The following is a 57,409-nucleotide window of genomic DNA, read 5'->3' on the forward strand; positions in this document are numbered from 1 at the left end:
CGATTGCAACATATATAAAGCATGCTGGAAACGGACTATACGCAGGAAATCTTTCGGACTGATCCCTATATGTCCCGTAAATACACGCAGAAACTGCTTGGTACTCAAAAAGACGGAAGACGCCAGGTCGGAAACACGAATCTCTCCTTTCTCCCGGTCAATCGTCGAGATCGCCGCACGCATACGCTCCAGATTATACGATTTCAGGGGATCCAGCCGGCGAAGAAGGAACTGCTCGACCTGGCGAATGCTATTCCGGTCGTCCGGTTCATACAGGATACGGTCTTCCAACTCCATCAGATCGCGGTCGGCTAGCTCGTCGGCCGTCACTTTCCGGTCACAAAGTTCACTGACCGGCATACGAAAAAAGGCACTGGCGGCATAGGTATGGAAAACGACGGCAAGGATCTTTACATTTCCGGTATAACTCAGATCGGAAAAGCCGATAAACTGTCCGCACAAAACAGACTGGCTATTCAAACTGCGAGTGTCGTGCCGGGTGGAAAGCGAAACCGCGTCTCCGCGATAGAAAAGCAACTGGATATTACCACTCGGAATAATACGCTCGGTACTCGGGGCGATACTATCCGTCTCCAACAACCAGTAATGCCTGATATAGGGAGCAAGTGCCGGCGATGGTAACACGATCTGAAATGATTCCATGCCGGCAAATATACAAATTTATTCGATCGGGATATAAATCTCGGTCAGCAGATCTTCCGGGGCGGTATTGGCCGGATTATTCAGATACTTTTCATACACCGGTGCATCAGCCAGTTTATAACCGCTTTCCGGCAACAGATGCGAATAGACCGTATCATATACGGATTTCAGATGCTCATAGGAACCCTGGTAGCGGAAAATAGCATACCTGCCACCCGGTAACTGCTTCACGCCTATTTCACCTTTCGGCTCTGCCGGTTTAGGCAGGACGAGGCAAACATCTGTCCGTAATTTGTCCTGTTCAGTCACTTTGGGATCGTTCTGGTAAATGCAGATATGTTCGATCCCTGCCGAAAAGAGGTTCTGTTCTTTCACGAACGCCCACAACCGCTGCCAGGCCCCGCAGTAATCGAGGTTCATATATGCACCCGACAATGTCAGGTAAGCTATCTGGCGTGCAGGAAATTCCTGCACTTCTGTTTCTATTTTCAAATCGTGTCTTATTTCTAATGGTTTCATGATGATGTAATCTTTATTGTTACGATATCCGTTGGGTGAAATACCATAGAACTGTTTGAACACCTTCGACAAGGAAGAAGGTACATCATAGCCTACGCGCCAGGCTATTTCCTGTACCGGCATATCAGAGTGACGCAGTAACCGAGCGGCCGTCTCGACTCGCATCCGGACGATAAAGGCTCCTATATTCTCTCCGAGAAATGCCTTTGCGATCCGGTGGAAATGCCAGGGCGAAAAACCGGACATCTCCGACAGCATATCCAGATCAATTGTTTCGCTCAAATGATTGTCGATATACTCCACGAGGATATTCATCTTACGCTGATACTCTTCTATTGTTGATGGTCGTTGTTCCATATTTTTTTGTATTTCACGACAAAGATAAGAGACGACAAAAGAAAGCACTTGTCCTATCTTGCTAAAAAAGAGAAGAATGATTGTGTAATTATGAACCAGAGTTCGAATAGAACTATGTTTATAATAGTCGCAAATATAGGAATAATCTACATATGCAGCATGCTTCAGGGAGTTATAATCAAGGTTTTTCTATCAAAAGTAGAGAATCATTCAGTTCCTTTCGATTATATAATTGGTACCCTCAGAGTACCACGAACGAAACAAACCTTATTCCTATTGTTATGTAATATCAATGATTCTATCAGATTTTCATAAGGATTAAAAAAGACTAAAGCCTGATAATCAACACTTCTACCCGAGTTCTATTCGAACTCAATAAATTTGATAAACCTATGGCAACAAATGAACCAAAAAAGCGCAGCATCGTCGCCACCCTTGTAGCTAACATGCTGACAGAGCGTGAAGACGACTTCACAGCCAACGTTACCTACGTGGCATATCGCACCATCGAAGACCTTTGCAACATCGCCGCAAACGGTAAAAGTAAGTTCACCGCGTCCGAATTATTGGCCGCCCACAACGATTTAAAGGCGGTTGCAAAGGAAGAACTGTACTCCGGTTCTACCGTAGAATTCGGCTTTACAAACAACTCTCTCGGAATAGACGGTTCCTTTATCGGCCCGAAAGCTAAATTCGATCCGGCAAAGAATAACGTAACCCTTCGCAGCACTCCTATCAAGGAAGTGAAAGAAGATATGAAAAGTATTACCGTTATCGTCGGCGAGGTAGTGGAAGGACTTCCAACCATAACGAAAGTAACCGATGTATTCACCGGTGAAGTAAACGGAAAAATCACTCCGGGCAACACCCTCAACGGTGAAGGCAAGCGTATAAAGATTGCCGGCGAAGACGGAAAATCAGTAGGCTTCTTCTTTATCAACTCGAAAAATGAAGCAGAAATAGCCGTCCCAATGACTTCGGTATCACGCAACGATCCGTCGTATTTCTCATTTATCATTCCGGCTTTGCCCGAGGGTACTTATTATCTGGAAATCGCTTCACAATACGGAAGCAACCGGCAGACACTACTTAAAGAGGTACGACGTAACCGTTTCCCTTATCTGCTCACAGTAGGAACCGTAGATGACAACGACGATCGTCCGGTCATTGAATAACTACACTCGCTAAGGTGCGCTGACCGCACCCTCTCGTGCGGACACACCGCACAAACTAATGCGCATACACCGCACCCCCTCGAGTGCGGTGAGCGCACTAAAACGGACAATATAAAAACAGGTATAATATGAATAGAAAGTTTACACAAATGGCTTGCCGTCTGCTTTTGGTTGCAGCGGTATTTTTGTTTTTATCCCCACATTTGCAAGCGCAGGGGAGTGATAAATGGAATGGTTCGGATATCGCTACCGAATTCGCAGGAGGAAATGGCGAAGAAGCTACTCCTTATCAAATATCTTCCGCGGCAGAATTGGCTTATCTGGCACAGCAAGTGAATCTGGGTAACAGTAATGGCGGTTCGGATTATTCGGGTAAATATTTTGTTCTTATGAATGACATTGATCTAGATAATCATGAATGGACACCGATAGGATCACATACTCCTAGCTCCTCTAGCTCTTTCAATGGCGTATTCAATGGTCAGAAGCATATAATCAGTAATCTGAAAATATCTACATCCAGCCTATATACTGCCGGATTATTTGCGTTGACGGGAAATGGCTCTATTCAAAATCTGGGAGTTATTTTAGGTGAAGAAGGTCTAACTAGAGGTAATATTGTTGGAGGGTTAGTTGGAAAGGCCAATAGCACTATTATAAAGAATTGTTTTATTACAGGTTCTCTGATAAAGGTAGGTGTATCAGGAGGGGCTGGATTGGGATATGTAGGAGGTATAGTCGGTCAATGTGAAGGCGGTTCAATAGAAAACTGCTATACGTCTGTTGATTGTATTTCAATAAATGCTGGTACCAATACCGGCTATATGTATTTGGGTGGAATAATGGGTTATTCAGAAAATGGAAGTGTTACGATAAAAAACTGTATATGTTTTAATGGTAAAATAGTTCTGATCGCAAAGGAGGGTTATTATGATATTTATGCCAATCTGATAAGTGGTAGTTCATGTACTCTGGATAGTAATTATTCAAGTGCATTTACAACTATTACTGAAGATCTTGATACTGATGATAAGACTACCATTCCGACAGAAAATGAAGCTAACGGGAGTTTTGTGAATAATAGTAATTATAATGACTTATTCTCTAAATGGGATCAATCTGTTTGGCAAATCACTCCCGGCTATTTGCCTTCGTTTGGTGGAAACCCTTCCCAAATCAAGATAGAAGATTATGTCGCCCCCAGTGGCAACGGAGAAGAAAGCAGCCCTTATGAACTAATGTTTGAATCTCAATTGCGTTGGTTGGCAAACGGCGTTAATGAGAATGATGCAAGGTTCAATGGCAAGCATTTCAAATTAACGAGTGATATTGTTTTGACAGCCGAATGGGATACACCTATTGGGATCGATAGCTATTCTTTCACCGGAACTTTCGATGGGGATAATCATACCGTTACTTTGGGAATTAAAGCCAATACCAACCTGGCTCAGGCAGGATTATTCGGTACGATCAACACAGGGGCTACTGTTCAGAAAGTGGCTGTGAAGGTAACATCTAATGGGATTGCTTCGACAGCAACCGGAGCGCCAAGTACTGCCGGAGCAATTGCCGCTGTAAATAAGGGCACAATTAAACAGTGTTATGTTACAGGTGATGGAACTGTTCTTTCTGCCGATGGCTCCGACAGTTATGCCGGTGGTATTGCAGGCGATAACAGCGGTACGATTTCCGATTGCTATAATCTGACCTCTGTAAAAGTAGAGAAAGGTAGCAATGCGTATGCCGGTGGAATAGCCGGACATAATACCGGGACAGTCGAATATTGTTTTGCTGCCGGAGAGGTATCTACCAATGCCGGCGCGGTCGTTAATAGTCTTAGCATTCCGGCAGAAGCCGCCGGTGGAATAGTCGGTTTCAACGATAGCGAAAATACCGGTGTCGTTAAAAACTGCCTTGCTGTTAATTCTTTCCTTTCTCTTGAAGGCCATCGTGTGATCGGCACAGGGGGAGATACTGACGATATTAATAACTTTGCCTACAATGATATGCCCCGCCCGACGAGTAAATCGGCAGATGTTTACGATCCCCTGGAAGGTACGCCTTTGACAACGGGTAATTTGAATAGTGAAACAGGTGGTTGCTTTAATGGTTGGAATACCTCTGTCTGGGATTTGAATAGTTTTGCTACTTTACCTAAGTTGCAAGGCTTTACATCACAAACTGAAAAGGCAATAGCTCCCTATCTGCTCTATACCGTTACGATCGCCCCGTTCAGTAACGGAACATTGTCGATAACCCGTCAAGACCCCCAAAGCGGTTTAACGACAGTCAATAATAACGATCTGGTTTCCTACAATACTGAACTGACAATTACTGCGACTCCGGATGCCGATTACGAGTTGAAAGCACTTACTGTGAATGGTAGTGATTTCAGTAGTGGTTCTGTCTATACGGTAAATAGTGGGATAACGGTCAAAGCTGAATTCAGTAAAAAAGGTACTGATCCTGTCCCTGATCCAACTCCCACGCCTGATCCTAGTCCTGTGCCACCCACAGTTTATTATACGGTAACGCTTCCGGCAGTCGAGGGTGTTACTACTGATCCGTCGGCCGGCGATTATGAAGTAGAGGCATGGAGTAGCTTCCGTTTCTACCTCACACTCGATAAAGATTACGACCTGTCAGAACCTGTCGTAACAACCGATCGTGGCGAAACCATCGCTCCACAGAGCAGTGGTGGTGCTTATATCGTGAAATATGTGCGTAGCGATGTGCAAATATTCATCGACGGTGTTATGAAGAACCCCGATCCGGTAGCTAACGAAACGGTTAAGACAAACCTGTCCAAAGTATGGGCTACCGAAGGCCATCTGCATATTGAAGCGGCAACCGACGGTCGGGCTTATATCTTCACCGCTGACGGTAGGCCGCAAAAGATACAACCGGTAACTGCCGGCGAAACGATAACCCTTCCCCTGCCGGAAGGTGTCTACATCGTCCTCATCGGAGACGAACGATTCAAGGTGCTCCTGTAGGGGCGGTTCGTAAGGGCGGTTCGCGAACCGCCCCTACCCCCAAAAAGAAAGGGCGACCATCACTGGCCGCCCTTTCGACGTTTACGTTGAATTATCGTTTGTTTCTAATCAGAGAGTGAATGTTGAATATCATCTTTTGTTATCGAAAAATCTTTGTTACCGGCAATCCGATCCCTGACAAGCGATCCGATCCTACGGGCACTCGCCTCATCGGGGAAAGCCATTAATGTATCGATTGCAGGAATGGTGGGTTGATCAATCAACACTTTATCATTCATCAGGATCCGGTATCCCCAGCCATTCCCCAATCGATACGTTTGCAACTCCGGTTGCCGGCCGCCCGGAGACCCCTTTTCTCCGGAACGGATGTAAACAAATAGAATCAGTACCGGCAGTACACATAGCCACCACAGGGCTTTTCTACCTTTAATAGTCATCATCATCGTATTCATAAGGGTGAAGTTCCCAAATGTCATCAAAATAATAGGTACTGCTACCACCGGTTGCCACAAATCCTTTTTCACCGTTCGAAAAAGAAACCGTGGCGCTACGGGCCGATCCCTTAAACTTGGCTACATTCTCCCACAAATCGGTTGAAGGGTAATATTTCCAGGTATCGGAGCGTACTCCCCCGCTCTCGCCGCAGGTCAGATAGACCGCCCCGTCGATTACAAAGGCTACGCCGCTGGTCCGTATTATACTATAATCGTCGTCATAGCTATCGTCGGATGTGTTTGCTATATCACGAAGTTGTGTCCATGAGCCGTCAGAGGGGTTAAACCTCCAGAAGTCATCTACATATTCAGCATTATTTTGCCCGCAGCAAACATAAGCCATATTGTCGTACACAAAGCTGGTAGCTCCACGGCGTTTGCTTCCGCCGATACTGACTATCTGTGTCCAACTGTTAGCGTTAGGATCGAAGGAATAAAAATCTTTCAGGTAATTACCGTCATAACCGGAACCTAAATATCCTTTTCCACTAACCCCGAATGCAACAGCCTCATAGCGGGCCGAACCGGGGAAATCGGCTTTCTGCGTCCAACTATTGGACGCTGGATCGTATTCCCAAAAGTCATTCAGATAATTCTCGCCATCGTAACCTGTACCCAAATAACCTTTCTGGTCGACAGTCATTGCTACAGCCGAGTTACGGGCGGTACCGGGAAAGTCGGCTTTCTGCGTCCATGTGTCCCGTTCCATATCGTATTCCCAAGTATCGGAAAGGCGTTTCTTTCCATTATACCCGCAAGCCAAATATCCTTTATTCCCAATGGTAAATGAAGAAGCATAACTACGGGCAAGCCCATCGAAATCGGATACACGATACCATTTACCTTGTAAATCATCGTCATCATCATCGCTGCAGGAGATCACCCCCAGAGGAAGCAGTGCTATCAGGAATAGAAATAATCTTTTTTGTGTCATCATATAGCGTGTTACTGTTTTACGAACACAAAAGAACAGGGCTTTTTGTTTACCGGCAAATTAAATCGGCAAACAGTCTCTCTTGTTCGGTGAATGCCCGAAAAAAGAAGGTAAAACCCATTATCCCGACCGGTAGACAGACTAATCTGCCAAATATCACTGTTAATGGAGCAATATCGGGGTTTGACAGGTTATTCTTGCATAAGAATAGGCGATTGTGGTTCTTTGCCCGATCAACAGACTCTATTACTAATATATATAATGTATATGAATAAGATTCTTTTTCTTTTTTGGGTATGCCTTTCCTGTTGCCTCTTTTCATCCTGCTATGATGAAAGTAATAAATACGGCAACGGTCTGGTCGATTCGGTTTTTCGTAATATTAGTACCGATACCTCAACAGTCGTCATTACATCCGTTCTGATCGATTCATTGGAAACATCAGGAAAAGGGGTTGCACTAGTCGGAGAATATACACATCCGATGTGGGGGACCATGAAATCGTCAGGATATATTCCTTACACTCGTCCCAGTTACAGTACGGATATCGACAAAGTGGTCGTACTCGATTCGCTTGTCCTGTCACTGGCCTACGGCAGCTATTATGTAGGGGATACTTTACAATACCAACAATTTTCGGTTCACCGGCTAACAGAGAAAGTTGTATTGAATGACAACAACTACTTATATAATACCTCCTCCTTTTCTTACGAAATCGAGCCCATGGCAACCTGCCGGTTCAGACCCCGCCCCCAAGGAGTGGACAGGCTAGAGATCCGTCTCCCCGACGAACTGGGACAGAATCTATTGACCCGTTTTCACCAACGGGACGAAGCCGTATCGTCGGAACGCTTCGAAGACTATTTCAAAGGGATCGTCGTCATCCCTGACGGTTCAGACAACCATTCGATGCTCTCTTTTCAGGTGGCAGATACAATGTCGACTATAGTATTACATTACCATATTGTTGAGGAACAAGTAAATGAACAACAGTTGGTATTCTCTCCCAACACATCCACACAATTCAACCATATCGATCATGACAGGACAGGGACACTGATGGAGCCTTTCCCCACGAAACAAGTCGAAATCCCCTCCGAGTCGCTGGATAACCGGGGGGTATTATTTGGTGGCTTAGGCTGGTTCGCCCGGTTGGAGTTTCCTTACCTCAACGATATCATGAAGCTGGGAGAAAGAGTGGTCATAGAATCGGCTATGCTCAAACTATATCCGGAACTCGGTACTTATTCGGAAACAAATGCACTTCCGGACAGTGTCTATCTTTATATTGCCGACGAGAACAATGTCGTTACCGATGCTGTAACGGATTATCTCGGAACACAGGTACAAGGCGGAACACTTGTAAAAGACGATGTATTCAATGAAAATACTTATTACTATTTCGATGTCACCGATTTCATGCAGCAAGAACTCGGCACAATCGGGATAAATAAACATAACCTGCAACTGGTACTGAACGAAGACAGCTACACCAAAACATTCAAAAATATGACTTTCGGCGACAGGCAAAGCAAGTCACCCATTGTTTTACAGCTAATCTACAAAATATATGAAAGTTATTAAGTATATATTTTCTTCTCTCCTGCTGTCAGCAACAGTAGCGGACGCACAAAACATCATGACCTCTTCACCTTATTCGATGTTTGGTATCGGTGAGATCGTAACCGGACTATATGGTTCCAACTCAGCCATGGGAGGCGTTTCCAGCGGGATGCGGAATTCATGGTTGATAAACACGGAGAATCCGGCCGGACTTTCGGGACTCGACTCGTGCAGGCTCTTTGCCGAAGCTTCTGCTTTCGCAAAAGGCGAATCTTATAAGTCGAAGAGTGGAAGTAGCAACGCGTTCTCCGGAAATGTATCGGCCTTTGCATTAGCCGGACGGATCATGCCCCGCTGGTATATGGCGGCCGGTCTCACTCCTTACTCTTCGGTCGGTTATTATTTTCAGAGCACACAGCCGCTCGAAGGTTCACCCGGTTCCTATTATACCAGTACCTTCGAAGGATATGGCGGTCTCTCGAAAGTGTATCTGTCGAATGCCTTCATGCTTTCCCGGAATTTATCGGTTGGAGTGAATCTGAATTATATATTCGGTAATATAAAATCATCCGAGAATCAAGGCAGCATGACCGTTGAAAACAAAATGTACACAAATGCCTTCTATGCAGACTTCGGAATTCAGTATCACCGGAATCTAGCCAGGGACAAATCAATTACGATTGGAGCTGTCTATGGATACAAGCAACGTTTGAAGATGGACAATTCCATTATCATAACAAACGGAAATGTGGAGACAGAACAAAACGAAAAGAGCTCCTCTCAATATCTACCTCAATACATGGGTATCGGGGGATCATTGATCTATCAAAAATGGACGTATGCCCTCGACTATAAGTTTCAGCAATACAGTTCCTTGTCATCGGGCGACAGCAGGGTCACATTTAAAGATGCACACGAAGTACGTGCCGGGGTCTGTTATTTCCCGAACGGATATTCATCAGGTAGCTATTGGAAACGGATGTCTTACAAGGCCGGTATCGACGTCTCCACTCCCTATATGAACATAAGCGGGCAATCCGGCCTTTCGTGGCGGGCAAGCATAGGTATGGGATTGCCTGTTCTGAACGGACATTTCAACGCTACCATTTTCCATGAACGGACACAACTGAAGAACAATACTTTCCAAAAAGACGTTACAGGGATAACGGTCACTTATACGTTAAGCGAAGTTTTATATAAGATGAAGTTGTAAGAAATAGGATGAAATGTATTAATAAAAAAACAGGCCGTATCCCCTTACCAATTGATACGGCCTGTTTCTATACGATCAGTTACATTTCTTTCATTCCTCAACTTGCATGAATAACACTTTACTTAGAAGACGTTCCGCTCTCCAGAATACTCACAATAGAAAACAAAGTAAAACAAATACCCCCCAATCCAGCCAATACCCTTGCCGGTACGAAATAATACCCATGAACCGATCCCAGTTCAAACAGGAAAGCCGAAAGGAACAGACAGGTCAACGCCGTGAAGATAGGGATCAACGGTATACGGTTGGAAAGCTTGAACTCGTGACGCCATATCTTCGATAGCAAGATCACTTTACTGGATATACTGAGGCATACCAATCCCAATCCGATCATTATATAACCGGTAGCACGGTTGGCCGCATTGGCTGTTGCCAGGATCAGGATAATTCCCCAGATAATACACAAGCTCCCCATCACCAGGACCATGATCGGCCATATTTCACGCTCTGTCGGTGAAAAGATATTCCGTATCTGACGGGCAATGGTTGCGACCAGTGCTATCAGGCTGGTACAGATGCAGGCTAACCCGATCATCACATGTCCGGCAACGAAATATTTAGAGCCATGCCCGCTATTTGACAGCAACCAAAAAGCCCATATCCAGGCAGTCAACGCAATCAGCCCGGCTACGGCGATCAATGTCAGCCCCTGTGCCCGTGTAAATGCTTCGGGAGGAACATCATGGTCTGTTTTCTTCGAATTAACCGTAATCATCGTAAAACGGGTAGAAGATGTTGCTGTAGTTGCTACACATGCAGTAATAAGTCCAACTCCACAGATAACATGCCCGGCTACGAACGAAGCCGAATCAGACGACTCCATTATATGGACTCCAATTATCACAGTCAGAAGTGCGGATAAGTAACCGAGTGCCGGCAGTGCGTACCGGCTCACCATCCCGAAAGTATTTATGATCTGCCGGATAATCGTTGCCGCCGTGGAAAAGAGGGCAATACAGATCATCCCCAGGGAAAAGACAACCGGGCCCGCTACAAATTTGCCCGGGTCTGCTCCATATTCATAAACGAACAAACCATAACTGAAACAGAACAGGGCCATCAATAGTGGAATCGCCCTGAATAAAACACTAATGCCGTAATTCATAGTCTATTTGCTTTAAATTTTCAACCAAACAGACTGAATTACGGCTTTGTTCCTTTAATTAGATTTTTATAGAATCTTTTTAGTTATCAGGAGCAGGAACAAGCTATTCCTGTAAAGCCAACCTTCCCATGAGAGCCGGCAGATACGAATCGCTGATAGGAATCAGTTCATCGCCGATACGTATCCTTTTCCGTTCGATATAACTGATATGGGAAAGGGCAACGATATAAGAACGGTGCACACGACAGAATAACCCGTCGGTGAGATTTTCTTCAAACCGCTTCAAGCTGACCTGCGAGAGCAGCGGCTTCCCCGTGGTGCGATGGATCTTGACGTAATCGCCATAGCCTTCCAGAAAAAGTATTTCCTCCCTGTGAAGGCGAATGATCTTACTTCCTTCCCGAACAAAAACAGGTTGTTCAGTTTGTTCCTTGTGCAAGACTTCATGCACATCAGCGAGTGCTTTATCCAACTTCTCAAAATAACCCATCAGGGTGTTCAACGTAGAAGCATCTCCATCGAAAGTAATACATTTCAACATACTAGAGTCTCTTTTTAGTTTACACTACAAATAAATAAGAATATTCGGTGAACAAAGGTTAACCACCGACAAATGGTACAACTTGATCGGTGAATCGCCTTAGGCGGCAGGGTGAAAAAACTTACTTCCCGGATGCAGTATTTTCACCTGACCGCTATTCCATCAGTATCCATTTCTTGAATACCGGTGTTTTTGTCTTACTGATGATAATACGCTCCGGAACCGGTAAAATCAGATTAACCGACAAACGGCTGCCGAACCAGAGGTCGATATCCTTTATGGCTTTACGGGCAATGATAAACTGGCGATTGGCACGAAAAAAGTCCTTTCCGTCGAGTTGGTCGCCTAAGGTATCAAGCGTACGGTCCACCGGATGTTGTTTGCCGTCGGAGGTATAAGCCGTTACTTTCTCGTTTGCTGTATAGAAATAAAGGATATCTTCTACCTGCAAAGGGTAAAACTTATCACTGAGCATGATAAGCAGGCTTTTGATAACATGCCGCTTTTGTATCGTATCGTTCGTCTGACGAATATGTGCCAGTCGCTCTTCCGGACTGAACAGCCGCAGCTTACTCAACGCCCGTTCCAAAGAGGTCATTGTGACCGGTTTCAATAGATAATCGATACTGCTAACCTGAAAGGCCTGCAGCGCATACTCGTCGTAAGCCGTTGTAAAAACGACCGGGGCTTCAACCTCGACCTGTTCGAATATCTTAAAAGCGCTACCGTCTGCCAGATGAATATCCATAAAAATAACATCCGGATGAGGGAAGGAACGAAAGTAGGTTACACTTTCCTCTATACTCTCCAGTTCGGCTATTACCTCGATCGGTATAATCGTATTCTGTGCCAGTATCGCCTTCAGGGAGCTTACCGCAGCAGTTTCATCTTCAATAATTACAGCATTCATACGGATAATCAATTTATTGACAATTAAGTTAGACCTAAACGGACAGATCGGACAGTGGAAGGGACACTTTAAAATATTCTTTCCGGTTGGATATATTGATATCTTTTCCAGTTAGTAAACGATAACGTCCCCAAAGATTTTTAAGTCCGATACCACTACTATGTCCCTCCTCGACCTTCGGATGCACTTTGTTGGATACCACCAAAGTATTCTCCTTTGTAGTATAAATGTCAATTTGTAGCGGATACTGCTTACTGATCACATTATGTTTTACTGCATTTTCAATTAATGGCAATACGCTAAGTATAGGCAAAGACCAAAGTAACAGCCTCGGTTCGGCCTGTATAGAGAAAAAAAGTTTGCCTTCATAACGCACGCCAAGCAGATAAGTATAGGCCTTTACAAACTGCAACTCCTCTGCCAAAGCGACCATTTCCTTTTTGTTACTCTGGAGGATATACCGGAAAACATTCGACAGTTCATCCAGGTATGTCAATGTATGTTCCTTTTCTCCGTTACGGATCAGAGAATTGAGTCCGTTGAGTGAGTTAAAAAAGAAATGGGGATTGATCTGCCCCATCAGGGCATTATAGGATGTTTGCAGTTGCTCGGTTTTCAGCTTTTCATACTCGAGCATCATTTGTTGCTTACCGCTTATCAGGCGTATCAATAGCACACTGAGCAGTACGGTTATCAAAACAAACAAATGTTCTGTCATCTGAGGATGAAAAGCAATGGATCGGGATAGTAGAATATTGGCATCCGGTCGATCCGGCCGCATCTCCATATTTTTTGTGGCTTTAGATATAGGCCTTCCATATCCGGGAATGATCTTATCCGGCCGGCTTTCTACAATCACAGTTTCATGGACGGCGGAAACTTCAGCGACTTCAAATACTGCTTTTTGTACCATCGGAAACACAGCCAGCAACCCCAGCCCCACTATTACACTTCCCCCACCGGCAAATAACGCGACCTTATATTCCCTTTGCCTGAATATCTTATCCCCCAGCTTATACATTTGCATATTTACAATGAAAAGAAGAAAAGCAAACAGGAAGAACCACACAAGCGGGAAATAGAATAAATAATCATTCAGGAATACCGGAGGTTCCGGAAGAGCCGGATTTCTCTGAATATTAATCACATCATATTTACGCATCAGCATCGAGAAGTTGACAAACAGACTCAACAATGCCGATACGATAAAGCCAATCAATAGATCGTTCTTTACAGAATGTCGCATAAAGGATTTATTTAGTGGCTACAAAGATAAGTATCCCAGGAAGTCTAAAGTATATAAACCGACGAAACGGACAAAAACATCGGCGAAACGCCTGTTCTTATTCATCGAATATTTTACAGGCAATAGACAAAAGGACATAAAAAAAGGTTACCCGCAACGAGCAACCTTTTTTTATGGTAATTAAATCCTAAAGGATTAGAATCTTCTTTCTTTGATTCTTGCTTTCTTACCAGTAAGAGCACGCAGGTAATACAATTTAGCGCGACGTACTTTACCAAGTTTGTTTACAGTGATGCTTTCGATAAACGGAGATTCCATCGGGAAAATTCTCTCTACACCTACGTTTTCAGACATCTTACGAACTGTGAAACGTTTTTTGTCACCATGTCCTGAGATACGGATAACTACACCTCTGTACTGCTGGATACGTTCCTTGTTACCTTCTTTAATACGGTAAGCTACTGTAATAGTGTCACCACTCTTGAATGAAGGATATTCCTTATTCGTAGCAAACGCTTCTTCTGCAATCTTAATTAAATCCATTGTTTTATAGCTTTTTAATTGTAATTTTAAACGAAACGCAATATAACGGGCTACTTCTCCCGACAGAGATTGCGCAAAGCGGATGCAAAGTAACGAAAGATTTATTTTATACGCAAGTAGTTTAGATAATAATTCATCGAACCTGCACTTATTTTTCTTCCTTTAAATCGCTATTCAAGCGTATATTACCTTATGCAAGCAACCGAAAAGTTGTCACAGTATAGAGACATTTCAACTTATTTTCCTATTTTTGATGGATAATAATGATAACGTGGAGATGAGGAAGATACTTACAATACTGCTTTGCGCTGTATGTTTACTGGCAGGCAAAGCACAGACCATACCGAATATGTACCGCAATGTCGATCAGGCAAAAATGAATCACTGGGTGGATTCGGTATTCGACTCGATGACTTACGATGAACGGATCGGGCAACTTTTTATGGTAATAGCCGATCCTAAATCGGACAACCGTAATATGCAACGACTCATGCGGTATGTGAATGAGATAAAGATCGGAGGAATTCTTTTCCATAAAGGAAACCCTGTCACACAGGCAGAAGTCACAAACCGGTTGCAGAAAGCATCCCGTGTTCCCATGTTCGTCTCATTGGATGGAGAATGGGGCTTGTCGATGCGTCTGAGCGGTACGACTCGTTTCCCTAAGAATATGATGCTGGGGGCGATAGAAGACAATCAATTAATCACCGAATACGGTAAAGAGGTAGCCCGTCAATGTAAAGAGATGGGGATACAGATCAACTTTGCCCCCGACATAGATGTAAACAGTAACACAGACAACCCCATAATCGGATTACGTTCCTTCGGAGAGAATCAGCAGGCAGTAGCAGAGAAAGGCCTCGCTTATGCCCGTGGCCTGGAAGGGGAAGGTATTATCTCTGTTTCCAAGCATTTCCCCGGACATGGAGACACCTCGGAAGACTCGCATAACACGCTGCCTTCCGTTCATCACGACCTGGCCCGTCTCGACAGTGTGGAACTATATCCTTTTAAACGATATATATATGATGGATACGCCGGGGTCATGACAGGACACCTCTATGTTCCAGCACTCGATAAGAGCCGGAACCTACCCTCTTCCTTCTCCCGCCCGATAGTAACCGGATTATTAAAAGACAAACTGGGCTTTAGAGGATTATGTTTCACCGACGCACTGGCCATGAAAGGTGCCACAACCAGCAAATCGGATAACCCTTCGGTAAAAGCATTACTGGCCGGAAATGACATACTATTAGCTCCTGCCGCCCCAATCAATGACTTCACAGCCGTGAAAGAGGCCATAGACGAAGGCATACTTAATATTGAAGAGGTGGAGGCCAAGTGTATAAAGATACTTCAGTACAAATATATTACCGGACTGAACAAATACAAACCAATAGAGATCAAAGGTTTAAGCGAACGTCTGAACTCACCGCATGCAGAATGGCTGGCAGCCAAATTGAATGCGGAAGCGATCACTTTATTAAAGAATGAAGCAGACTTCATCCCACTCAAACAACTGGATAAAAAGAAGATAGCCGTCCTATCGATCGGTTCTCCCGTAGGAAACGATTTCCAGAAGATGCTGGGCCGTTACGACTCTGTGGCAAACTTCAGTATCAGCCGCAGCTCTACGGCCGCACAGGTACAACAGGTTTACAAACAGTTGGAGAAATATGATGTTATTATTTGCAGCATACACACAGTGCGTATTCCCGAAAGTCAGTTGCTCCGCCAGTTGGCGACAAAGAAAGAACTGGTGTACGCCTTTTTCACCCTGCCCTATTTCTGTAAAGATTATAAGAACTCAATACAGAAAGCGAAAGCTGTCGTGATGGGATACGAAGCGACTCCTCTTGCACAGGAGTACGCAGCCCAGTTAATATTCGGAGGTATTGCAGCGAAAGGGAAGTTACCAGTTACCATCCCCGGACTTTATTATGCGGGAACCGGTCTCTTTACTGAAAAAACCCGGTTGGGATATCATGAGCCGGAAGAAGTCGGAGCCAACCCCATACGCCTTGAAGTGATCGATTCTATTGTTGAAGAAGGACTGGAGGAGAACGCCTACCCTGGCTGTCAGGTGCTTGTAGCCAAAAACGGTATGGTCATTTACGACAAATCGTTCGGCTACTTCGATTATAGTCAAACACAGCCGGTACAGGAAAATTCTGTCTATGACCTAGCTTCCGCATCAAAGGCAGCCGGAACATTATTGGCCGTCATGAAAGCTTATGACGATAAGAAGTTCACGCTCAACAGCAAGATATCGGAGTATATCCCGGAGCTGAAAGGCTCTAATAAAAAAGATCTGAATATAAAGGAAATGCTCTATCACCAGTCGGGCGTAGTCTCCACCATCAACTTTTACCTGGATGCTATCGATAAAGACAGTTATAAAGGAAGCCTTTACAGCCGCGAAAAGAATGCCACCCATCCGGTGCGCTTCGATGCAAAGACCTTTGTCCGCAACGACTTCAAGTATCTGCCCGACCTCGTTTCCGATAAAAAGAAACCCGGTTTCACCACCGAAGTAGCCCGCAACTTCTATCTGCACGACTCCTTCAAAGACAGTATCATACAAGATATAAAAGACTCACGCCTCGGTACACGCGGTAAATATGTGTACAGCTGCGTCAACTTCATCATGCTGAAAATAATGGTGGAGAACCAGATGAAACAACCGATGGACCAACTGCTTCACAACAACTTCTACAGCCGCCTGGGTGCCCGTCACACCACCTACAACCCACTGAAAGTGATGGATACGTTGCAGATCGTCCCTACGGAAGACGACCAGTTCGTACGCCGCCAGCTGGTTCGCGGATATGTGCACGACGAGGCAGCCGCCTTTCAGGGAGGTGTATCCGGTAATGCCGGATTATTTTCAAATGCCAACGATCTGGCTAAGGTGTTGCAACTTTTCCTCAATCAGGGGAAATACGGTAACGAACAATACCTGTCGACAGAAACCTGCCGACTCTTCACTCAAAGCAAAAGTCCGACAAGTCGCCGCGGACTGGGTTTCGACAAACCTGCTGTCGGCACACATAAAGGTTCACCCTGTGGAAGCCTGACGCCACCTTCCGTCTACGGCCATACCGGATTTACCGGCACTTGTTTCTGGGTAGACCCCGATAATCAACTGCTTTACATTTTCCTTTGCAACCGGGTCAACCCATCGCGAGCCAACAATAAGCTGGGAGCACTGGACATACGAACCCGAATACAGGATGCAATCTATAAAGCAATTGATAGAAAAAGCCAAAAAGATTAGTACTTTTGCAACACCTTATTATAACAACATTAATTACTAAAACAAATAAAGTATGCTATTCGGACACGGTGACGACTTTTACAACTCACAAAACGAAGTGAAGATAAACTTCAGCTCCAATGTATGGCACGGTGCCAACCTTGAAAAGCTCAAAGAACATCTGATCGAGCAATTCAATAAACTGACACGTTATCCGGAACCGGATGCCGCCTCACTCAAACGGCTACTTGCCCGTCGATATGAAATAAAAGAAGAGAACGTTGTTGTGACCAACGGTTCCATCACCGCCTTCTACCTGCTTGCACAGGCATGGAGAGGGGCTAAATCGATGATCGCTGTGCCTTCTTTCTCCGAGTACGAAGATGCCTGCCGCCTGCACGAACATGAGATCAGTTTCTTTTCCACCTCCGACGACCTTTCGGAACTCTCGCTGGAAGGACAGGATTTCTGCTGGATTTGTAACCCGAATAACCCGGACGGCAAACTGCTCCACCGTACAGAGATGCTGAAACTGATCACAGCTAACCGGAATACAAAATTTATTGTCGACCAGGCATACGTAGCCTTTACAACCGAGGATATGTTGAAACCGTCGGACGTAAAGAACAACCCGAACTTGATCCTTATCCAATCCATTTCCAAAGCATACAATATTCCGGGAATACGTATCGGTTACCTGGTAGCTTCACCGGAAATAGTAAACGAAGTAAACAAGTATATCATCCCCTGGTCTATCAATGCGATCGCACTCGAAGCAAGTAAATATATCCTGATCCATCCGGCACAGTTCACATTGCCAATCCGCAAGTGGCAACGCGAAACAGCTGAACTGATCTACCAATTGAATAAATTCGACAACCTGGAAGTGATTCCTTCGTCGACCACCTTCTTCCTTGTCCGCCTGAAAAAAGGAACGGCTGCCGAATTGAAGAAATTCTTGTGGGAGAAATATGGTATCCTGATACGCGATGCTTCAAACTTCCGCGGGTTGGATGAAACCTATTTCCGCTTGTCTACCCAGACAACAGCAGAGAATCAGGTATTGATCGATGCCATACGCGAATGGTTCGAACTGGAAGACTAAACAACTACCTCCTTACTTATAAGGATTTATCTCACTAAGATTAAATCTTTTTGTCTGGACTTTGAGAAACGAAGGGCAGGCAGTACAAATACGCAAGGCTAGCTTTACATAAATGTAAGACTAGCCTTACTTTTTAGCAATACAAGCCTTGTATTAAAAAACATCAGGGCTAAAATGCTTAAACATCGGCCTCTTTTCTCTTAATATACAGCATGAAAAGACTTAGATCCCGGCATGAAAAAACACTCAGCACAGCAGATACAAAACAAAAGAGGCCATCCTTTACAGGACAGCCTCTCGTCATTTTAAATCACACCAAATGGAGTTTATCTTATTTCTTATAAGTCTTGTAACCATAGACTGCCAGGTCACTCAATTCTTCCTCGATACGAAGCAACTGGTTGTACTTAGCCATACGGTCTGAGCGGCTCAATGAACCGGTCTTTATCTGTCCACTGTTAGTAGCAACTGCGATATCGGCAATTGTCGCATCTTCGGTCTCACCCGAACGATGTGAAGTAACAGATGTATATCCGTTACGATGAGCCATTTCGATTGCATCCAGTGTCTCGGTCAATGTTCCGATCTGGTTTACTTTGATCAGGATAGAGTTGGCACAGCCTTCTTCAATCCCTTTCTTCAGGAATTCAACGTTAGTTACGAACAGGTCGTCACCAACCAGCTGGATACGGTCGCCCAAAGCCTTGGTAAGTTTCTTCCAACCTTCCCAGTCGTTTTCATCCATACCGTCTTCGATCGAGTCGATCGGATATTTATTTACCAGTTCAGTCAGATACAACACCTGTTCTGTTGCTGTGCGTTTTGCACCATTCGGACCTTCAAATTTAGTATAATCGTAAGTTCCTTTCTTATCGTAGAATTCAGAAGAGGCGCAGTCCATAGCGATAGTTACATCCTTTCCCGGTTCGTATCCGGCAGCTTTAATTGCAGCCATAATAGATCCCAGTGCATCCTCTGTTCCGTTAAGAGCGGGAGCAAAACCACCTTCGTCACCAACAGCAGTACTCAGACCCCGGTCATGCAGAACTTTCTTCAATGCATGGAATACTTCAGCTCCCATACGTAAGCCTTCACGGAAACTCTTCGCGCCTACCGGACGGATCATGAATTCCTGAAATGCAATCGGTGCATCAGAGTGCGAACCTCCGTTGATAATATTCATCATCGGAACAGGCAATACATAAGCATTCGTTCCACCGATATAGCGGTAAAGCGGCTGATCGAGATAATTGGCGGCAGCTTTAGCTACGGCAAGCGAAACACCCAACATGGCATTGGCTCCCAGCTTCGACTTTGTCTTTGTTCCATCCAAAGCGATCAGTTTATGGTCGATCTCACGCTGGTTCAAAGCACTCATACCAATAATTGCAGGTGCGATAATTTTGTTCACATTATCTACAGCTTTCAGAACACCTTTGCCGCTATAACGTTTCTTATCGCCATCACGAAGTTCGATAGCTTCGTTTTCGCCGGTTGAAGCACCGGAAGGAACGGCTGCACGGCCAAATGCGCCACATTCAAGAAGTACATCTACTTCTACTGTCGGGTTTCCACGGGAATCAAGAATCTCTCTACCTACTACTTTTTCAATTTTCATAACCTAAATATTTAGTACTTTATTATTTTTCACTCAGTACAAATATAACAAAGTTTATACGCCGATTGTTGCCAAGTCCTTATAGAGTTTTTCGATGAATAAATAGAAGAGTTTCTTTTACGATTCAATATTTTATCTAAATTTGCGTTGGAGATTAGTTGATATTTTTTATAAAAAGTTTCAACCATTTGCATCTGTCAAATGTTTCAACATAAACAGTCTCATGTTATTGAGGTTATGAAAAAGATTCTATCCATATTGACACTTCTTACCTTGGTCTTTATCGGCCAAGAGATCGCGTTTAATGCAGATAGCAAAACTACAATCCAACAATACACCTCGAATGATGATGAAAAAAATTCTTCCCCGGATGAAGAGTTTAAGAAGTTTGAACTAGGAAAAGTCCCCATTGAATCTTATGATATAACAACCCGTACTAAACCGGCTTCCGATAACAACGAACGATTGTTCAAATTATCGAACAACAATAAAAACCTTCTCCTTTTACACCTGAAAGGCCAAGCTATACAATATAAAGTATCGGAGACTTTATCTACAATTCAAACCTTAAACTACTCTTCGCTTCGTAAATGTGGAAATCTTTGGATCTACGTTTTACGAAAACTCGTTATTTGATATTATAGATTAAACAACTGTAATCGCTGGTTATGCCTTTTTGTAAGGTATGATCCGAATGCACATCCCCTTATTTGTGCACTCAACTATTATTTTCTGTTTATTATCTCTAATATAATATCAAAATTATGAAAACAAATAAATCTGTTATATTAAAAACATCCAATGGCGTATCAGCCGGTATCGTTATTATCGTTTGCTTTATCCTGGCAGTATGTTTCTTTGAATTCGTCCTGGGTAATCCATCTAACTTCATGGATAATAATCCTGACAACCATCCGCTTCCCGGAAACTATGCAGGTACGATCTACAAAGGTGGCTATATAGTTCCTGTTGTAATCACTCTTCTATTGACTGTTATTACATTAAGTGTAGAACGTTTCATCGCCATCAGCCGCTCCAAAGGGAAAAAAGGATTGATGGGGTTCGTGCAGACCATTAAGAAAGACCTTGAAGAAGGTAATCTGGATGCAGCAAAAGCAGCCTGCAAAGAACAGCAGGGCTCCGTTGCCAATGTCGTTAATGCAGCACTGACACGCTATGCAGATGTTGCGCAGAGGGCAGATCAGACAAAAGAACAAAAGATGGTCATCATTCAGAAAGAGATTGAAGAGAGTACAGCACTGGAGTTACCGACTATGGAACAGAACCTGCCTGTCATCGCTACGATCTCAACGTTAGGTACCTTGTTCGGATTGTTGGGAACCGTATTAGGTATGATCCGGTCGTTTGCCGCTCTGGCCAATGCGGGTGCTCCCGACTCCGTTGCTTTGTCTACTGGTATCTCTGAAGCACTGGTTAATACGGCTTTAGGCATCGCCACCGGTGCCATGGCCATCATCTCATACAACTATTTCACCAGTAAAATAGATAATATTACCTATGCTATTGACGAGATAGGTTTCTCTATCGTACAGACATTCGCTGCTAAACACTGAAGGATATGCCTAAGATCATAGTAAAACGCAAAAGTACATTCATTGACATGACGGCAATGAGTGACGTGACAGTATTGCTGCTTACTTTCTTTATGCTGACATCTACCTTTATTCAGAAAGAACCGGTTATGGTAACGACACCGGGATCTGTTTCCGAAATCAAAATACCGGAAACTAATATTCTTTCAATCCTGGTAGACCCGGACGGGAAAGTTTTTATGAGCCTGGATAAACAGGAAGACAAGGCTAATGTATTGAAGATGCTGGGAAAAGATTATGGAATAAACTTTACCGACAAAGAAATATATGAATTCAGTCTGCTTCCTTCCTTTGGTGTTCCTATCCAGAATATGCAGGAGTTTCTGAATCTCCCGGGATCCGAACAAGACCGGTTAATAGTCAACTACGGAATCCCGGCCGACAGTACCAACAACCAGTTTAAAGCGTGGGTTCAACATGCCCGCGAAGTAAACCGTGACCTGGTGATTGCCATTAAAGCCGATCAACAGACTCCTTATCCGAAGATTAAGAATATTATGAACACATTGCAGGACTTGAGGGAAAACAGGTATAACCTGATCACCACTCTCAAAAATGTGCCTGACAATGCCTAAACAACAAACGTTATGGCAGAAGTAAATACAGATAAAGGTAAAGACGACGGCAAGAAAGGTAAACAGAAAAAGGTGAATATCCGTGTGGACTTTACTCCGATGGTGGATATGAACATGTTACTGATTACTTTCTTCATGCTCTGTACTTCGCTCAGCAAACCGCAGACCATGGAGATCAGTATGCCGTCGAAAGACCATGTGACGGAAGCCGAACAGACGAAAGTAAAAGCCTCCAAAGCCATCACTCTTATACTGGGTGAAGACAGTAAGGTGTATTACTATTTCGGCGAACCGGATTACGAACATGTTGAATCGCTGCAGACTACCGACTTCTCTTCCACCGGATTACGTAACATTCTTTTGGAACGTAACGCCGATGCCGTACAGAAAATCACGGAACTGAAAGTAAAAAAGCTGAATAAAGAAATCTCCGAAGATGAGTTCAAAAAACAAGCCGCTGAAATCAAGGGAGGTAAAGACGCACCGGTAGTACTGATTAAAGCTACCGACGATGCTTCTTACAAAGACCTGGTGGATGCACTCGACGAAATGCAGATTTGCAACATAGGCAAATACGCGATTGTCGATATCACTGACGGAGATAAATTCCTGGTTGATAATCTAAAAAGCGGGGGCGAACTTTCCAAAGAGATCGCCCAGGCGAATAAAAAATGACGATCATGATTAATATTAATAATATAAATCTAAACTCACCGGAATGGACCGATTTGATCTTCAAGGAAAAGAATAAAGAATACGGAGCTTACGAGCTACGCAAAAATTCCTCCCGTAGACATATTCGTGCCCTGATAATTGTTGCCATCGGAGCAATCCTGGTAATGACTGTTCCGTCTTTAATCAAATCTGTCATCCCGCAACATACCGAAGAGCAGATACTGGAAGTTACAACACTTTCTAACCTGCAGATGGAAACGAAGGTGCCGGAAGAAAATCAAATTCGTACTATTGAGGCCCCTCCTCCTCCCGTACTGAAAAGTACGATCAAATTTACTCCGCCTGTCATCAAAGCGGACAAAGATGTAAGGGATGAAGAGGAAATCAAAACACAGGAAGAGCTGACCACATCCAAGTTGGCTATCTCTGTCGCCGATGTAAAAGGCTCTGACAGTGAAGATGCAATCGACATCGCCGATCTGAAAGATAACAAAGAAGTGATCGAGGAGGAAGCGACTCCTTACGTAGCTGTTGAACAGATGCCGCAATTCCCCGGTGGAAACGAAGCCTTGTTGAAATACATAAGTACCCATTTAAAGTATCCGGTAATCGCTTCTGAAAATGGTATCGAAGGAATAGTCACACTCCGTTTTGTTGTCAGTCCGACAGGCGAAGTCACCAAGGTGGAGATCTTAAGACAATTGGATCCATCCTGCGATAAAGAGGCGATACGCGTTATCAAGTCTCTTCCGCAATGGGTCCCGGGAAAACAAAATGGTAAACCTGTACCGGTCTATTTCACTGTCCCGGTACGCTTCAGATTGCAATAATATGGAGGTAAAGTGTATAAAAAGGAGGCTTGTTTGGGGTATATCCATGATCGTGATATACCTCGGCATGTCTTTTCTTCTGATGATGCTGGCATCCTGCAACAGCAAGAAAAGCAATTCGCCGGACGATACTCCTACGAGCGGTGTAATAGCAATTGCCTCCGACGGTTGCTTTACTCCGATTATAGAAGAAGAGATCGCCGTGTTTGAAAGTCTCTATAAAGAAGCGGGCATAGTACCCTACTTCTCCGGTGAAACAGAAACGATCAACCGCTTATTACATGACAGTACACGGTTGGCAATCGCTTCACGACCGCTAACCCGGGAAGAAACTGAATATATGAACGGCAGAAAGCTATTTCCCCAAAGTATTCATATCGCAACCGATGCTATCGCTTTAATCACAAACAGACAAAATACAGACTCCCTGATTGGCATTCCGGTATTAAAAGATATACTGACAGGTAAGATCAAGGATTGGGAAGAGTTTACTACAGATAATAAGTCTGGAAAAATAGAAGTGGTATTCGACAATCCGAATTCAGGAACAGTTCGTTATGCTATCGATTCAATCTGCAGCGGAGAACCGTTGAGTGGTAATCTTCATGCTATGAGAGATAACCGGCAGGTAATGGATTATGTATCTAAAACTCCGGGAGCACTGGGTATCATTGGAGTGAACTGGATCAGTAACCCTCTGGATTCAACGTGTATGAGTTTTCTGGACGATATAAAAGTAATGGCAGTCAGTCGTTATAGAAATGCGACCGTTACCAATAGCCTTAAACCGTATCAAGCATACATAGCCTTAAAGGAATATCCGATGACAAGATCTGTTTACCTGATCCTGTCAGAGCCGCGTATGGGGCTAGCTTCCGGTTTTACCACCTTTATCACCAGCGACCGGGGACAACGGATCATTCTCAAATCCGGGATTCTTCCGGCCACACAACCTGTCCGGCTGATCAATGTTAGAGATCAATTATAAATCTTATAAACATCAATCATTATGATAAAGAAGTTATATATACTCATCTTAAGCCTGATAGCGATAGCTATTCACGCTGATAACCAACAAGGAATTGCTTATTATAAAGCCGGTGAACCGACGATTGCACACCAGCTTTTCAGTAAACAGTTAAACGGTTCTCCCGCAGAACAGGCAGAAGCGCTCTATTACCTGGGAGAAATAGCCTTCGACGCCGGAAAAACAACTGATGCCCTGACAAACTATCAAAAAGGCTGGGCTGTTTCTTCCGATTACGCTTATAATAAAGTGGGAGAAGGAAAAGTATTACTAAAAACAGACAAGTCGGCAGCCCAAAAAGCATTTGATACAGCAACCAAAGTTGATAAGAAAAATGTATCGGTTTATGTGGCCATTGCCAGAGCTTATTCAGCTTATGGAATGAATTCAGAAGCAAAGGTAGCTCTTGATAATGCCAAAAAGTATAACATCAATGATCCGGCAATTTACATATACGAAGGCGATATGTTGATCAGCGAAGATAAGCCGGGGGATGCGGCCGGGAGATATGAACAGGCTCTTCACTTCGATCCCTCCTGTAAAGAAGCCTATCTCAAATATGCAAATGTTTACCAAGGTGTCCAGCCGGCATTATCCATAGAAATGCTCCAAAAAGTAATTACAAACTATCCGGATTATCTTCCTGCCTATAACGAACTTGGCAATATTTATTCATTACAGGGGACATACTCCAAAGCGGTAGCTGCATATAAAACTTATATGGCAGGAGGCCTTTACTCTATTGACAACCTAATCCATTATGCATCTGCTTTGTTCTTTAACAAGCAATATGAAGAAGCAAGCCAGGTGATCAATGAAGGACAGACAATCGATTCCAATAATTTCCTGTTGAAGCGTCTATGTATTTATAATAACTATGAAATGAAGGCATATGAAAAAGGGCTTGAAGCAATCAAGACATTCTTCAATGATCCGGATGCTAAATACATATGGCAGGATTACTTATACTACGGTCGCTTACTCAACAAAGCCAAGCAGTACGATAAAGCAGCAGAAGCATTGCTAAAAGCAATAAAAGAAAGCCCGGCTCACACAGAAGTGTACAAAGACCTTGCTGAAGTATACAGTAATAGCGAAAAGGATTCTGAGGCGATTAATGCCTATACACAGTATATAAAGTCATTAGGTAAAGAATCGGAAGCCGCCGATTATTACCAACTGGGTAAATACTATTATTCTGCAGCGACAAAAGATAGCTTAGAAGCCAGTTACTACTTGGTGAAAGCAGATAGCTTATTTGCCATAGTAAAAGAACGTGTGCCAGACAGTCATCTGGGAAGTTTATGGCAAGCACGAACACAATCTCAACTGGATCCAGAAACAGAACAGGGATTAGCTAAACCCTATTATGAGACCTGTATTCCTATACTAGAAAAAAATAAAAATAAATATCGTAATGAATTAACGGAATGTTATCGCTATCTGGCTTATTACTATTATCTTAAACAGGATATGTACAGTTCCAAATCATACTGGAATAAGATATTGTCAATCGATCCGTCCAATACTATGGCACAAGAAGCATTGGAAAATATAAAATAAAAGACTTAATACCTATATAAACAAAAACAGCCGACATATAAATGCCGGCTGTTTTTATTATATATAAGTTACAGAAATTATTCTGCAGCTTTTTCTTCTGTTGTTTCTGCAACAGGTGCTTCAGCAACCTCTGCAGTTTCAGCAGCTGTAGATTTTTTACGAGAACGTCTTGTTTTCGTAGCTTTCTTAGCTGTTGTATCTTTCAACATGTTTTCGTTATAGTCAACTAATTCAATGAAGCACATTGCAGCGTTATCACCTAAACGGTTACCAGTCTTGATGATTCTGGTATAACCACCCGGACGATCACCGATCTTCTGAGCTACTTCTTTGAAAAGTTCTGTTACAGCATTTTTATCCTGTAATGTACTGAATACGATACGTCTTGAGTGAGTTGTATCCTCTTTACACTTTGTGATCAGAGGTTCAACAAACTTACGAAGCGCTTTCGCTTTTGCTGTTGTCGTAAAGATTCTCTTATGCTTGATCAAAGAAGAAGCCATATTAGACAGCATTGCTTCACGGTGAGTATTCGTACGACCTAAATGATTGAATTTTTTATTATGTCTCATCGCTTTACTTACTCTTTATCTAATTTATATTTCGTGATATCCATACCGAATGAAAGGTTCAAGCTTTCAAGCAGTTCATCAAGTTCAGTGAGCGACTTCTTACCGAAGTTACGGAATTTCAACAAATCATTCTTGTTGAACTTAACCAGTTCACCTAATGTTTCAACATCTGCAGCTTTCAAGCAATTCAATGCACGAACGGAAAGATCCATATCTGCTAACTTGCTCTTAAGCAACTGGCGCATGTGAAGTACTTCTTCATCGAATTCTTCATTGCCGTCAGTATCCACTGTCTCGATCGCAATCTTTTCATCTGAAAACAACATAAAATGGTGAATCAGAATCTTAGCAGCTTCTTTCAACGCTTCCTTCGGATGAATAGAACCATCTGTGGCTATTTCAAGAACCAACTTTTCGTAGTCCGTTTTTTGCTCAACACGGAAGTTCTCGATCGAATACTTAACGTTGCGTATAGGAGTGTAAATAGAGTCGATAGCAATCACGTGAACGTCTGCATTCGGATCTCTGTTTTCGTCAGCGGGTACATAGCCGCGTCCTTTATTTATCGTTAATTCAATCTGGAAACCAGCGTTCGGATCCAAACGGCAAATAACCAGGTCTGGATTCAATACTTCGAATCCGGTCAGTTGTTTACCTATATCACCGGCTTTGAACACTTCGGAACCCGAAACAGTAATACTTACTTTTTCATTCTCTATGTCGTCTACAATATGCTTGAACCGTACCTGTTTCAAGTTCAAGATAATGTTTGTTACATCTTCAATAACACCGGGGATTGTACCAAATTCATGGTCAACACCTTCGATCTTAATGGATGTAATAGCAAAACCTTCAAGTGACGACAGGAGAATACGGCGCAGAGCATTACCTATAGTAATACCATAGCCGGGTTCCAACGGACGAAATTCAAACTTTCCGAAGAAATTGTCCGCTTCCAACATTAATACTTTATCGGGTTTTTGAAATGCTAATATCGCCATGGAAATCAATTATTATTTAGAATACAATTCTACGATCAAATGCTCTTTAATGTTTTCAGGAATGTCAGTTCTTTCCGGCAGATGCAGTAATTTTCCGCTTAAAGAAGACTGATCCCACTCAATCCAAGGATATTTGCTGTGATTGAATCCTGACAATGCATCAGCAATCACTTCCAAAGACTTGGATTTTTCTCTAACACCAACGATCTGACCGGGTTTCAAAGAGTAAGAAGGAATATTTACAACCTTACCATCTACAGTAATGTGACGGTGAGAAACCAACTGACGAGCAGCAGCTCTTGTAGGAGCCATACCCAAACGGAAAACTACATTGTCCAGACGGCCTTCCAGCAACTGAAGCAGAACTTCACCGGTAATACCTTTTGAACGCTGTGCTTTTTCAAACAGGTTTCTAAATTGTTTTTCCAATACACCATAAGTGTATTTTGCTTTTTGCTTCTCGCGAAGCTGAATTCCGTACTCAGAAGTTTTTCTCTTTCTAGCGTTACCATGCTGTCCGGGAGGATAATTCTTTTTAGAAAGAACTTTATCCGGTCCGAATATGGCTTCACCAAACTTACGGGCAATTCTTGTTTTTGGTCCAGTATATCTTGCCATTTTTTTATTGTTTTAATTTTTCTGTCTGAATCTGGAACCGTGCAGCCGCGATTACAGAGAGGATAAGGTCTTTATGCAATCTATTCACAATTCCGGATTCAATGTTCAAGAAACTATAGTTAATTATACTCTTCTCTTTTTCGGAGGACGACAACCATTGTGAGGCAGCGGAGTAACGTCAACGATTTCTGTTACTTCAATTCCTGCACCGTGGATAGTTCTGATAGCAGACTCACGTCCGTTACCCGGTCCTTTTACGAATACTTTTACTTTTCTCAAACCAAGATCATAAGCTACCTTAGCACAATCTTGTGCTGCCATCTGAGCGGCATACGGAGTGTTCTTTTTAGAACTTCTGAATCCCATCTTACCTGCAGAAGACCAACTAATAACTTGACCTTCGCTATTGGCAAGAGACACAATAATGTTATTAAAAGAAGAATGAATATGAGCTTGACCGTAAGCGTCAACTTTTACGTTTCTCTTCTTTGCTGCGACTGTTTTTTTTGCCATATCAACTCTTATTATTTAGTAGCTTTTTTCTTGTTTGCAACAGTTTTCTTCTTACCCTTACGAGTACGAGCATTGTTTTTTGTGCTCTGGCCTCTCAATGGCAAGCCAATACGGTGACGAACACCTCTGTAACATCCGATATCCATCAGACGTTTAATGTTAAGCTGAACTTCTGAACGAAGATCACCTTCTACCTTGTACTCAGCGCCAATGACTTCACGTACTTTTGCAGCCTGGTCATCAGTCCAGTCTTTCACTTTGATATCACGATCAACGCCTGCTTTCTCTAAAATAGATTTTGAAGCACTCCGACCGATACCGTAGATATAAGTCAAAGCGATTTCTCCTCTTTTATTTTGTGGCAAGTCTACACCAACTATTCTTATAGCCATATTACTTACTAATAATTATTTTGCAAAAATAATAAATTATCCCTGACGTTGTTTATACTTAGGATTTTTCTTGTTAATTACGTATAAGCGTCCCTTTCTTCTTACAATTTTACATTCCGGGGTACGCTTCTTTAAAGATGCTCTTACTTTCATATCTAGTTATTTTTATTTATATCTAAAAGCAATTCTACCTTTTGATAAATCATACGGAGACATTTCGACTCTTACCTTGTCACCAGGAAGGATTTTAATGTAATGCATACGCATCTTTCCTGAAATGTGAGCAGTAAGCTCATGTCCGTTCTCTAATTCTACACGAAACATTGCATTCGACAATGCTTCAATAATTACTCCATCTTGTTCAATAGCTGCTTGTTTAGCCATATAGATCAAATTAAATTGCGTTACTTCCTAGGACTTCTTCTAAAAACTTAAATGAAGAGAGGATTTGTGGTCCATCAGGTCTGATAGCAATGCAATGTTCAAAATGAGCAGAACATTTTCTATCTTTAGTCCGGACTGTCCAACCATCCTTTTCAAAAACCACATTTTTGCTTCCCATATTGATCATAGGTTCAATGCAGATACACATTCCACTACGTAATAAAGGTCCGCAACCATATCTGCCATAATTCGGTACTTCAGGTTCTTCATGCATTTTACGTCCAATACCATGTCCTACCAATTCTCTGACAACAGAGTAACCGTTCGATTCACAATATTTTTGAACTGCATTACTGACATCCCCAATACGCTTTCCTTCTACAGCTTGTTGAATACCCAAGTAAAGAGATTCTTTTGTTGTCTTCAACAATTTCTTTACTTCCGGAGATACCTCCCCTACACAAAACGTATAGGCTGAATCTCCAACAAAACCATTCAATATAGTACCACAATCAACCGATATGACATCACCTTCCTTTAAAATAGTCTTCGAGGAAGGAATACCATGCACTACCTGTTCATTTACAGAAGCACATATTGAATTAGGAAAACCACCATACCCTAAAAAGGCAGGAACAGCTCCATTATCCCTAATGAATTCTTCAGCAATCTTATCGAGTTGAAGAGTTGTTACTCCGGGAGCGATATGTTTAGCTAACTCTCCCAGTGTCTGACCAACCAACTGGTTAGCCGAACGCATCAACTCGATTTCTTCATCTGTCTTTAAATAGATCATTCTATTAATAAGCGGCTACAGAGCCTGAACGTCCTTTAATTCTTCCTGACTTCAACAAACCGTCATAATGACGCATCAACAAATGACTTTCGACCTGCTGTAATGTATCCAACACCACACCAACCAAAATCAACAAAGATGTTCCTCCAAAGAACTGAGAGAACTCCATACTCACACCGGCGATTCTAGCAAAAGCAGGCATAATAGCTACTAATGCCAGGAAGAATGCACCCGGAAGAGTAATACGGTCCATGATTGTATCCAGATAGTCTTTGGTACTTTTTCCTGGCTTAACACCCGGAATAAATCCATTGTTTCTCTTCAAATCATCAGCCATCTGCGTCGGATTGATCGTGATAGCTGTATAGAAATAAGTAAAGAGGATAATCAATACCGCAAAAGTGAAATTATACCAGAAACCGGTATTATCCATAAATGCAGCCCAAAAACCGCTCTGATCACCAGTGCTAGAGAATCCTACAATAGAAATAGGAATAAACATAATTGCCTGAGCAAAGATGATAGGCATTACGTTAGCAGCATTCACCTTCAAAGGGATATACTGACGTGCACCACCATACTGTTTGTTACCTATAATTCTTTTTGCATACTGTACGGGTACTTTACGAGTTCCCTGAACCAATAAAATAGCACCGGCAATAACAAGTAAAAGGAATAGCATTTCAAACAAGAACATAACCAGACCACCAGTTTTTTCACTTGTTCTTGAAATAAATTCCTGGAACAATGAATGCGGCAGACGGGCTATGATACCAATCAAAATGATAAACGAAATACCATTTCCAACACCTTTATCTGTAATTCTTTCACCTAGCCATAAGATAAACATACTTCCTGCAGCCAGAATAATAGTAGAAGAAACTGTAAACCAGATACCCGGAGGTAAAGCTGCGCCGGCTGCCTTCAACTGAACACTTAAGTTCACAAGGTATGTCGGTCCCTGGAATAACAGAATTGCTACTGTCAGGTAGCGAGTCCATTGGTTGATCTTTCTACGACCACTCTCACCTTCTCTCTGTAGTTTCTGGAAAGAAGGAACTGCGATGGCTAACAACTGCATAACAATTGAAGCGGAAATATAAGGCATAATACCTAATGCAAAAATAGAAGCATTAGAAAATGCACCACCTGAAAACATATCCAACAGTGCAAGCAATCCGCCTCTTGTCTGCGCCTGTAAAGCGGTTAACGCTTGAGGATCAATACCAGGAAGTACTACATACGTTCCGAAGCGATATATAGCCACCAATAAAAGAGTGGTGAGGATCCGATTTCTCAGATCCTCAATCTTCCAGATATTTTTTATTGTTTCAACTGCTCTCATGACTTAGAGTTTAACAACAGTTCCACCTGCGGCTTGGATAGCTGCTTCTGCACTCTTAGAGAAAGCGTGAGCTTCAACTTCTAATTTAGCAGTCAGGCTACCATTACCAAGAATTTTAACCAGTTGAGATGCAGAAATAAAACCAGCTTCGATCAATTCATTTACACCAATCTTAGTTAAGTTCTGAGCTTCAGCCATTAACTGTAATGTTGCGACATTGATAGCTTTATATTCTACGCGGTTAATATTCTTGAAACCAAATTTAGGCAAACGTCTCTGAATTGGCATCTGACCACCTTCAAATCCGATCTTTCTTGAATAACCAGATCTAGACTTTGCTCCTTTATGACCTCTTGTTGAAGTACCTCCTAATCCTGAACCCGGACCACGGCCGATTCTTTTTCTGGTCTTAGTAGATCCTTCAGCAGGTTTTAAATTTGATAAGTTCATATCGTATAATTTATTTTTTCAACCAATTATTACTTTTCTACCGAAACCAAATGTTTCACTTTCTCAACCATACCCAAGATAGCCGGAGTAGCTTCATGTTCTACTACACGGTTCAACTTTGTCAGGCCCAGTGCATCAAGTGTTCTTTTCTGGTCTTTCGGGCACTTAATTCTACTCTTAACTTGTTTAATTTTAATAGTCGCCATAATTTTTCCTCCCTAATTAACCTCTAAACACTTTTTCAACAGAAATACCTCTGTTCTGAGCAACTACAAACGGACTTCTCAATTCACCCAAAGCAGCAATAGTAGCTTTTACTAAGTTGTGAGGGTTTGAAGAACCTTTTGACTTTGCCAAAACGTCAGTAATACCAACACTTTCCAATACAGCACGCATAGCACCACCAGCTTTAACACCGGTACCATGAGATGCAGGCTTAATCAAAACTTGTGCACCACCAAATTTAGCAAGCTGTTCGTGAGGGATAGTACCTTTGTGAACAGGAACCTTGATCAAATTCTTTTTAGCAGCTTCTACACCTTTAGCAATAGCTGTCGTTACTTCACCAGCTTTACCTAAGCCCCAACCGATGATACCATCTTCGTTTCCTACTACTACAATAGCAGCAAAACTAAAAGTACGTCCACCCTTTGTTACTTTAGTTACGCGGTTGATTGCAACTAATCTGTCCTTCAACTCTAAGTCGTTGGTCGATTTAACTCTATTATTAACTCCTGCCATCTTCATTAAAATTTAAGGCCGCCGTTACGTGCAGCATCAGCTAATTCTTTAATTCTTCCGTGATACAGGTAACCGTTACGGTCGAAAACAACTGCCTGAACACCAGCTTCCTGAGCTCCTTTAGCGATCAGCTCACCAACCTTGGCAGCGATTTCTTTCTTAGGAGCCTTAACATCTAATTTCAAAGATGAAGCAGCAGCCAAAGTTTTACCTGTAGTATCATCTATAACCTGTGCATAGATCTGCTTGTTGCTTCTAAACACAGTAAGGCGCGGGCATTCAGGAGTTCCTGAAACTTTGCCACGTATACCTCGTTTTATTTTTAATCTTCTTTCTTCCTTCGTTGTCATGATAATTTCAGTTTACGTAGATTACTTACCTGCTGATTTACCAGACTTTCTGCGAATTTCTTCACCCACGAACTTAATACCTTTACCTTTATACGGTTCCGGCATTCTGAATGAACGAATCTTTGCACAAATCTGACCTATTAATTGCTTATCAGCTGATTCAAGGATAATAAGAGGATTCTTATTTCTCTCAGTCTTCGTTTCAACTTTCACTTCTTTAGGCAACTGCAAATAAATGTTGTGAGTATAACCTAAAGAAAGATCCAACAGCTGGCCTGTGTTAGAAACACGATAACCAACACCGACTAATTCCAGTTCTTTTTTGTATCCTTCAGATACACCGATCACCATATTGTTGATCAAAGAACGATACAAACCATGTAATGCACGATGGTTCTTTTCTTCTGTCGGTCTTGTTAAATGAATAACTCCGTCTTCCAAAGTTACATTTATATCAGGATTTACGGCCTGAGTCATCTCGCCTTTAGGACCTTTTACAGTCACTACGCTATCCTTAATCGTAACCGTTACACCGGCTGGCACATGAATTGGTAATTTTCCTATTCTTGACATTCTTCTTTCCTCCTAATTAATAAACATAACATAATACTTCGCCACCGATCTTCAAATCGCGGGCTTCTTTGTCTGTCATCACACCCTTAGAAGTAGAAAGAACGGCAATACCTAAACCATTCAATACTCTCGGCATTTCTTTGTAACCAGTGTACTTACGCAAACCTGGAGTAGAAACTCTCTGAAGTTTCTTGATCGCATTCACTTTGTTTACCAAGTCATACTTCAGGGCAATCTTAATTGTACCCTGAGGACCTTCTTCTACAAACTTGAAGTTAAGAATGTAGCCCTTTTCGAAAAGGATCTTAGTGATCTCTTTCTTTAAATTTGACGCCGGCACTTCAACAACTCTGTGCTTCGCTTTAATTGCATTACGCAATCTTGTCAAATAATCTGCAATAGGATCTGTCATATATAAATGAATTAAATTGATCCGGCCACCCGGACAATATTTAAATAAAAAAACTTACCAACTTGCTTTCTTTACACCCGGTATTAAACCATTGGATGCCATTTCACGGAACTGAATACGTGAAATACCGAACTGGCGTACATACCCTTTCGGACGACCTGTAATTTTGCAACGATTATGCAAACGTACAGGAGAAGCATTTTTAGGTAAAGACTGCAAAGCGTCATAGTTGCCTTCTGCTTTAAGCTGTGCTCTTTTAGCAGCGTATTTTTCAACAAGCTTTGCTCTTTTAACCTCGCGGGCCTTCATTGATTCCTTAGCCATAACTACTTAGTCTTTTTTTGCATTTTTAAAAGGCAACCCAAATTCTCTCAATAGAGCATACCCTTCCTCATCTGTTTTCGCAGAGGTCACAAAGGTAATATTCATTCCCAATATTTTGGTAATATTATCGATATTTATTTCAGGGAAAATGATTTGTTCCTGAATACCCATGGTATAATTACCTCTACCATCCAGCTTACTTTCAATACCTTTGAAGTCACGAATACGAGGAAGAGCGATACGAACTAATCTTTCCAGGAATTCATACATCTGCTCACGACGCAATGTTACCATTACACCGATAGGCATTTTCTTACGTAATTTGAAGTTAGAGATATCCTTCTTAGAAATTGTCGCAACGGCCTTCTGACCAGTGATTGTAGACAATTCGCTGATTGCGATATCGATGATCTTCTTATCGGCAGCAGCCATACCTAAACCTTGATTGATAACAATCTTCTTCAGTACGGGAACCTGCATTACTGATTTATATCCGAACTCTTTCGTCAAAGCAGGAACAATTCTGTCCTGATATTCTTTTTTAAGACTGGCAGTATTGCTCATTACTTAATTTCCTCCCCTGATTTTTTAGAATAACGAACTAAAGCACCTTCTGCATTTTCTTTACGACCGATACGTGTCGGTTTTCCTGATTTAGGATCAACCACGTTCAGGTTAGAAAGATGGATAGGAGCTTCTTTCTTTTCAATTCCTCCTTGCGGATTCTTTGCATTAGGCTTGGTATGCTTTGATACCATATTAACACCTTCAACAATAGCACGGTTCTCATCTACGAGCACCTGTAAAACACGACCTGTTTTACCTTTGTCTTCGCCGGTATTAACAAAAACTATATCGCCTTTTTTGATATGTAATTTACTCATTACCTTAAATTTTACGAATTAAAGTACTTCAGGTGCAAGTGAAACAATTTTCATATTTGTTGCACGAAGTTCTCTGGCAACCGGACCGAAGATACGGCTTCCACGAATATCACCACCGGCATTCAACAATACGCAAGCGTTATCATCGAAACGGATGTATGAACCATCCTGGCGACGAATTTCTTTTTTAGTGCGAACAATGATAGCTTTAGAAACAGCACCCTTCTTCACATCACTTGACGGGATTACACTCTTAATTGCAACTACAATTACATCCCCAACAGTGGCATAGCGTTTTCTTGTTCCGCCCAAAACACGGATACATAATGCTTCTTTTGCGCCACTGTTATCTGCTACTACTAGTCTTGATTCTTGTTGTATCATGTTACTTAGCTCTTTCGATTATTTGAACTAATCTCCATCTCTTTGTTTTGCTCAAAGGACGAGTTTCCATAATTTTTACGGTATCACCGATATTACACTCGTTCTTTTCGTCGTGAGCATGATATTTCTTCGTTTTATTAACGAACTTACCATAAATGGGGTGTTTTTCCTTCCATTTAATAGCAACTGTGATGCTTTTTTCCATCTTGTTGCTAGTAACCACGCCCGTTCTTTCTTTTCTTAAATTTCTAGTTTCCATCAGGCTCAATTATTTGTTGTTAAGTTCTCTCTGGCGCAATTCTGTTTTCATGCGCGCAATCATCCTGCGTTGTTGTTTAATCTGTGCAGGATTGTCTGTCGGAGAGATAGTGTGGTTAATAACCTTCTGATCGTAGGCTGCAACCTCAGCATCAACTCTTTCAAGCAATTCTTTTGTGCTTAATTCTCTAATTTCTGCAATCTTCATAACAATTACGCATTTTGATTAGCCATATCATAATCACGTCTCACAACAAATTTCGTTGTTACAGGAAGCTTCTGAGCCGCTAAGCGCAATGCTTCTTTTGCAACATCAAAGGGAACACCTTCGATTTCGAAAATCAGACGACCTGGAGTAACAGGCGCAACAAATCCTTCAGGATTACCTTTACCTTTACCCATACGTACTTCGGCCGGTTTCTTTGTAATAGGTTTATCCGGGAAAATCCGAACCCAAACCTGACCTTGACGTTGCATATAACGAGTTACCGCGATACGGGCAGCTTCAATCTGGCGACCGGTAATCCATTTATTCTCTAACGCTTTTATACCAAACGAACCGAACGCCAGCTGGTTGCCACGTTGAGCTTCGCCCTTCATGCGACCTTTCTGCTGTCTTCTGAACTTGGTTTTCTTTGGTTGTAACATCTCTTCTTAATTCTAACGTTTAACGATTAGCTTTCTTTCTCTTGAAGTTTTTATCTCCTCTGTTGTTGCCGCCGGCATTGTCATTTCTGCGACCTGAATCTTTTGATGCAGTGAATGAAGGAGCAAGATCTCTCTTACCATAAACTTCACCACGGCAGATCCAAACCTTAACACCCAGCAAACCAACTTTCGTCAACGCTTCAGCCAAAGCGTAATCGATATCTGCTCTCAGTGTGTGTAACGGAGTTCTTCCTTCTTTGTACATTTCAGAACGAGCCATTTCAGCACCGTTCAAACGACCAGATACTTGCACTTTAATACCTTCAGCTCCCATTCTCATGGTAGAGGCAATAGCCATCTTAATAGCGCGACGGTAAGCAATTTTTCCTTCAAGCTGACGAGCAATATTGTTTGCAACAATAACTGCGTCTAATTCGGGTCTTTTTACCTCAAAGATGTTGATCTGAACTTCTTTGTCGGTAATCTTTTTCAACTCTTCTTTCAACTTATCAACTTCCTGACCACCTTTACCGATGATAATGCCCGGACGTGATGTGCAAACTGTGATTGTGATCAACTTAAGCGTACGTTCAATAACGATACGAGATACACTAGCTTTAGCAAGACGAGCATTCAGATATTTACGGATTTTGCTATCTTCCAGCAAAGTATCTCCGTAATTTTTGCCGCCATACCAATTGGAATCCCATCCACGGATAATTCCTAAACGATTACTAACCGGATTAACTTTTTGTCCCATCTACAATTAATTTTGACTATCGTTTTTACTAAGTGTATCAACAAACAAGGTTACATGGTTCGAACGTTTACGAATTCTGTATCCTCTACCCTGGGGAGCCGGACGCATTCTCTTCAATGTAGTAGCGCAATCTACGCTGATTGAAGAAACAAACAACTCACCAGTTTCTGCTTTACGTTCATTTTTCTGCTCCCAATTGGCAATTGCTGAACGAAGCAATTTTTCTACTCTTGCTGCAGCTTCCTTGTTAGAAAACTTCAAAACACCAAGCGCACGGAATACTTCCATTCCACGGATCATGTCTACAACGAGACGCATCTTACGCGGAGAAGTAGGTACGTTACGCAACTTTGCGAAGTACATGGTCTTTTGGGCTTCTTTTCTTGCTTCAGCTGATATTCTTTTTCTAGCACCCATTTTTATTGATTCTTTTTATTTTCAGATTCCTGAATTCCTGTTACTACCGATAATTATTTCTTCTTGTTACCGGCGTGACCACGGAACGTACGAGTTGGTGAAAATTCTCCCAACTTGTGACCTACCATATTTTCGGTTACAAAAACAGGAATAAATTTATTTCCATTGTGAACTGCAATAGTATGGCCTACAAAATCAGGCGAAATCATTGAAGCTCTTGCCCATGTCTTAACTACGGCTTTCTTTCCTGACTCATTCATAGCCAAGACTTTCTTTTCCAGCTTGATGTTAATATACGGGCCTTTTTTTAGTGAACGACTCATAGTTTACTTAATTAATCAGATTATTTCTTTCTTCTTTCAATAATATACTTTGAAGAATGCTTCTTCGGAGCTCTTGTCTTCAAGCCCTTAGCATACAAGCCTGTACGAGATCTTGGATGACCTCCGGAAGCACGACCTTCACCACCACCCATCGGGTGATCAACCGGGTTCATTACAACACCACGGTTGTGAGGACGACGACCTAACCATCTAGAGCGACCGGCTTTACCTGATTTTTCAAGACCATGGTCTGAGTTACCTACACTACCAATTGTAGCCTTACATGCAGCAAGAATCTTTCTGGTTTCGCCAGAAGGCATCTTAATAATTGCATAAGCGCCTTCTTTAGAAGTCAACTGAGCAAATGCACCTGCAGAACGTACCATTTTAGCACCCTGTCCAGGACGAAGCTCAATATTGTGAATAATTGTACCAACGGGAATATTTGCCATAGGCAAAGTATTACCTACCTCAGGAGCGGCATCGCTACCTGAAACCACTGTCTGGCCAACTTCCAAGCCGTTCGGAGCGATGATATAGCTCTTTGCTCCGTCAGCATAATACAATAAAGCGATACGAGAAGTACGGTTTGGATCGTACTCGATAGACTTTACTGTTGCAGGAATGCCATCTTTATTTCTCTTGAAATCGATAATTCTGTACTTTTGTTTGTGACCGCCACCAAGATAACGCATTGTCATCTTACCTGTGTTGTTACGACCACCAGTACTGCTCTTACCTACCACAAGAGACTTCTCTGGTGTACTTGCAGTGATTTTATCAAATGCACCAATAACTTTGTGTCTCTGCCCCGGTGTTGTGGGCTTTAATTTACGTATTCCCATTTCTTTTTTTAGATATTACTAAAGAAATCTATTGTTTCTCCTTCTTTCAACGTTACGATTGCCTTCTTAAAAGCTGCTTGTTTACCATTGATAATACCTGATTTTGTATAACGGCTTTTCAACTTGCCAGAGTAGTTGATGGTATTAACATCAACTACAGTTACATTATACATATCCTGTACAGCTTTTTTGATCTCCAACTTGTTGGCATCAGGAGAAACACGAAAACCATAGCGATTAGCCATTTTTTCTGTAATCGCTGTTTGCTTCTCTGTTACTATAGGTTTAATAATAATTCCCATTTCTTTACTCCTTATGCGTTAAAAAGTTTTTCTATAACAGCAACAGAACTTTCAGTCAGCACTAAATTTGCTGCATCAAGAACTTTGTATGTGTTTAATTCAGAAGCTGTTATAACATTTGTCTTCTCTAAATTACGAGCCGACAAATATACAAAATTATTTTTCTCCGGTAAAACCATAAGTAACTTTTTATCAGCCACTTTTAGGTTTTTAGCAATTGTTATTAATTCTTTAGTCTTAGGAGCTTCCAGAGCGAAATCTTCTACAACTACAATTGCGTTATTAGTAGCTTTATAAGTCAGTGCAGACTTACGAGCCAGACCTTTTACCTTCTTGTTCAGCTTGAACTCATAATCTCTCGGTTTCGGACCGAATACACGAGCACCACCAACCAATACAGGAGAGTTGATATCACCACGACGTGCACCACCTCCACCTTTCTGGCGGATCAGTTTACGAGTACTACCAGAGATCTCACTTCTTTCTTTCGATTTATGAGTACCCTGACGTTGGTTAGCCAAATACTGCTTTACATCCAAGTAAATAGCATGATCATTGGGTTCAATGCCGAAGATAGCATCGTTCAAAGTTACCTTTCTTCCGGTATCTTCACCTTTAATATTAAATACGCTCAGTTCCATTACTTTTCAATTATTACGATTGAACCTTTTGCTCCTGGAACAGATCCTTTAACCAATAAAAGATTGTGTTCCGGCATTACCTTGATCACTTCGAGGTTCTGAACAGTTACACGTTCATTACCCATCTGTCCAGCCATACGCATGCCCTTAAATACCTTTGCAGGGTAAGAACAAGCACCGATACCACCGGGAGCACGCAAACGGTTATGCTGACCGTGAGTAGTCTGACCTACACCACCGAAACCATGACGTTTTACAACACCCTGGAAACCTTTACCTTTTGATGTACCCACTACATCAACGAAACCAGCATCTTCCAGATAATCTACAGTGATTACATCACCCAGATTGTATGCAGTTTCAAAATTCTTGAACTCGGCCAAGTATCTCTTGGGAGCTACACCGGCTTTCTTGAAATGGCCCATTTCCGGCTGTGTAGTGTGTTTCTCTTTTTTGTCTTCGAAACCAATCTGCACTGCTTCATAGCCATCTTTCTCGATAGTCTTAATTTGTGTAACAACACAAGGACCCACTTCGATAACAGTGCATGGAAGATTTTTTCCCTCGGCACTGAAAACGGATGTCATTCCGATTTTTTTTCCTAATAATCCTGGCATTTCACTTAATTTTTAAATAACTCACACTTTAATTTCTACTTCAACACCGCTGGGTAATTCCAGCTTCATCAATGCGTCAACTGTTTTTGCAGTTGAGCTGTAAATATCTATCAATCTTTTGTAAGATGATAGTTCGAACTGCTCGCGAGATTTCTTGTTAACGAAAGTTGAGCGGTTCACAGTAAAGATACGCTTGTGTGTAGGCAGAGGTATAGGACCACTAACAACAGCACCTGTAGCCTTTACCGTCTTCACGATCTTCTCGGCAGACTTGTCTACCAGAGAATAATCGTAAGACTTTAATTTAATTCTGATCTTTTGGCTCATATTGTTATATATGTTTCTAAATTATTTGATCAAATCAGCACGACCCTGTACTTCTGTCAGTACCTGCTTAGCGATAGAAGAAGATACCTGAGCATAGTGAGAGAACTGCATTGAAGATGTTGCACGACCTGAAGTGATAGTACGAAGAGCTGTTACATAGCCGAATGTTTCAGCCAAAGGAACTTTAGCTTTCACAACACGTGCACCAGTACGGCTTGATTCCATACCTTCAACCTGTCCGCGACGTTTGTTCAAGTCACCAATTACATCACCCATGCTTTCTTCCGGAGTTACAACTTCCATCTGCATGATCGGTTCCATCAAAGCAGGACCAGCCTTTTCAGAAGCGCTCTTGAATGCCTGGATACCTGCGATTTCGAAAGACAACTGGTCAGAGTCAACCGGGTGGAATGAACCATCGATCAATGTTACTTTCAGTTTATCCAACGGATAACCGGCAAGGATACCGTTCTTCATAGCTTTTTCGAAACCTTTCTGTACTGAAGGGATAAATTCTTTAGGAATATTACCACCTTTCACTTCGTCGATAAACTGCAGTGTACCTTCGAATTCAGCATCAGCCGGTTCAACGCGAACGATGATATCAGCAAACTTACCACGACCACCAGACTGTTTCTTATAAACTTCACGAAGTTCAACAGACTTGGTAATAGCTTCCTTGTAAGTTACCTGAGGTTTACCCTGGTTACATTCAACCTTGAATTCGCGACGCAGACGGTCAACGATGATATCCAAGTGAAGTTCACCCATACCGCTAATTACAGTCTGACCTGTTTCTTCGTTTGTCTGTACGCGGAATGTAGGATCTTCTTCAGCCAGCTTAGCCAATCCCATACCCAGTTTATCCAGGTCTTTCTGAGTTTTAGGCTCTACTGCGATACCGATAACCGGCTCCGGGAATTCCATTGATTCCAGTGTAATCGGATGTGCTTCGTCACAAAGAGTATCACCAGTACGGATATCTTTGAAACCAACACCAGCACCGATATCACCACAACCGATAGCTTCCATCGGGTTCTGTTTGTTTGAGTGCATCTGGAACAGACGAGAAATACGTTCTTTCTTACCTGAACGAGTGTTATAAACATAAGAACCTGCAGGCAGAGAACCTGAATATACACGGAAGAAGCACAAGCGGCCTACATACGGGTCGGTTGCGATCTTAAATGCCAGTGCAGTCAGCGGTTCTTCGAACAACGGTTTACGAACGATTACTTTATCAGGATCGTTAGGATCTGTACCTTCGATAGCTTCTGTATCAGCAGGACTCGGCAGATATGCACAAACTGCATTCAACAAAGTCTGAACACCTTTATTCTTGAAAGAAGAACCACAGATCATCGGATTGATTTGCATAGCGATAGTACCTTTACGGATAGCTGTTCTGATTTCATCTTCAGTAATAGTAGAAGGATCATCAAAATATTTTTCCATCAAAGCATCGTCGCATTCAGCCAAAGATTCGAGCATCTTATCTCTCCACTCATCAGCTTCATCCTTCAGGTCTGCCGGAATTTCTTCAATTGAATATTCAGCACCCATTGTTTCATCATGCCAAAGAATAGCTTTCATTGTTACAAGGTCAACTACACCTTTGAAAGTTTCTTCTGCACCGATAGGAATCTGAATAGGACAAGGATTTGCGCCTAATACAGCCTTCACCTGACGAACTACTTCAAAGAAGTTTGCGCCGGAACGGTCCATTTTGTTTACATAACCAATTCTGGGTACATTATATTTGTCAGCCTGACGCCAAACTGTTTCAGATTGGGGTTCTACACCACCAACAGCACAGAATGCAGCAACGGCACCATCCAGAATACGCAGTGAACGTTCTACTTCAACAGTAAAGTCCACGTGTCCCGGGGTGTCAATCAAGTTGATTTTATATTTATCATTAGCGTAATTCCAGAAAGTAGTTGTAGCAGCAGAAGTGATAGTGATACCACGTTCCTGTTCCTGCTCCATCCAGTCCATAGTTGCAGCACCGTCGTGAACTTCACCAATCTTGTGAGTCAGACCTGTGTAGAAAAGGATACGCTCAGAAGTCGTAGTCTTTCCTGCATCGATGTGCGCCATGATACCGATGTTTCTGGTATATTTTAATTGTTCGTCAGCTTTTGTTGCCATCTTTTTTTATTCTCCTAAATTTGCTAAATTAAAATCTGAAGTGAGCGAATGCACGGTTAGCTTCAGCCATACGATGCATATCTTCTTTTCTTTTGAATGCGCCACCCTGGTTGTTGAAAGCATCTACAATCTCTGCAGACAACTTATCAGACATCGTCTTACCACCTCTCTTACGTGAGAAGATAATAAGGTTCTTCATAGAAATTGATTCTTTACGATCGGGGCGAATTTCAGTAGGTACCTGGAAAGTAGCACCACCTACACGGCGTGACTTCACTTCGACTTGAGGGGTAATATTGTCGAGTGCAGCTTTCCAAATTTCGAGAGCAGACTTTTCTTCGTTAGGCAATTTGGCCTTAACGGTTTCCAGAGCGGAATAGAAAATTTCGAAGGCAGTATTTTTCTTGCCATCATACATTAAATGGTTAACGAATCTCGTAACCTTAACATCACCGAAAACAGGATCCGGAAGGATCTGTCTTTTCTTTGGTTTTGCTTTTCTCATTTTGTTTTCAAAAATTTCGTTTTTTTCTTTGGTTGCCTTTTTAAACTTTGTCTTCAACGGTTCCGCTGAACCATTTACTCAACCTTGTAGCCTATCCAAATACTCAAACCAGCTTTAATACTTAATTTAAATTCTCAGTTTGAAGGGATGTAACTAATTACTTCTTCTTTCCTTTAGCTGCAGCAGCTGCCTGTCCTGGTTTCGGACGTTTAGCTCCGTATTTAGAACGTCTTTGAGTACGTCCGTTTACGCCAGCAGTATCCAAGGTTCCACGTACAATGTGATAACGTACACCAGGAAGGTCCTTAACACGACCACCACGTACTAATACGATTGAGTGTTCTTGTAGGTTGTGTCCTTCTCCCGGAATGTAAGAGTTTACTTCTTTACCATTTGTCAAACGAACTCTCGCTACTTTACGCATTGCAGAGTTAGGTTTTTTAGGGGTTGTAGTATAAACACGTACACAAACGCCACGTCTCTGAGGACATGAATCCAGTGCAGGTGATTTACCTTTTACCACCAAAGTCTCCCTTCCTTTTCTAACTAATTGCTGAATTGTAGGCATTTCTTTTCTTTTTTAAACTTTGAATGTGTTATAATTATATTTATATCTTTTTCTATTTCAGGCTGCAAAGATACGCATTATTTCCGTATAACCAACGAGTTACAGTTCTTTTTCTGCATAATTCGCGCTAAAAACGGTGCAAAGTTACATAATAGTTCCCGTTTGTTTCTGCTACACAACATGTGAATTCATACTATTTATTATTATTTAACACGAAGCCCCGCTGGCTTAAAACCAACGGGGCTTGTCTTGTGTCTGCTTTTTCCCTTCACAGGGATACCGGCAGATGAACTTTATTTTATTACTTTAGTATTAAAACTACTTATTCGCCCTCACGGGATACTTATTCAGGAATGGACACAAGAAGTTTACCACCCGGAATACGCAGTTTTTTTTGATTATAAATTATATCTTGATAAAAGAAGAACAGAGAACTCCGCTCTTCTTTTTACTTTTTCAGATTATTACTTTACAATAGCTTTAACAGCTACTTCACCTTCCACTGCGACAATTACCACACCTGCCGGTACATTAATTGAGGCATTGCTTGATGTAATAACAGTGCTAGCAACAACCTGACCTAATACGTTAGAGATTGTTACAGTCTTTCCTTCTGCGTTCAATATTCTAACTGCACCCTTTTCTACAACTACAGATACTGTAGGAACAGCATCAATACTACCATTACCAGTAGCAACTTCGTCCAACGCATCTTCGATATTGAAAATCTGAGCATTGTTGATCAGTTCCTGCATCAAACTTGCATCGTCAGCATGATCGGAACCTATTGTTGTGAACTTAGCCAATACCGGACAAGAGTTCTGAACCTTCACCCAAGCACCCTTGAATGAACCGATATCTGAACCAACACCGTTAGATTCGATCAGGAAGTCTTTTTCAGGATCTTCATTGATCAGACGCAAAGAGAATGCATAGTTAGCATGTTTGCCATCCAATGTTTTCTTATCAAATACAGTTGCATCAGCAAATGTAGCAGGATCAACCACGCTATATTTTGCTTGTACGCTTTCCAATGTGTTACCACCTTTCAGAATATACAGATATTCAACACCATCTTCTACACGATAGATAGCTTCAACGAAACCAAGACGATCATAACCTGAGTATTTAAACTTGTCTGCATTGTTTAGCATTCCTGTTTTGCCTTCGATAGAATCAGTCAGATTAACGAAGAATCTACCTGCCAGATAACCGATATAAGGTACAGTATGGTCACTATGAGCATCACCTTCCTTAATATATCCATGTTCGTCAGTTGCACACCATTTACCATCTTGTACAGTTGCAGTATCCACAGCAAACAAATACTGAGGCATTACTTCGTTAGAAGCTTTCACATATTTAGCATACATAGCAGTAGTAGTATTCTTGCCTACCGGAGTGATACCTTGTGCAGTCAGACCCAGATAACCAAAGTCTTTTACAAAGCTAGGAGCACCTACCTGATTGTTTGCATCTTCATACAGATATTCTTTAGCAGTACCTCTCTGACGGAAGATTTTAGCAGTCTTAGCATCAGTGATTGTACGATACAATGATACATTTTCAGCACCTACAGCAAAAGCAGAAGCTCTTGAAGAAGCGATATTGTCAAGTGTTTCACTACTCAAACGACCAACATTGTCAAGACAATGAGCCTGTCCTAAACCATTAGTTGTACCAGTCAAAGTAAGAGCGCTTTCTTTTGTGCCCAGACCTGAATTATTGATATCGATCAATACATAGTATTTTTCTTCACCCTTCACCTGATCGGCTTTCAAATAGAACACTGCTTTAGATACTGTAGTAGAAGCCTTTGCGTTCAACTCTGTAGCTTCTTTATCAGTCATTGCATAGTAATACGGCAGTTCACCATAGGTGCTAACCAGGAATACATAATATTTGTCATTATCAATCAGGTTAGCATCTTTTACTTTTAAAGTATAACCAGTTCTAATCAACTGAGGCAGACCAGCTACACCAGCACCTGCGCCAAAAGCAACATCTGTTGCTGCAGTTACAGCTTCAGCTTCGAAGAAAGCATCTTTTGAATCAGACGGAGCAAAGTTTTTGTCAGCAGTCACATCCAGATATAAGTCTTTGTTTACAAACAAATTGTAAGCAAGATTGTATTTAGTGATGATCAGATCCGTCAGGTTCTTGTAACCATGATGTTCGCTAGTCAAAGCTGCAACATCAGTTATAGGATCAATTGCATAAGAAGTTTCATTGTCTAAAGTCTTTATTCCTTTATAGTCTTTATTAATGGTAAAATAACTACCATCAGCATCAACATACAACTGACCATTAAACATAGGAGCTGTGAAAGCAGTTACGTTAACACCATATTCACGGTTCTTCATATCTATTGTAGTACAACCTGTTGCATCAACAACCCACATAGTAGCAGGCATATCGTTGTAGTTCTGAGCAGCGGTACCATCGCTATATTTTTCAATAGCATCAAAGATAATAGCTCCATTAAAATTACATACCACACTCTTTCCATCCACAACTCGTTTGATAGAATACAGATTCGGAGTTAGAGTGGCACGTGTCAGATATTCAAAGTTTCTATCTGCGTAAGTAAACTTTGTTTTCAAAGAACCTGGCAAAGCAAAACCATCAAGTTCTGTATTATAAGCTGTGATGACAGACTGTGTTGCTGTTAGATCACCAATACGAATTACCACCTGACCAATAGTAGCATCCTGCAAATCGGTTGCGCTTGTAGCAGTAGCATTAAAGAATCCGGAAAGCTTATTATTTACAGAGTTAAATGCATAATCGCCATTCAACCAAGCATTGTTAGCCGGATTCTTACTCAAAGCATTCAGCGGTTCAAATACCAAACTGTCTTGAGAAGGATGATAAGTAACCTTGAAAGCAGAACGAGCCATCCAAGTAGCTTCTGTCATTCCAGAACCAGCAGGTATACCAGCTGCCGCCAATTTACCTTCGCTCAAATCTAATTTCAAGAACTTTGATTGATTAGGATAGAAATCAGGAGAAACATACAGATACTCAGTTCCCGTTTTCAGGTAAACATAGTCTGCTTCCTTATTATTAGCAGTGATACCCATCTTATCTGCATCATAACCTGCAGCAGTAGAAATGTCTGTGCCAACAGCTTCTGCCATAAATTGATTGTCTAAAAATACACTTGCAGCAGTAGGTACCTTTGACGAAGCAATCTTAAATGTATCGCTGGCGATCACGCTCATTGCTTTAGCTGCATCAGCCAACAGATACTTGAAGTCTACTTTTCTATTCAGATCATCAGCCGTCAAAACGATAGCTTCAGCCAATACAGGTTGCAATGTAACTGCTTCTGCAACAGAAGAAGCAGCAGTACCAGCTACCGCTTTAGTGTATTTCACAGTAATAATGTCACCTGCGGTATTCTTCTGTAGTACAGCAACAGAGTCTTGAGTAAAATAAGAATAGACTTTCGCTGCCGGGAATTTAGTAGCACCATTATCGTTGGTAGTATACCATGCCCAGTTATCTAAACAACCTTCAACGACAGAAGCAGGAGTTGCATCACTTGTTAATTCAGCAGCAGTTTTCACTGTTGCAGGAGCAATAGCTTTTGCTACATCAATAGCTAAGGGCATACCAGTTTCTTTGTTTACATAGTTAAATATGTAACCACTGTTAGCATCAGGTTTAACCTCAATTGACCACAAAGAAGCATTGATAGGAGCAGTAGCAACAGCTACCATTTTCATTGTCAATACACCGGTAGTCAGATTACGTTCCTGAACCAATACATTGCCAGCTCCATCAGACAACTGATACAGCTTATTTTCAAATTTGGTAATAGTGTTAGCTTGGCCATCTTCGCTCATAGTTTCTGCCGGACGCAAACCCACATTATGACCTACCGTTCTTACAGTAGATGCAGCAAAGACTCCAGTACTAGATGCCAGCAAAGCGCCAACAAGTAAAGTAGAAAACTTTTTGTTCATAATTCTAAATTTAATATTAATACTAATGTTCGTAATGTTTCGTATCTGTTTGAACGTTTCTAAATGTTAATGACTAGCTAAAACGTTCCTTTTTTCTCGTCATCGATTTGTAGAACAAAAGAGTTTGTAATGAAAAGCGACAATTTCGTACTAATCTTACTATTCAATTGATAAGAAAGAACATACGATTTCATTTTTTTCTTTGGAAAGGATTGCAAATCCAAAAGGAATTTGTACTTTTGTTGACGAGAAAAAAGGAACCTTTTAATTAGTCACTATTTTTCGCCTCATTTTAGATTTATACCACTGTATTACAAAACCTTACAAACATCAAAGCAACATTGTTAATATTTGTAACCGACAAACATCTATAAAGCCTGTTATTAATGTACACGTACATTATATAATAGAAAAGCACATAGACGTGTCACCCGTCACGCCCTTCAAACACCTACCAATCAGACTATTGCTGTGACACCACCTGATAAAAGTTCCCATACCGCGTATGTTTGCGTTCTACACCCAGTGAAACCAGTAATTTGCCAAAATTGGCTGCCGATACGCTTCGCATAGCTGCCGGATTACATTTTTTCAATCGTTTGAAGATTTCGGCAGATGAAAGAGACAATGCTTCCTCACCATATTCGGCCGGACGAAAGCAAGAGTGGAATACCTCCTCCTCGACCGGACTCTTATAGAAAGCAGCATTCGAAACCATTATCTTTGCTTCTTCTTCCCCCGTAAACCAATAACGTTCGCCGGCAAGTAATTCCGCTTTCAATTGGGCATACAGCTGGGCATGATCCACAGGCGAACAGTCGATCTTCTCCTCTATCTCAACACAAAGAAAACGGCGGCTTCCGGTCGGATCAGTCAGCAACTCTTTCTGATTGGAAGTTGCTATAAATGAAGCGATACGGGGAAGTGAACTATAATTCTTTTGATGTGCCTTACGAATATTCAAGCCGACCATCTGCATCAGATTTTTCAATAAAGCCATTTTGCGCGGTGAGAATTTATCGAACTCATCCAGGTTTATCAAACCGAATTCCGACAATTTACGTTCAGATCCTGTCTGGCTGGCAAGATCAAAACTATCTGTATAATAACGCTGTAACTCACCAGGTAGTAACATTTTACAAAATGTAGACTTTTGTTTTCCCTGTTTACGACTTACCAAAACCGGTGCGACGCTATTGGCATGCAATACGTCCATTCCTAACCATTGTGCCGTCATACCCAGCAACCAGCGATGAAAACCTTCCACCCACAAGGGCGTTTCCGACACCCGACGAGCCAATCCGCTTATCCTGTCTGTACCGTCCCAGTGAGGCAATTCGTTCATAAACAGATGAAACGGATGATATTCGACTATATTACCCGAATAAATATATCGTGAAATATCACGATCCCAACAATCGAGACCACTCTTTCTGGCCACTATGCAGAAGCTGTTCAAGTCACGCTGACCGACCGGCATAAACTGACAATCGGTGACATGCCGCATCCGGTATTCCGTTTCCCCAGTCAGTTTATTAAAACGAAAATCATACTGCTTCTCCAGAAAATCTTCCATTTTCATAAGAGCATCCGTCATTTTACCCGCAGGTGATTTTTCAACATGCCTGTCAGTCACTACGGATTGTTTCACTTTACGGTTGCCGCTTGCTTCTCCCAGGCAGTTTTGGACCCACCGTAGCACTGTTTCAATAAGATTTTTCATACTTTTCATACGTTGATTTTTTATGTATTTTCACCGAAGGTATAACGCGGATAACGGGTTTTGCAAATTTGCAGGCCACAACTTTTCCGGAAACTCATCTAATGAAAAGCCTTGTATATCTTGTTGCACAGGTCATATATTATTAGTATATTCGTAGGCGCTTTTTCATCGTTCCACAATAGTAAAGCGTTCGCCTTACAACTGTAAAACAATCACCTAACAGTTGTCAAACGATCGCTCAACAATTGTAAGGCGATAAAAAGGAAGGCACTTAAATACTAATTACTCATGAAAATCGAACGAATATGTCAGCAGAATATGACTTCTACAGTAACCCGATACCACGGGGTAGCAACAGAAAACCGCGTTTACATGCACGCATAGTAACAAGCGGGACAATCGACACGGAAGATCTGGCGAAAGAAATACACTCCCGGTCTACTTTAACGATAGGAGATATCCAGGCTACCCTGGTCTCTCTCAGTAATGCGATAACTCTACATCTGCAGGAAGGCGACCGTATTCATATCAAAGGTTTGGGTTATCTGCAAATGACACTCCAATGTCCTCCGGTCAAGTCGCCCAAAGAGATACGAGCCGAATCGATCAAGTTCAAATCCATCGCCTTTCGCCCGGAAATAGCATTGAAGAAAGCACTGAAATCAACTACGTTCGTACGTACCACCCGGAAAAACCATTCCAACAAATATTCGGAGATAGAGGTAGATGGCCTGCTGACCGGGCATTTCCTCGATCACACCTATATCAGCAGAGAAGAATTTCAATATTTATGCGGATTTACCAAAGGGACGGCCAACCGCAGACTGGCGAAATTAATACAGGACGGAAAATTAAAGAAAGAAGGGTTATACCGTTTTCCGGTTTATGTGCCGGTTCCCGGTAATTACAGAAAATAACAAAGGTGAAACGAGAGGTTTCACCTTAACAAGCTGTTCATGTGTCCATTACATCAAATGTGACAGGTGAAGGGTATGCGTTGAAACAACTACGGCATCGGTAGAAAACCCTCCGCCCTCACTGTCCAGCTTCCATCTTGCGGGAATCCGGGAGCTTCGCCCGACGATCCGTCCCAACCGGCAGCCATCATGGCAACAGCAGTTAATAAAGCTCCGTTGGACGGGAAGTAAGGAAACGGACCGCCTGTAGCCAATCCATGTTCATCAAACTGGAACCCACCTACCGGATGAAGCAGGAAGATAAGTCGGATCGATCTTTTCATTTTCTCATGATTTAAATGTAACAGTCTCAAATATACAACTTTTCCATCCTATACACCTTCCTTTCTCTTTCCCCGTTAACAATATTTATCGGTAAAAAGAATCGCCATCTACTTAAATTAAGTAGATTTGCGAAAAGATAGTAGATTAAAATTCAAATAATTGAAGAGACATGGAAAGACTGACAGCACAAGAAGAAGACATTATGCTCTATATTTGGAGACTAGGTCCCTGCTTTATCCGGGATATACTGAACGAGATGCCTGAGCCCCGCCCGCCTTATACGAGCGTGGCCTCTGTGATCCGTAACCTGGAAAAGAAGAAATATGTCACACCGAAAAAGTTCGGAACCATCACACGGTTCTCTCCCAAGGTGAAAGAGGCTGACTACAAGCGTACTTTCATGTCGAACGTTGTAGAGAATTACTTCACCGGCTCTTACAAAGAGATGGTATCCTTTTTTGTCCGTAACCGTAAACTGACAAAAAGCGATTTGCAGGATCTGATGAATCAGATAGAAAATGAAGAATAGGTAAAAACGAATCATTATGGAAACATCGATACTGGCCTATTTCCTGAAGGTAAACCTGGCGCTGGCAATCCTTTATATCTGCTACCGCCTGTTATTCCGGGACGACACATTTTTCCGGTTGCGCAGGGGCGTCCTGCTTTCCGTCTACCTGATCGCGTTCCTCTACCCGCTGCTGGATATCAGTTTCTGGTTATCCTCCCGTGAGAGCATGACGGAGATTGTAAACTACTATTCAACGATCCTTCCTTTGAAAACTGCAGCAATCGCCGACAACACTTCGGTAGCCACCGAACCGGCCTGGCAGGCTATAGCTGAAAGCTGCCTGTTACTGGTTTATCTGGCAGGTGTTGCCGTATTGTTATTACGTTGCCTGACGGAGCTGATCGTTGTAATCAGACTCCGGTTCGGTAGTCCGGAACAAGAGATAAACGGAACAACTATCCATCTATTACCCACAGGAGAAGAACCTTATTCCTTCTTCGGCTGGATATTCGCTTCTCCGGATTCGCATACCTCGCAGGCATTGGAAGAGATATTGGTACACGAAAAGACGCATGTCCGTCAGTTTCATTCGGCCGATGTGGTTCTCGGAGAGATCGTATGTATCCTATGTTGGATCAACCCCTTTGTCTGGTTACTGAAAAAAGAGATCGGCAGCAACCATGAATATCTGGCAGACGAACAGGTGATGCTTGCCGGATATAATAAGAAAGAATACCAGTACCATCTGATCGGACTGGAACATCCCGATAGGGCTATAGCAAAACTATATAACAATTTCAGTGTCTTACCATTAAAAAAGAGAATTACTATGTTAAACAAAAAAAGAACCGGCAGGGTCGGGAAAGTAAAGTACCTGACACTGCTACCGCTGGCGGCCGGCTTATTGCTGCTCAACAACATCGACGCGATGGCACGGATCGTGAACCGGCAAGCAACTACCCCCACTCCCGTACAACAGACAGAGGTTGTGCCTGCACCGAAAGTCTCCTCTCTGGAAGTAGCAACACCGCTACCACCGGAAGACGACAAAGTGTATCAGGTAGTAGAAGTAATGCCAGAATTTCCCGGAGGACAAAACGAACTGCTAAAATACCTGGCAAGAAATATCAAATATCCGGAAGAATCAGTAAAGAATAAAGAAGAAGGCAGAGTTTCACTCACTTTTATTGTCAACAAAGACGGCAGCATTTCGGATGTCAAGGTAGTAAGAAACGCTACTCCGGCATTGGATGCAGAGGCGATACGGATAGTCAAAAGCATGCCTAACTGGACTCCCGGAAAAGAAAAAGGAAAAGATGTTCGGGTTGCTTATACTGTTCCAGTAACCTTCAGGCTCCAATAAATAGCAGATTAAACATATAATTCCCTTTTTGAGACAGACACAAAAAAGGCATGAAACTTTCCCAAATGCTGGCAGGCGATCAGAAAAGTAACATGCCCATAGCCCTTCTCAAAAAGGGATATTTTTATTTATTCACTTAAACCGCTTCTCCAACTCTTCATCGGTGAGCATCGAAACAATCGTTTTCCCGTCGGGTGTCAAGTTTGAATCCGGACAGGAGAAAAGAGTGGCGATCAAATGATCCATCTCATCGGCAGACATCACTTTCCCCGGACGAATGGCAGCCGCCTTGGCCAAAGCCAACGCGATCGACTCACAAATCTCCTCGTGTACTTCACAGCCCGTTTCTATGGCACGGCTAACAATATCCTTTATCAAAACAACCTGATCCACATTCTCCAGTCCGGTGGGTAAGCCATTGATTGCATAGCTGTTATTCCCCAGGTTAGAGAGATCGAAACCGATAAAACGCATATCTTCCAACAACACAGGCAAAACAGCAGCCTCGGCCGCGGTAAACTCGATAATTTCCGGGAAAAGCACCTGCTGGGAAGCTCCTTTCTGTTGACGGATATTATTCAAATACTGGTCGAACAGGATACGGACATGTGCCCGGTGCTGATCGATCAACGCCAATCCCGACTTGAGCGAAGTAATAATATAACGTCCTTTATACTGGTAACAAGGGGTAGTTGTCTCAGCAAACAAAGCCTCGTCACCAGCAACCACCTTAACGGGTTCCGGTGTCTCCACCTCCTCCGTTTCCAATACTTCACCCATCATTTCCAGATCCTTACGCACGGCATCCCGGTCACTCTCAAATCCCTGATAAAGTTGAGACCAGTCGAACTCCTGCTTTTTTGAAGAAGGAGACGAAGACGACGACGAGGGCGAATACGAGGACGATGAAGAGCTCTTAAACGGATTGTATCCGGAGTCGAGTTGCACAGTAGGAGACTTAAAACCATCCGCCTCCCTGACCGGGTTATAGACCGGTATATCGATTGCGTCCTCCACATCGAAGTCGATGGTAGGGATAGCACTCGACTTGGCCAGTGCCTCACGGGTGGCAGCCATCAGTATCTGCCAGATAGGTTGTTCGTTCTCGAATTTAATCTCAGTTTTGGTCGGATGGATATTTACATCGATCGTGGAAGGATCGAGCGTGAAATAGATAAAATAGTTGGGTTGTTCGCCGGGAGGGATCAACTGTTCATAAGCCTGCATAACCGCCTTATGAAAGTATGGATGTTTCATGAAACGTCCGTTCACGAAAAAGTATTGCAGTGCCCCGCGCTTTTTGGCAGAGTCGGGACGGCCTACAAAACCGGAAATAGTGACCAGCGAGCTTTGTGCATCCACAGAAAGCAGCTTCTGGTTCAGGTTCTTGCCGTAAACGTTTATAATACGCTGGCGCAAACCAGATTCCGGCAAATTAAATATCTCGGTATCATTATGATTCAGCCCCAAAGCCACCTGAGGGTTCACCAATGCGATCCGTTCGAACTCATTTATTATATTACGAAACTCCGTCTCGTTCGATTTCAGGAATTTACGCCGGGCCGGTACATTAAAGAACAGATTCTTTATAGAAAAAATACTACCTTCCGTGCAGGCGTCAGGCTCGATATCCTGCAAGGTGGAACCTGCCATCGAGAGCCTCGTACCGAGTTCGGCGCCTTGCAACCGGGTACGCAATTCTACATGGGCTACCGCTGCGATCGAAGCGAGGGCCTCTCCACGGAATCCCATCGTATGGAGCGAAAAGAGGTCGTCGGCAGAAGATATCTTCGAAGTGGCATGCCGCTCAAATGCCATGCGGGCATCGGTTTCAGACATACCTTTCCCGTCATCGACCACCTGGATCAATGTACGCCCTGCATCCTTGATGTTCACCTGGATGTGACCAGCTCCTGCATCTATCGCATTTTCAACCAGTTCCTTTACAACGGAAGCAGGCCGTTGAATAACTTCACCGGCCGCTATCTGATTGGCTATACTGTCAGGTAATAAATGAATTATATCGCTCATGACCAGAACAAATACCAGAATAATGCACCCAGAACCGCAAGAGCAACAAGCAATTTAACGCTCTTATATGTACGGCTACGCGCATTGTCCCCCTTGTCGAGGCTTTTCTTCAGGTGAGAAGTTCCTTCGACAAAGGTTCCTTTTATCTGAGGTTTATATTCTTCCAGCGACTCTTCCATTCCCATCTCGCGTTTTATTTTGCGTACGCGTTCCTCCATAGCCTCTCTGTGGGGATCCCAGTAAATCGGCTTATGGTCGTATTGACGGGGCTTACGCATATTATAAAATGAGAAAAGTGCCATAACTTAACAAATTTAATAGTGAATTTTATTCCTCATGTTTAAATTTATTGTCACTTCTAACCGGTGCGTCTTCCACTTTCTTCTTCACCACAGTGTATATATCATCTTTGTTTTTCGGACGCAGGTAGTCATACCAATAAAAATCCTTCAGTGTTTTCTGTTCCGGCTTTAGGTCGGGTATCGGTGTCAGATTACCCAGTGGGGTCGGCCATATCTTAAGCTTTTCGAGCTTATTATCTTTTACCCAGATCGTAAGGAAACCACTCTTGGTTTCATTCAAACCGATCTTGGCTCCATCGCTTTCCAACGGATAATAGATCGACTCCGCATTTCCCTCCACATCAATCTGCCGGACAGCCTGACCTTCAAAGTAAGCTTTGAGATCGTTCCCTTTCAGTTGATTATAATAAGTCGAATCGAGATGCTGCACCGCAAACGCAAACTGTATGACATGTGCATATTCGATCGTACTGTCATTCATAAAAATTTCTATCGTATCTCCGTACAACTGATACTGTTCGTTCCATAAAATCGGATTATCATACATATATAATATGGAATCACGGGTATTGAACTGCATCGAATCGCAAACACCCTGCATATCGATACGGTAGAAACGTACCCCATGAAAAGCCTTTATCTCACGAGCTGTCGAATCGAGTGTCGACATTTCAAGGGTATCGGCATGCAGATACAAGGTATCTTTCTGCGAATATTCCAGGAAACGGGCACTGTCGGTAGCAAAAGCATACTCCGTCCGTTCATTATAATAACCGTACTGGCCTTCCAAAGTAACCTTCTGCGCCGTATCTACCAGGCACATATTTCCAAATGCTTCCCCAAAACCGGCATCCTGATTATACGAGATAGAATCGCCGATCAAGACTCTGTTTCCCGAATACACTTCGGAACGGTCAAGCAGTAAGGATGTATTTGTTTCCGTATTGTACCACCCACGGGAAGAATGGATCGTTCCACTATCCGATACAATAATAGAAGGTCCTAATATCGTCGCTATTTTCGATTCTGTATTGTAATGGAGCGTATCCGAATACAATGTAAAATTAGGATTCTCCAAACGTACGCTATCGTTAAATATCGCCAGCTTCGTACCCGGAGAATATTGTCCGTAAAACGATGAAAGTTGATTCAGGGAATCGACGATCAGACCGCCGTCAAAATAATATCCGATATCCGGAATACGCTCATAGTTCAGGCTGTCGGTAAAAAGCGTTACCTGACCGTTCTCCATACGGACGTTTTCACGCAGGTAAGCGATCTGGGTATCTCCGTCATAAAACAAATAGTTACCATACACAAACAGAGTGTCGCCCTGCTCCATCCTCACATTGCTGAAAGCTTCCAGTGAGTTCGTTGTCTCAAAAAAGTAAGCACTGTCACAATACATATATGAACTATCGTGACGGAAGCACACATCTCCTTGCAGAAACTGTGCATCCTCTTTCATCACTTCCTTATCATAAGACACCGTATCGGCATGCAACAGATAGACCAGCGTTTTTTTAGTAGTGACAGTATCGACAGGCTGTGTTTCTCCTTGTCTGACAGGAATAGAATCCTGTGT

Annotated in this window: 65 protein-coding genes (1 of these 65 cut by a window edge); 16 read left to right on the plus strand and 49 right to left on the minus strand. The window is 42.4% G+C overall.

Features of this window, described 5'->3' with window-relative positions:
- Positions 1-663 (minus strand): DUF6597 domain-containing transcriptional factor (locus QZ076_RS05585; RefSeq protein WP_293711079.1); only part of this gene is annotated, 663 nt, incomplete at its 3' end.
- 18 nt (positions 664-681) lie between these two features.
- Complete coding sequence (locus QZ076_RS05590; RefSeq protein ID WP_293711081.1) at positions 682-1,539, minus strand: AraC family transcriptional regulator; 858 nt, start codon at positions 1,537-1,539, stop codon at positions 682-684.
- 392 nt (positions 1,540-1,931) lie between these two features.
- Here QZ076_RS05590 and QZ076_RS05595 point away from each other — a divergent pair, with 392 nt between their 5' ends.
- Complete coding sequence (locus QZ076_RS05595) at positions 1,932-2,714, plus strand: DUF4469 domain-containing protein (RefSeq protein ID WP_293711083.1); 783 nt, start codon at positions 1,932-1,934, stop codon at positions 2,712-2,714.
- A gap of 128 nt (positions 2,715-2,842) precedes the next feature.
- Entirely contained in the window at positions 2,843-5,710 is a 2,868-nt protein-coding gene (locus tag QZ076_RS05600) for a DUF6383 domain-containing protein (protein WP_293711085.1), read from the plus strand.
- Between the two features lie 104 nt (positions 5,711-5,814).
- Here QZ076_RS05600 and QZ076_RS05605 read toward each other — a convergent pair whose 3' ends face one another.
- Positions 5,815-6,162 carry a DUF4907 domain-containing protein gene (locus QZ076_RS05605; RefSeq protein WP_293711087.1) on the minus strand — a complete coding sequence of 116 codons (348 nt, stop codon included), beginning with the start codon at positions 6,160-6,162 and terminating at the stop codon, positions 5,815-5,817.
- A complete protein-coding gene (locus QZ076_RS05610) occupies positions 6,137-7,138 on the minus strand; it encodes a kelch repeat-containing protein (RefSeq protein ID WP_293711238.1) in 1,002 nt (333 codons plus the stop codon). The genes QZ076_RS05605 and QZ076_RS05610 overlap by 26 nt, the downstream gene beginning before the upstream one ends.
- Positions 7,139-7,405: 267 nt before the next feature.
- Between QZ076_RS05610 and QZ076_RS05615 the strand changes: the two genes are divergently transcribed.
- Complete coding sequence (locus QZ076_RS05615) at positions 7,406-8,722, plus strand: DUF4270 family protein (RefSeq protein WP_293711089.1); 1,317 nt, start codon at positions 7,406-7,408, stop codon at positions 8,720-8,722.
- Positions 8,709-9,914 (plus strand): hypothetical protein, encoded by a 1,206-nt coding sequence (locus tag QZ076_RS05620; protein WP_293711091.1) that lies wholly within the window; start codon positions 8,709-8,711, stop codon positions 9,912-9,914. The genes QZ076_RS05615 and QZ076_RS05620 overlap by 14 nt, the downstream gene beginning before the upstream one ends.
- Before the next feature lie 118 nt (positions 9,915-10,032).
- Here the strand turns inward: QZ076_RS05620 and QZ076_RS05625 are convergent, their stop codons facing one another.
- The 5 genes from QZ076_RS05625 to rplS form a co-directional block, all read right to left on the minus strand.
- Positions 10,033-11,079 (minus strand): DUF2776 family protein, encoded by a 1,047-nt coding sequence (locus tag QZ076_RS05625; RefSeq protein ID WP_293711092.1) that lies wholly within the window; start codon positions 11,077-11,079, stop codon positions 10,033-10,035.
- 103 nt (positions 11,080-11,182) lie between these two features.
- A complete protein-coding gene (locus tag QZ076_RS05630) occupies positions 11,183-11,620 on the minus strand; it encodes a LytTR family DNA-binding domain-containing protein (protein WP_075558820.1) in 438 nt (145 codons plus the stop codon).
- A 154-nt stretch (positions 11,621-11,774) separates the two neighbouring features.
- Entirely contained in the window at positions 11,775-12,530 is a 756-nt protein-coding gene (locus tag QZ076_RS05635) for a LytTR family DNA-binding domain-containing protein (RefSeq protein WP_293711093.1), read from the minus strand.
- A 34-nt stretch (positions 12,531-12,564) separates the two neighbouring features.
- The gene (locus tag QZ076_RS05640; protein WP_293711094.1) at positions 12,565-13,776 is read right to left on the minus strand and encodes a histidine kinase; all 1,212 of its coding nucleotides are present in this window, start codon (positions 13,774-13,776) and stop codon (positions 12,565-12,567) included.
- A gap of 195 nt (positions 13,777-13,971) precedes the next feature.
- Complete coding sequence (gene rplS / locus QZ076_RS05645; RefSeq protein ID WP_075558823.1) at positions 13,972-14,319, minus strand: 50S ribosomal protein L19; 348 nt, start codon at positions 14,317-14,319, stop codon at positions 13,972-13,974.
- A gap of 277 nt (positions 14,320-14,596) precedes the next feature.
- Between rplS and QZ076_RS05650 the strand changes: the two genes are divergently transcribed.
- Positions 14,597-17,596, plus strand: coding sequence for a glycoside hydrolase family 3 N-terminal domain-containing protein (locus QZ076_RS05650; protein ID WP_293711096.1), 3,000 nt, complete (start codon positions 14,597-14,599; stop codon positions 17,594-17,596).
- A gap of 52 nt (positions 17,597-17,648) precedes the next feature.
- Positions 17,649-18,680, plus strand: coding sequence for an aminotransferase class I/II-fold pyridoxal phosphate-dependent enzyme (locus QZ076_RS05655; protein WP_293711098.1), 1,032 nt, complete (start codon positions 17,649-17,651; stop codon positions 18,678-18,680).
- A gap of 331 nt (positions 18,681-19,011) precedes the next feature.
- Here the strand turns inward: QZ076_RS05655 and eno are convergent, their stop codons facing one another.
- A complete protein-coding gene (eno, locus tag QZ076_RS05660; RefSeq protein WP_293711100.1) occupies positions 19,012-20,298 on the minus strand; it encodes a phosphopyruvate hydratase in 1,287 nt (428 codons plus the stop codon).
- A 237-nt stretch (positions 20,299-20,535) separates the two neighbouring features.
- Here eno and QZ076_RS05665 point away from each other — a divergent pair, with 237 nt between their 5' ends.
- From QZ076_RS05665 to QZ076_RS05695, 7 genes are all read left to right on the plus strand, one after another.
- A complete protein-coding gene (locus tag QZ076_RS05665) occupies positions 20,536-20,934 on the plus strand; it encodes a hypothetical protein (RefSeq protein WP_293711102.1) in 399 nt (132 codons plus the stop codon).
- Between the two features lie 128 nt (positions 20,935-21,062).
- Complete coding sequence (locus tag QZ076_RS05670) at positions 21,063-21,872, plus strand: MotA/TolQ/ExbB proton channel family protein (protein WP_293711104.1); 810 nt, start codon at positions 21,063-21,065, stop codon at positions 21,870-21,872.
- A gap of 5 nt (positions 21,873-21,877) precedes the next feature.
- Positions 21,878-22,486, plus strand: coding sequence for a biopolymer transporter ExbD (locus QZ076_RS05675; protein WP_075558828.1), 609 nt, complete (start codon positions 21,878-21,880; stop codon positions 22,484-22,486).
- A 12-nt stretch (positions 22,487-22,498) separates the two neighbouring features.
- The gene (locus tag QZ076_RS05680; RefSeq protein ID WP_293711107.1) at positions 22,499-23,161 is read left to right on the plus strand and encodes a biopolymer transporter ExbD; all 663 of its coding nucleotides are present in this window, start codon (positions 22,499-22,501) and stop codon (positions 23,159-23,161) included.
- A 14-nt stretch (positions 23,162-23,175) separates the two neighbouring features.
- A complete protein-coding gene (locus tag QZ076_RS05685) occupies positions 23,176-23,991 on the plus strand; it encodes an energy transducer TonB (protein WP_293711240.1) in 816 nt (271 codons plus the stop codon).
- 46 nt (positions 23,992-24,037) lie between these two features.
- Positions 24,038-24,979, plus strand: a complete 942-nt coding sequence (locus QZ076_RS05690; protein ID WP_293711242.1) for a substrate-binding domain-containing protein — start codon at positions 24,038-24,040, stop codon at positions 24,977-24,979.
- 21 nt (positions 24,980-25,000) lie between these two features.
- Positions 25,001-26,581 (plus strand): tetratricopeptide repeat protein, encoded by a 1,581-nt coding sequence (locus QZ076_RS05695; RefSeq protein ID WP_293711109.1) that lies wholly within the window; start codon positions 25,001-25,003, stop codon positions 26,579-26,581.
- 77 nt (positions 26,582-26,658) lie between these two features.
- On the opposite strand, the gene rplQ is transcribed toward QZ076_RS05695, so the two are convergent.
- From rplQ to QZ076_RS05870, 35 genes are all read right to left on the minus strand, one after another.
- Positions 26,659-27,153 carry a 50S ribosomal protein L17 gene (gene rplQ, locus QZ076_RS05700; RefSeq protein WP_293711111.1) on the minus strand — a complete coding sequence of 165 codons (495 nt, stop codon included), beginning with the start codon at positions 27,151-27,153 and terminating at the stop codon, positions 26,659-26,661.
- Positions 27,154-27,161: 8 nt separating this feature from the next.
- The gene (locus tag QZ076_RS05705) at positions 27,162-28,154 is read right to left on the minus strand and encodes a DNA-directed RNA polymerase subunit alpha (protein WP_009859525.1); all 993 of its coding nucleotides are present in this window, start codon (positions 28,152-28,154) and stop codon (positions 27,162-27,164) included.
- A gap of 12 nt (positions 28,155-28,166) precedes the next feature.
- Complete coding sequence (rpsD, locus tag QZ076_RS05710) at positions 28,167-28,772, minus strand: 30S ribosomal protein S4 (RefSeq protein WP_293711114.1); 606 nt, start codon at positions 28,770-28,772, stop codon at positions 28,167-28,169.
- Between the two features lie 123 nt (positions 28,773-28,895).
- Positions 28,896-29,285: a 30S ribosomal protein S11 gene (gene rpsK / locus QZ076_RS05715; protein WP_005634781.1), complete on the minus strand. Its 390-nt coding sequence runs from the start codon at positions 29,283-29,285 to the stop codon at positions 28,896-28,898.
- An 11-nt stretch (positions 29,286-29,296) separates the two neighbouring features.
- The gene (gene rpsM / locus QZ076_RS05720; RefSeq protein ID WP_009859527.1) at positions 29,297-29,677 is read right to left on the minus strand and encodes a 30S ribosomal protein S13; all 381 of its coding nucleotides are present in this window, start codon (positions 29,675-29,677) and stop codon (positions 29,297-29,299) included.
- Between the two features lie 36 nt (positions 29,678-29,713).
- Positions 29,714-29,830, minus strand: coding sequence for a type B 50S ribosomal protein L36 (gene ykgO / locus QZ076_RS05725; protein WP_005645768.1), 117 nt, complete (start codon positions 29,828-29,830; stop codon positions 29,714-29,716).
- A 12-nt stretch (positions 29,831-29,842) separates the two neighbouring features.
- Positions 29,843-30,061, minus strand: a complete 219-nt coding sequence (gene infA / locus QZ076_RS05730; protein WP_028730670.1) for a translation initiation factor IF-1 — start codon at positions 30,059-30,061, stop codon at positions 29,843-29,845.
- A 10-nt stretch (positions 30,062-30,071) separates the two neighbouring features.
- The gene (gene map, locus QZ076_RS05735) at positions 30,072-30,857 is read right to left on the minus strand and encodes a type I methionyl aminopeptidase (protein WP_195373284.1); all 786 of its coding nucleotides are present in this window, start codon (positions 30,855-30,857) and stop codon (positions 30,072-30,074) included.
- A gap of 4 nt (positions 30,858-30,861) precedes the next feature.
- Positions 30,862-32,202, minus strand: coding sequence for a preprotein translocase subunit SecY (gene secY, locus QZ076_RS05740; RefSeq protein WP_293711117.1), 1,341 nt, complete (start codon positions 32,200-32,202; stop codon positions 30,862-30,864).
- Positions 32,203-32,205: 3 nt separating this feature from the next.
- Entirely contained in the window at positions 32,206-32,652 is a 447-nt protein-coding gene (gene rplO / locus QZ076_RS05745; RefSeq protein ID WP_293711119.1) for a 50S ribosomal protein L15, read from the minus strand.
- 29 nt (positions 32,653-32,681) lie between these two features.
- The gene (gene rpmD, locus QZ076_RS05750) at positions 32,682-32,858 is read right to left on the minus strand and encodes a 50S ribosomal protein L30 (protein ID WP_009859531.1); all 177 of its coding nucleotides are present in this window, start codon (positions 32,856-32,858) and stop codon (positions 32,682-32,684) included.
- A 16-nt stretch (positions 32,859-32,874) separates the two neighbouring features.
- Entirely contained in the window at positions 32,875-33,393 is a 519-nt protein-coding gene (gene rpsE, locus QZ076_RS05755; protein WP_075560128.1) for a 30S ribosomal protein S5, read from the minus strand.
- Between the two features lie 5 nt (positions 33,394-33,398).
- The gene (rplR, locus tag QZ076_RS05760; protein ID WP_028730664.1) at positions 33,399-33,743 is read right to left on the minus strand and encodes a 50S ribosomal protein L18; all 345 of its coding nucleotides are present in this window, start codon (positions 33,741-33,743) and stop codon (positions 33,399-33,401) included.
- A gap of 21 nt (positions 33,744-33,764) precedes the next feature.
- On the minus strand, positions 33,765-34,316 hold the full coding sequence (rplF, locus tag QZ076_RS05765) for a 50S ribosomal protein L6 (RefSeq protein ID WP_075558838.1): 552 nt from the start codon (positions 34,314-34,316) through the stop codon (positions 33,765-33,767).
- A 16-nt stretch (positions 34,317-34,332) separates the two neighbouring features.
- Positions 34,333-34,728 carry a 30S ribosomal protein S8 gene (rpsH, locus tag QZ076_RS05770; protein ID WP_028730662.1) on the minus strand — a complete coding sequence of 132 codons (396 nt, stop codon included), beginning with the start codon at positions 34,726-34,728 and terminating at the stop codon, positions 34,333-34,335.
- A gap of 54 nt (positions 34,729-34,782) precedes the next feature.
- Positions 34,783-35,052 (minus strand): 30S ribosomal protein S14, encoded by a 270-nt coding sequence (gene rpsN / locus QZ076_RS05775; protein WP_028730661.1) that lies wholly within the window; start codon positions 35,050-35,052, stop codon positions 34,783-34,785.
- Positions 35,053-35,058: 6 nt separating this feature from the next.
- On the minus strand, positions 35,059-35,616 hold the full coding sequence (gene rplE / locus QZ076_RS05780) for a 50S ribosomal protein L5 (protein WP_129732072.1): 558 nt from the start codon (positions 35,614-35,616) through the stop codon (positions 35,059-35,061).
- Positions 35,616-35,936, minus strand: a complete 321-nt coding sequence (gene rplX / locus QZ076_RS05785; protein WP_075558839.1) for a 50S ribosomal protein L24 — start codon at positions 35,934-35,936, stop codon at positions 35,616-35,618. Before rplX ends, rplE begins: the two co-directional genes overlap by 1 nt.
- 18 nt (positions 35,937-35,954) lie before the next feature.
- Positions 35,955-36,320: a 50S ribosomal protein L14 gene (rplN, locus tag QZ076_RS05790; protein WP_046146311.1), complete on the minus strand. Its 366-nt coding sequence runs from the start codon at positions 36,318-36,320 to the stop codon at positions 35,955-35,957.
- A gap of 1 nt (position 36,321) precedes the next feature.
- A complete protein-coding gene (gene rpsQ / locus QZ076_RS05795; protein ID WP_028730658.1) occupies positions 36,322-36,579 on the minus strand; it encodes a 30S ribosomal protein S17 in 258 nt (85 codons plus the stop codon).
- A 9-nt stretch (positions 36,580-36,588) separates the two neighbouring features.
- Positions 36,589-36,786, minus strand: a complete 198-nt coding sequence (rpmC, locus tag QZ076_RS05800; protein WP_075558840.1) for a 50S ribosomal protein L29 — start codon at positions 36,784-36,786, stop codon at positions 36,589-36,591.
- A gap of 5 nt (positions 36,787-36,791) precedes the next feature.
- Positions 36,792-37,226, minus strand: coding sequence for a 50S ribosomal protein L16 (gene rplP, locus QZ076_RS05805; RefSeq protein ID WP_028730657.1), 435 nt, complete (start codon positions 37,224-37,226; stop codon positions 36,792-36,794).
- Between the two features lie 19 nt (positions 37,227-37,245).
- Positions 37,246-37,986 carry a 30S ribosomal protein S3 gene (gene rpsC / locus QZ076_RS05810; RefSeq protein ID WP_028730656.1) on the minus strand — a complete coding sequence of 247 codons (741 nt, stop codon included), beginning with the start codon at positions 37,984-37,986 and terminating at the stop codon, positions 37,246-37,248.
- Between the two features lie 6 nt (positions 37,987-37,992).
- Entirely contained in the window at positions 37,993-38,403 is a 411-nt protein-coding gene (rplV, locus tag QZ076_RS05815; protein ID WP_009859542.1) for a 50S ribosomal protein L22, read from the minus strand.
- Between the two features lie 53 nt (positions 38,404-38,456).
- Positions 38,457-38,726: a 30S ribosomal protein S19 gene (rpsS, locus tag QZ076_RS05820; protein WP_028730655.1), complete on the minus strand. Its 270-nt coding sequence runs from the start codon at positions 38,724-38,726 to the stop codon at positions 38,457-38,459.
- Between the two features lie 20 nt (positions 38,727-38,746).
- The gene (gene rplB / locus QZ076_RS05825; protein WP_009859543.1) at positions 38,747-39,571 is read right to left on the minus strand and encodes a 50S ribosomal protein L2; all 825 of its coding nucleotides are present in this window, start codon (positions 39,569-39,571) and stop codon (positions 38,747-38,749) included.
- Positions 39,572-39,579: 8 nt separating this feature from the next.
- Entirely contained in the window at positions 39,580-39,873 is a 294-nt protein-coding gene (gene rplW / locus QZ076_RS05830; protein WP_075558842.1) for a 50S ribosomal protein L23, read from the minus strand.
- An 11-nt stretch (positions 39,874-39,884) separates the two neighbouring features.
- Positions 39,885-40,514, minus strand: a complete 630-nt coding sequence (gene rplD / locus QZ076_RS05835; RefSeq protein ID WP_075558843.1) for a 50S ribosomal protein L4 — start codon at positions 40,512-40,514, stop codon at positions 39,885-39,887.
- Positions 40,514-41,131, minus strand: coding sequence for a 50S ribosomal protein L3 (gene rplC, locus QZ076_RS05840; RefSeq protein ID WP_075558844.1), 618 nt, complete (start codon positions 41,129-41,131; stop codon positions 40,514-40,516). Before rplC ends, rplD begins: the two co-directional genes overlap by 1 nt.
- A gap of 21 nt (positions 41,132-41,152) precedes the next feature.
- Entirely contained in the window at positions 41,153-41,458 is a 306-nt protein-coding gene (gene rpsJ, locus QZ076_RS05845; RefSeq protein WP_005634728.1) for a 30S ribosomal protein S10, read from the minus strand.
- A 21-nt stretch (positions 41,459-41,479) separates the two neighbouring features.
- Positions 41,480-43,609 (minus strand): elongation factor G, encoded by a 2,130-nt coding sequence (gene fusA, locus QZ076_RS05850; protein ID WP_293711124.1) that lies wholly within the window; start codon positions 43,607-43,609, stop codon positions 41,480-41,482.
- Positions 43,610-43,637: 28 nt separating this feature from the next.
- The gene (rpsG, locus tag QZ076_RS05855; RefSeq protein ID WP_075558846.1) at positions 43,638-44,114 is read right to left on the minus strand and encodes a 30S ribosomal protein S7; all 477 of its coding nucleotides are present in this window, start codon (positions 44,112-44,114) and stop codon (positions 43,638-43,640) included.
- A gap of 157 nt (positions 44,115-44,271) precedes the next feature.
- Positions 44,272-44,682 carry a 30S ribosomal protein S12 gene (gene rpsL, locus QZ076_RS05860; protein WP_028730650.1) on the minus strand — a complete coding sequence of 137 codons (411 nt, stop codon included), beginning with the start codon at positions 44,680-44,682 and terminating at the stop codon, positions 44,272-44,274.
- Positions 44,683-45,146: 464 nt separating this feature from the next.
- Positions 45,147-48,617 carry a DUF6383 domain-containing protein gene (locus QZ076_RS05865; RefSeq protein WP_293711126.1) on the minus strand — a complete coding sequence of 1,157 codons (3,471 nt, stop codon included), beginning with the start codon at positions 48,615-48,617 and terminating at the stop codon, positions 45,147-45,149.
- A 499-nt stretch (positions 48,618-49,116) separates the two neighbouring features.
- The gene (locus QZ076_RS05870; protein ID WP_293711244.1) at positions 49,117-50,376 is read right to left on the minus strand and encodes a VapE domain-containing protein; all 1,260 of its coding nucleotides are present in this window, start codon (positions 50,374-50,376) and stop codon (positions 49,117-49,119) included.
- 305 nt (positions 50,377-50,681) lie between these two features.
- Between QZ076_RS05870 and QZ076_RS05875 the strand changes: the two genes are divergently transcribed.
- Positions 50,682-51,293 carry an HU family DNA-binding protein gene (locus QZ076_RS05875; RefSeq protein ID WP_293711128.1) on the plus strand — a complete coding sequence of 204 codons (612 nt, stop codon included), beginning with the start codon at positions 50,682-50,684 and terminating at the stop codon, positions 51,291-51,293.
- Between the two features lie 89 nt (positions 51,294-51,382).
- Here QZ076_RS05875 and QZ076_RS05880 read toward each other — a convergent pair whose 3' ends face one another.
- On the minus strand, positions 51,383-51,616 hold the full coding sequence (locus QZ076_RS05880; RefSeq protein ID WP_293711247.1) for a hypothetical protein: 234 nt from the start codon (positions 51,614-51,616) through the stop codon (positions 51,383-51,385).
- Positions 51,617-51,786: 170 nt separating this feature from the next.
- Here QZ076_RS05880 and QZ076_RS05885 point away from each other — a divergent pair, with 170 nt between their 5' ends.
- Positions 51,787-52,146 carry a BlaI/MecI/CopY family transcriptional regulator gene (locus QZ076_RS05885; RefSeq protein WP_075558849.1) on the plus strand — a complete coding sequence of 120 codons (360 nt, stop codon included), beginning with the start codon at positions 51,787-51,789 and terminating at the stop codon, positions 52,144-52,146.
- Between the two features lie 16 nt (positions 52,147-52,162).
- Entirely contained in the window at positions 52,163-53,491 is a 1,329-nt protein-coding gene (locus QZ076_RS05890) for a M56 family metallopeptidase (RefSeq protein WP_293711131.1), read from the plus strand.
- A 132-nt stretch (positions 53,492-53,623) separates the two neighbouring features.
- Here the strand turns inward: QZ076_RS05890 and mutL are convergent, their stop codons facing one another.
- The 3 genes in view from mutL to QZ076_RS05905 are tightly spaced (at most 25 nt apart) and all read right to left on the minus strand, a layout consistent with a single transcriptional unit that may run on beyond the window.
- On the minus strand, positions 53,624-55,522 hold the full coding sequence (mutL, locus tag QZ076_RS05895) for a DNA mismatch repair endonuclease MutL (RefSeq protein WP_293711133.1): 1,899 nt from the start codon (positions 55,520-55,522) through the stop codon (positions 53,624-53,626).
- Complete coding sequence (locus tag QZ076_RS05900; RefSeq protein ID WP_293711135.1) at positions 55,519-55,824, minus strand: hypothetical protein; 306 nt, start codon at positions 55,822-55,824, stop codon at positions 55,519-55,521. Before QZ076_RS05900 ends, mutL begins: the two co-directional genes overlap by 4 nt.
- Positions 55,825-55,849: 25 nt before the next feature.
- Positions 55,850-57,409, minus strand: the 3' portion of a protein-coding gene (locus QZ076_RS05905; RefSeq protein ID WP_293711137.1) for an OstA-like protein. The gene runs 69 nt beyond the window's last position; only the last 1,560 of its 1,629 coding nucleotides appear in the window; the start codon falls outside the window, past its right edge — the gene reads right to left on this strand; it ends in the stop codon at positions 55,850-55,852.

The organism is uncultured Parabacteroides sp., assembly GCF_905196875.1.
In the GTDB taxonomy this organism is placed as follows: Bacteria; Bacteroidota; Bacteroidia; order Bacteroidales; family Tannerellaceae; genus Parabacteroides.

Bases quoted from the DNA above. Each gene is read 5' to 3' on its own strand.
- rplF (WP_075558838.1), bottom strand. From the start codon at position 34,316: ATGTCAAGAATAGGAAAATTACCAATTCATGTGCCAGCCGGTGTAACG.
- QZ076_RS05665 (WP_293711102.1), top strand. From the start codon at position 20,536: ATGAAAAAGATTCTATCCATATTGACACTTCTTACCTTGGTCTTTATC.
- QZ076_RS05880 (WP_293711247.1), bottom strand. From the start codon at position 51,616: ATGAAAAGATCGATCCGACTTATCTTCCTGCTTCATCCGGTAGGTGGG.
- rplE (WP_129732072.1), bottom strand. From the start codon at position 35,616: ATGAGCAATACTGCCAGTCTTAAAAAAGAATATCAGGACAGAATTGTT.
- fusA (WP_293711124.1), bottom strand. From the start codon at position 43,609: ATGGCAACAAAAGCTGACGAACAATTAAAATATACCAGAAACATCGGT.
- rplB (WP_009859543.1), bottom strand. From the start codon at position 39,571: ATGGGAATACGTAAATTAAAGCCCACAACACCGGGGCAGAGACACAAA.
- rpmD (WP_009859531.1), bottom strand. From the start codon at position 32,858: ATGGCGACTATTAAAATTAAACAAGTTAAGAGTAGAATTAAGTGCCCG.
- rpsJ (WP_005634728.1), bottom strand. From the start codon at position 41,458: ATGAGCCAAAAGATCAGAATTAAATTAAAGTCTTACGATTATTCTCTG.
- rplV (WP_009859542.1), bottom strand. From the start codon at position 38,403: ATGGGTGCTAGAAAAAGAATATCAGCTGAAGCAAGAAAAGAAGCCCAA.
- ykgO (WP_005645768.1), bottom strand. From the start codon at position 29,830: ATGAAAGTAAGAGCATCTTTAAAGAAGCGTACCCCGGAATGTAAAATT.
- rpsE (WP_075560128.1), bottom strand. From the start codon at position 33,393: ATGGCAGGAGTTAATAATAGAGTTAAATCGACCAACGACTTAGAGTTG.
- QZ076_RS05705 (WP_009859525.1), bottom strand. From the start codon at position 28,154: ATGGCGATATTAGCATTTCAAAAACCCGATAAAGTATTAATGTTGGAA.
- QZ076_RS05875 (WP_293711128.1), top strand. From the start codon at position 50,682: ATGTCAGCAGAATATGACTTCTACAGTAACCCGATACCACGGGGTAGC.
- QZ076_RS05890 (WP_293711131.1), top strand. From the start codon at position 52,163: ATGGAAACATCGATACTGGCCTATTTCCTGAAGGTAAACCTGGCGCTG.
- rplQ (WP_293711111.1), bottom strand. From the start codon at position 27,153: ATGAGACATAATAAAAAATTCAATCATTTAGGTCGTACGAATACTCAC.
- rplS (WP_075558823.1), bottom strand. From the start codon at position 14,319: ATGGATTTAATTAAGATTGCAGAAGAAGCGTTTGCTACGAATAAGGAA.
- map (WP_195373284.1), bottom strand. From the start codon at position 30,857: ATGATCTATTTAAAGACAGATGAAGAAATCGAGTTGATGCGTTCGGCT.
- QZ076_RS05655 (WP_293711098.1), top strand. From the start codon at position 17,649: ATGCTATTCGGACACGGTGACGACTTTTACAACTCACAAAACGAAGTG.
- rpsM (WP_009859527.1), bottom strand. From the start codon at position 29,677: ATGGCTATAAGAATAGTTGGTGTAGACTTGCCACAAAATAAAAGAGGA.
- QZ076_RS05625 (WP_293711092.1), bottom strand. From the start codon at position 11,079: ATGAATTACGGCATTAGTGTTTTATTCAGGGCGATTCCACTATTGATG.
- QZ076_RS05595 (WP_293711083.1), top strand. From the start codon at position 1,932: ATGGCAACAAATGAACCAAAAAAGCGCAGCATCGTCGCCACCCTTGTA.
- QZ076_RS05670 (WP_293711104.1), top strand. From the start codon at position 21,063: ATGAAAACAAATAAATCTGTTATATTAAAAACATCCAATGGCGTATCA.
- QZ076_RS05640 (WP_293711094.1), bottom strand. From the start codon at position 13,776: ATGCGACATTCTGTAAAGAACGATCTATTGATTGGCTTTATCGTATCG.
- QZ076_RS05675 (WP_075558828.1), top strand. From the start codon at position 21,878: ATGCCTAAGATCATAGTAAAACGCAAAAGTACATTCATTGACATGACG.
- QZ076_RS05590 (WP_293711081.1), bottom strand. From the start codon at position 1,539: ATGGAACAACGACCATCAACAATAGAAGAGTATCAGCGTAAGATGAAT.
- rpmC (WP_075558840.1), bottom strand. From the start codon at position 36,786: ATGAAGATTGCAGAAATTAGAGAATTAAGCACAAAAGAATTGCTTGAA.
- QZ076_RS05870 (WP_293711244.1), bottom strand. From the start codon at position 50,376: ATGAAAAATCTTATTGAAACAGTGCTACGGTGGGTCCAAAACTGCCTG.
- rpsH (WP_028730662.1), bottom strand. From the start codon at position 34,728: ATGACAGATCCTATTGCAGATTATTTGACAAGATTGCGTAATGCAATT.
- QZ076_RS05620 (WP_293711091.1), top strand. From the start codon at position 8,709: ATGAAAGTTATTAAGTATATATTTTCTTCTCTCCTGCTGTCAGCAACA.
- QZ076_RS05680 (WP_293711107.1), top strand. From the start codon at position 22,499: ATGGCAGAAGTAAATACAGATAAAGGTAAAGACGACGGCAAGAAAGGT.
- eno (WP_293711100.1), bottom strand. From the start codon at position 20,298: ATGAAAATTGAAAAAGTAGTAGGTAGAGAGATTCTTGATTCCCGTGGA.
- QZ076_RS05900 (WP_293711135.1), bottom strand. From the start codon at position 55,824: ATGGCACTTTTCTCATTTTATAATATGCGTAAGCCCCGTCAATACGAC.
- QZ076_RS05610 (WP_293711238.1), bottom strand. From the start codon at position 7,138: ATGACACAAAAAAGATTATTTCTATTCCTGATAGCACTGCTTCCTCTG.
- infA (WP_028730670.1), bottom strand. From the start codon at position 30,061: ATGGCTAAACAAGCAGCTATTGAACAAGATGGAGTAATTATTGAAGCA.
- rpsC (WP_028730656.1), bottom strand. From the start codon at position 37,986: ATGGGACAAAAAGTTAATCCGGTTAGTAATCGTTTAGGAATTATCCGT.
- rpsQ (WP_028730658.1), bottom strand. From the start codon at position 36,579: ATGGAAACTAGAAATTTAAGAAAAGAAAGAACGGGCGTGGTTACTAGC.
- rplN (WP_046146311.1), bottom strand. From the start codon at position 36,320: ATGATACAACAAGAATCAAGACTAGTAGTAGCAGATAACAGTGGCGCA.
- rplX (WP_075558839.1), bottom strand. From the start codon at position 35,936: ATGAGTAAATTACATATCAAAAAAGGCGATATAGTTTTTGTTAATACC.
- rplP (WP_028730657.1), bottom strand. From the start codon at position 37,226: ATGTTACAACCAAAGAAAACCAAGTTCAGAAGACAGCAGAAAGGTCGC.
- rplW (WP_075558842.1), bottom strand. From the start codon at position 39,873: ATGGGAATTATTATTAAACCTATAGTAACAGAGAAGCAAACAGCGATT.
- QZ076_RS05690 (WP_293711242.1), top strand. From the start codon at position 24,038: ATGATCGTGATATACCTCGGCATGTCTTTTCTTCTGATGATGCTGGCA.
- QZ076_RS05885 (WP_075558849.1), top strand. From the start codon at position 51,787: ATGGAAAGACTGACAGCACAAGAAGAAGACATTATGCTCTATATTTGG.
- QZ076_RS05635 (WP_293711093.1), bottom strand. From the start codon at position 12,530: ATGAATGCTGTAATTATTGAAGATGAAACTGCTGCGGTAAGCTCCCTG.
- QZ076_RS05650 (WP_293711096.1), top strand. From the start codon at position 14,597: ATGAGGAAGATACTTACAATACTGCTTTGCGCTGTATGTTTACTGGCA.
- mutL (WP_293711133.1), bottom strand. From the start codon at position 55,522: ATGAGCGATATAATTCATTTATTACCTGACAGTATAGCCAATCAGATA.
- rplD (WP_075558843.1), bottom strand. From the start codon at position 40,514: ATGGAACTGAGCGTATTTAATATTAAAGGTGAAGATACCGGAAGAAAG.
- rpsN (WP_028730661.1), bottom strand. From the start codon at position 35,052: ATGGCTAAGGAATCAATGAAGGCCCGCGAGGTTAAAAGAGCAAAGCTT.
- QZ076_RS05605 (WP_293711087.1), bottom strand. From the start codon at position 6,162: ATGAATACGATGATGATGACTATTAAAGGTAGAAAAGCCCTGTGGTGG.
- QZ076_RS05630 (WP_075558820.1), bottom strand. From the start codon at position 11,620: ATGTTGAAATGTATTACTTTCGATGGAGATGCTTCTACGTTGAACACC.
- rpsS (WP_028730655.1), bottom strand. From the start codon at position 38,726: ATGAGTCGTTCACTAAAAAAAGGCCCGTATATTAACATCAAGCTGGAA.
- secY (WP_293711117.1), bottom strand. From the start codon at position 32,202: ATGAGAGCAGTTGAAACAATAAAAAATATCTGGAAGATTGAGGATCTG.
- rpsG (WP_075558846.1), bottom strand. From the start codon at position 44,114: ATGAGAAAAGCAAAACCAAAGAAAAGACAGATCCTTCCGGATCCTGTT.
- QZ076_RS05615 (WP_293711089.1), top strand. From the start codon at position 7,406: ATGAATAAGATTCTTTTTCTTTTTTGGGTATGCCTTTCCTGTTGCCTC.
- rplR (WP_028730664.1), bottom strand. From the start codon at position 33,743: ATGACAACGAAGGAAGAAAGAAGATTAAAAATAAAACGAGGTATACGT.
- rplO (WP_293711119.1), bottom strand. From the start codon at position 32,652: ATGAACTTATCAAATTTAAAACCTGCTGAAGGATCTACTAAGACCAGA.
- rpsD (WP_293711114.1), bottom strand. From the start codon at position 28,772: ATGGCAAGATATACTGGACCAAAAACAAGAATTGCCCGTAAGTTTGGT.
- rplC (WP_075558844.1), bottom strand. From the start codon at position 41,131: ATGCCAGGATTATTAGGAAAAAAAATCGGAATGACATCCGTTTTCAGT.
- rpsL (WP_028730650.1), bottom strand. From the start codon at position 44,682: ATGCCTACAATTCAGCAATTAGTTAGAAAAGGAAGGGAGACTTTGGTG.
- rpsK (WP_005634781.1), bottom strand. From the start codon at position 29,285: ATGGCAAAAAAAACAGTCGCAGCAAAGAAGAGAAACGTAAAAGTTGAC.
- QZ076_RS05695 (WP_293711109.1), top strand. From the start codon at position 25,001: ATGATAAAGAAGTTATATATACTCATCTTAAGCCTGATAGCGATAGCT.
- QZ076_RS05600 (WP_293711085.1), top strand. From the start codon at position 2,843: ATGAATAGAAAGTTTACACAAATGGCTTGCCGTCTGCTTTTGGTTGCA.